At 33.4% G+C, this 57,671-nt stretch carries 48 protein-coding genes and 2 tRNA genes; 28 read left to right on the top strand and 22 right to left on the bottom strand.

Annotated features, from left to right (window positions below; translation table 11 throughout):
* Window positions 1–14 precede the first annotated feature (14 nt).
* Window positions 15–1,568 (top strand): M28 family peptidase, encoded by a 1,554-nt coding sequence (locus tag BUC31_RS10525; RefSeq protein WP_073243969.1) that lies wholly within the window; start codon window positions 15–17, stop codon window positions 1,566–1,568.
* A gap of 139 nt (window positions 1,569–1,707) precedes the next feature.
* Here the strand turns inward: BUC31_RS10525 and BUC31_RS10520 are convergent.
* A tRNA-His gene (locus tag BUC31_RS10520) sits at window positions 1,708–1,783 on the bottom strand.
* A gap of 157 nt (window positions 1,784–1,940) precedes the next feature.
* Between BUC31_RS10520 and BUC31_RS10515 the strand changes: the two genes are divergently transcribed.
* Together BUC31_RS10515 and BUC31_RS10510 are read left to right on the top strand one after the other, a co-directional pair.
* The gene (locus BUC31_RS10515; RefSeq protein ID WP_073243967.1) at window positions 1,941–3,989 is read left to right on the top strand and encodes a tetratricopeptide repeat-containing sensor histidine kinase; all 2,049 of its coding nucleotides are present in this window, start codon (window positions 1,941–1,943) and stop codon (window positions 3,987–3,989) included.
* A 275-nt stretch (window positions 3,990–4,264) separates the two neighbouring features.
* Window positions 4,265–6,301 carry a tetratricopeptide repeat-containing sensor histidine kinase gene (locus BUC31_RS10510; RefSeq protein ID WP_073243965.1) on the top strand — a complete coding sequence of 679 codons (2,037 nt, stop codon included), beginning with the start codon at window positions 4,265–4,267 and terminating at the stop codon, window positions 6,299–6,301.
* Here the strand turns inward: BUC31_RS10510 and bshB1 are convergent.
* Window positions 6,298–7,014, bottom strand: coding sequence for a bacillithiol biosynthesis deacetylase BshB1 (gene bshB1 / locus BUC31_RS10505; RefSeq protein WP_073243963.1), 717 nt, complete (start codon window positions 7,012–7,014; stop codon window positions 6,298–6,300). The genes BUC31_RS10510 and bshB1 overlap by 4 nt on opposite strands.
* A 25-nt stretch (window positions 7,015–7,039) precedes the next feature.
* Window positions 7,040–8,191: a trans-sulfuration enzyme family protein gene (locus BUC31_RS10500; protein WP_073243961.1), complete on the bottom strand. Its 1,152-nt coding sequence runs from the start codon at window positions 8,189–8,191 to the stop codon at window positions 7,040–7,042.
* A gap of 312 nt (window positions 8,192–8,503) precedes the next feature.
* Between BUC31_RS10500 and BUC31_RS10495 the strand changes: the two genes are divergently transcribed.
* Window positions 8,504–9,778, top strand: a complete 1,275-nt coding sequence (locus BUC31_RS10495) for a M14 family metallopeptidase (RefSeq protein WP_073243959.1) — start codon at window positions 8,504–8,506, stop codon at window positions 9,776–9,778.
* Between the two features lie 83 nt (window positions 9,779–9,861).
* Here the strand turns inward: BUC31_RS10495 and ccsA are convergent, their stop codons facing one another.
* Window positions 9,862–13,041: a cytochrome c biogenesis protein gene (ccsA, locus tag BUC31_RS10490; RefSeq protein ID WP_073243957.1), complete on the bottom strand. Its 3,180-nt coding sequence runs from the start codon at window positions 13,039–13,041 to the stop codon at window positions 9,862–9,864.
* A 138-nt stretch (window positions 13,042–13,179) separates the two neighbouring features.
* Between ccsA and BUC31_RS10485 the strand changes: the two genes are divergently transcribed.
* The 8 genes from BUC31_RS10485 to galK all read left to right on the top strand — a co-directional run bounded on the left by BUC31_RS10485 (window position 13,180) and on the right by galK (window position 22,242).
* Complete coding sequence (locus tag BUC31_RS10485; RefSeq protein WP_073243955.1) at window positions 13,180–13,944, top strand: Rossmann-like and DUF2520 domain-containing protein; 765 nt, start codon at window positions 13,180–13,182, stop codon at window positions 13,942–13,944.
* A complete protein-coding gene (locus BUC31_RS10480; RefSeq protein ID WP_073243953.1) occupies window positions 13,928–14,455 on the top strand; it encodes a KdsC family phosphatase in 528 nt (175 codons plus the stop codon). Before BUC31_RS10485 ends, BUC31_RS10480 begins: the two co-directional genes overlap by 17 nt.
* 3 nt (window positions 14,456–14,458) lie before the next feature.
* Window positions 14,459–15,046, top strand: a complete 588-nt coding sequence (locus BUC31_RS10475) for a Maf family nucleotide pyrophosphatase (protein ID WP_073243951.1) — start codon at window positions 14,459–14,461, stop codon at window positions 15,044–15,046.
* Between the two features lie 23 nt (window positions 15,047–15,069).
* Complete coding sequence (locus BUC31_RS10470; RefSeq protein WP_073245885.1) at window positions 15,070–16,017, top strand: septum formation inhibitor Maf; 948 nt, start codon at window positions 15,070–15,072, stop codon at window positions 16,015–16,017.
* A gap of 3 nt (window positions 16,018–16,020) precedes the next feature.
* Window positions 16,021–16,599 (top strand): mechanosensitive ion channel domain-containing protein, encoded by a 579-nt coding sequence (locus BUC31_RS10465; protein WP_073243949.1) that lies wholly within the window; start codon window positions 16,021–16,023, stop codon window positions 16,597–16,599.
* Between the two features lie 80 nt (window positions 16,600–16,679).
* Window positions 16,680–19,211 (top strand): PIG-L family deacetylase, encoded by a 2,532-nt coding sequence (locus BUC31_RS10460; RefSeq protein WP_073243947.1) that lies wholly within the window; start codon window positions 16,680–16,682, stop codon window positions 19,209–19,211.
* Between the two features lie 111 nt (window positions 19,212–19,322).
* A complete protein-coding gene (locus BUC31_RS10455) occupies window positions 19,323–21,059 on the top strand; it encodes a sodium:solute symporter family protein (RefSeq protein ID WP_073243945.1) in 1,737 nt (578 codons plus the stop codon).
* 25 nt (window positions 21,060–21,084) lie between these two features.
* A complete protein-coding gene (galK, locus tag BUC31_RS10450) occupies window positions 21,085–22,242 on the top strand; it encodes a galactokinase (RefSeq protein WP_073243944.1) in 1,158 nt (385 codons plus the stop codon).
* A 74-nt stretch (window positions 22,243–22,316) separates the two neighbouring features.
* On the opposite strand, the gene BUC31_RS10445 is transcribed toward galK, so the two are convergent.
* Window positions 22,317–23,162, bottom strand: coding sequence for a DUF2911 domain-containing protein (locus tag BUC31_RS10445; protein ID WP_073243942.1), 846 nt, complete (start codon window positions 23,160–23,162; stop codon window positions 22,317–22,319).
* Window positions 23,163–23,251: 89 nt separating this feature from the next.
* Window positions 23,252–24,523 (bottom strand): hypothetical protein, encoded by a 1,272-nt coding sequence (locus BUC31_RS20540; RefSeq protein WP_084135013.1) that lies wholly within the window; start codon window positions 24,521–24,523, stop codon window positions 23,252–23,254.
* Between the two features lie 170 nt (window positions 24,524–24,693).
* Between BUC31_RS20540 and BUC31_RS10435 the strand changes: the two genes are divergently transcribed.
* The 3 genes from BUC31_RS10435 to BUC31_RS10425 are packed head-to-tail and all read left to right on the top strand — an operon-like array spanning window position 24,694 to window position 27,192.
* Window positions 24,694–25,191: an SRPBCC family protein gene (locus BUC31_RS10435; RefSeq protein WP_073243940.1), complete on the top strand. Its 498-nt coding sequence runs from the start codon at window positions 24,694–24,696 to the stop codon at window positions 25,189–25,191.
* Window positions 25,192–25,881, top strand: coding sequence for an SDR family NAD(P)-dependent oxidoreductase (locus BUC31_RS10430; RefSeq protein ID WP_073243938.1), 690 nt, complete (start codon window positions 25,192–25,194; stop codon window positions 25,879–25,881). It abuts the gene before it with no gap.
* Entirely contained in the window at window positions 25,882–27,192 is a 1,311-nt protein-coding gene (locus tag BUC31_RS10425) for a cryptochrome/photolyase family protein (RefSeq protein WP_073243936.1), read from the top strand. It begins immediately after the preceding gene.
* Window position 27,193: 1 nt separating this feature from the next.
* Here BUC31_RS10425 and BUC31_RS10420 read toward each other — a convergent pair whose 3' ends face one another.
* The gene (locus BUC31_RS10420) at window positions 27,194–28,243 is read right to left on the bottom strand and encodes a DUF6340 family protein (RefSeq protein ID WP_073243934.1); all 1,050 of its coding nucleotides are present in this window, start codon (window positions 28,241–28,243) and stop codon (window positions 27,194–27,196) included.
* Between the two features lie 258 nt (window positions 28,244–28,501).
* Between BUC31_RS10420 and BUC31_RS10415 the strand changes: the two genes are divergently transcribed.
* From BUC31_RS10415 to BUC31_RS10405, 3 genes are all read left to right on the top strand, one after another.
* Complete coding sequence (locus BUC31_RS10415) at window positions 28,502–29,929, top strand: amidohydrolase (RefSeq protein WP_073245883.1); 1,428 nt, start codon at window positions 28,502–28,504, stop codon at window positions 29,927–29,929.
* Between the two features lie 83 nt (window positions 29,930–30,012).
* The gene (locus tag BUC31_RS10410) at window positions 30,013–30,456 is read left to right on the top strand and encodes a VOC family protein (protein WP_073243932.1); all 444 of its coding nucleotides are present in this window, start codon (window positions 30,013–30,015) and stop codon (window positions 30,454–30,456) included.
* Between the two features lie 20 nt (window positions 30,457–30,476).
* Complete coding sequence (locus tag BUC31_RS10405) at window positions 30,477–31,475, top strand: pirin family protein (RefSeq protein ID WP_073243930.1); 999 nt, start codon at window positions 30,477–30,479, stop codon at window positions 31,473–31,475.
* 80 nt (window positions 31,476–31,555) lie between these two features.
* On the opposite strand, the gene murA is transcribed toward BUC31_RS10405, so the two are convergent.
* The 3 genes from murA to BUC31_RS10390 all read right to left on the bottom strand — a co-directional run bounded on the left by murA (window position 31,556) and on the right by BUC31_RS10390 (window position 33,911).
* A complete protein-coding gene (gene murA, locus BUC31_RS10400) occupies window positions 31,556–32,863 on the bottom strand; it encodes a UDP-N-acetylglucosamine 1-carboxyvinyltransferase (RefSeq protein ID WP_073243928.1) in 1,308 nt (435 codons plus the stop codon).
* Between the two features lie 16 nt (window positions 32,864–32,879).
* Window positions 32,880–33,542 carry a DUF4290 domain-containing protein gene (locus BUC31_RS10395; RefSeq protein ID WP_073243926.1) on the bottom strand — a complete coding sequence of 221 codons (663 nt, stop codon included), beginning with the start codon at window positions 33,540–33,542 and terminating at the stop codon, window positions 32,880–32,882.
* Between the two features lie 81 nt (window positions 33,543–33,623).
* On the bottom strand, window positions 33,624–33,911 hold the full coding sequence (locus BUC31_RS10390) for a DUF493 family protein (protein ID WP_073243924.1): 288 nt from the start codon (window positions 33,909–33,911) through the stop codon (window positions 33,624–33,626).
* Between the two features lie 81 nt (window positions 33,912–33,992).
* Between BUC31_RS10390 and BUC31_RS10385 the strand changes: the two genes are divergently transcribed.
* The 5 genes from BUC31_RS10385 (at window position 33,993) to BUC31_RS10360 (ending at window position 38,523) form a co-directional block, all read left to right on the top strand.
* Window positions 33,993–34,568, top strand: coding sequence for an AAA family ATPase (locus BUC31_RS10385; protein ID WP_073243922.1), 576 nt, complete (start codon window positions 33,993–33,995; stop codon window positions 34,566–34,568).
* Entirely contained in the window at window positions 34,561–36,456 is a 1,896-nt protein-coding gene (locus tag BUC31_RS10380) for a RecQ family ATP-dependent DNA helicase (RefSeq protein ID WP_073243921.1), read from the top strand. Before BUC31_RS10385 ends, BUC31_RS10380 begins: the two co-directional genes overlap by 8 nt.
* Window position 36,457: 1 nt before the next feature.
* On the top strand, window positions 36,458–37,405 hold the full coding sequence (gene fmt / locus BUC31_RS10375) for a methionyl-tRNA formyltransferase (protein ID WP_073243919.1): 948 nt from the start codon (window positions 36,458–36,460) through the stop codon (window positions 37,403–37,405).
* 173 nt (window positions 37,406–37,578) lie between these two features.
* Window positions 37,579–37,851 carry an HU family DNA-binding protein gene (locus BUC31_RS10365; protein ID WP_027066835.1) on the top strand — a complete coding sequence of 91 codons (273 nt, stop codon included), beginning with the start codon at window positions 37,579–37,581 and terminating at the stop codon, window positions 37,849–37,851.
* Window positions 37,852–37,962: 111 nt separating this feature from the next.
* Window positions 37,963–38,523, top strand: coding sequence for a YqgE/AlgH family protein (locus tag BUC31_RS10360; protein ID WP_073243915.1), 561 nt, complete (start codon window positions 37,963–37,965; stop codon window positions 38,521–38,523).
* On the opposite strand, the gene BUC31_RS10355 is transcribed toward BUC31_RS10360, so the two are convergent.
* Together BUC31_RS10355 and BUC31_RS10350 are read right to left on the bottom strand one after the other, a co-directional pair.
* The gene (locus tag BUC31_RS10355; protein WP_073243913.1) at window positions 38,520–39,377 is read right to left on the bottom strand and encodes an aminotransferase class IV; all 858 of its coding nucleotides are present in this window, start codon (window positions 39,375–39,377) and stop codon (window positions 38,520–38,522) included. The genes BUC31_RS10360 and BUC31_RS10355 overlap by 4 nt on opposite strands.
* A 52-nt stretch (window positions 39,378–39,429) precedes the next feature.
* Window positions 39,430–39,813, bottom strand: coding sequence for an START-like domain-containing protein (locus BUC31_RS10350; protein ID WP_073243911.1), 384 nt, complete (start codon window positions 39,811–39,813; stop codon window positions 39,430–39,432).
* A gap of 138 nt (window positions 39,814–39,951) precedes the next feature.
* Between BUC31_RS10350 and BUC31_RS10345 the strand changes: the two genes are divergently transcribed.
* The 5 genes from BUC31_RS10345 to BUC31_RS10330 all read left to right on the top strand — a co-directional run bounded on the left by BUC31_RS10345 (window position 39,952) and on the right by BUC31_RS10330 (window position 42,646).
* Window positions 39,952–40,025, top strand: a tRNA-Met gene (locus BUC31_RS10345).
* A gap of 53 nt (window positions 40,026–40,078) precedes the next feature.
* Window positions 40,079–40,642: a hypothetical protein gene (locus BUC31_RS19890; RefSeq protein WP_084135012.1), complete on the top strand. Its 564-nt coding sequence runs from the start codon at window positions 40,079–40,081 to the stop codon at window positions 40,640–40,642.
* Between the two features lie 45 nt (window positions 40,643–40,687).
* Window positions 40,688–41,428 (top strand): tyrosine-type recombinase/integrase, encoded by a 741-nt coding sequence (locus BUC31_RS19885; protein WP_084135011.1) that lies wholly within the window; start codon window positions 40,688–40,690, stop codon window positions 41,426–41,428.
* A gap of 1 nt (window position 41,429) precedes the next feature.
* Window positions 41,430–42,110: a hypothetical protein gene (locus BUC31_RS10335; RefSeq protein ID WP_073243909.1), complete on the top strand. Its 681-nt coding sequence runs from the start codon at window positions 41,430–41,432 to the stop codon at window positions 42,108–42,110.
* A gap of 281 nt (window positions 42,111–42,391) precedes the next feature.
* Complete coding sequence (locus BUC31_RS10330) at window positions 42,392–42,646, top strand: hypothetical protein (protein WP_073243908.1); 255 nt, start codon at window positions 42,392–42,394, stop codon at window positions 42,644–42,646.
* A 23-nt stretch (window positions 42,647–42,669) separates the two neighbouring features.
* Here the strand turns inward: BUC31_RS10330 and BUC31_RS10325 are convergent, their stop codons facing one another.
* The 10 genes from BUC31_RS10325 to BUC31_RS10280 all read right to left on the bottom strand — a co-directional run bounded on the left by BUC31_RS10325 (window position 42,670) and on the right by BUC31_RS10280 (window position 57,657).
* A complete protein-coding gene (locus BUC31_RS10325; RefSeq protein WP_073243906.1) occupies window positions 42,670–43,803 on the bottom strand; it encodes a type II secretion system F family protein in 1,134 nt (377 codons plus the stop codon).
* A gap of 5 nt (window positions 43,804–43,808) precedes the next feature.
* Window positions 43,809–44,273 (bottom strand): prepilin-type N-terminal cleavage/methylation domain-containing protein, encoded by a 465-nt coding sequence (locus tag BUC31_RS10320; RefSeq protein ID WP_139251949.1) that lies wholly within the window; start codon window positions 44,271–44,273, stop codon window positions 43,809–43,811.
* The gene (locus BUC31_RS10315; protein WP_073243902.1) at window positions 44,263–44,598 is read right to left on the bottom strand and encodes a hypothetical protein; all 336 of its coding nucleotides are present in this window, start codon (window positions 44,596–44,598) and stop codon (window positions 44,263–44,265) included. The genes BUC31_RS10320 and BUC31_RS10315 overlap by 11 nt, the downstream gene beginning before the upstream one ends.
* The gene (locus BUC31_RS10310) at window positions 44,586–45,878 is read right to left on the bottom strand and encodes a hypothetical protein (RefSeq protein WP_073243900.1); all 1,293 of its coding nucleotides are present in this window, start codon (window positions 45,876–45,878) and stop codon (window positions 44,586–44,588) included. The genes BUC31_RS10315 and BUC31_RS10310 overlap by 13 nt, the downstream gene beginning before the upstream one ends.
* Window positions 45,875–46,342, bottom strand: a complete 468-nt coding sequence (locus tag BUC31_RS10305) for a hypothetical protein (RefSeq protein ID WP_073243898.1) — start codon at window positions 46,340–46,342, stop codon at window positions 45,875–45,877. The genes BUC31_RS10310 and BUC31_RS10305 overlap by 4 nt, the downstream gene beginning before the upstream one ends.
* A gap of 18 nt (window positions 46,343–46,360) precedes the next feature.
* A complete protein-coding gene (locus BUC31_RS10300) occupies window positions 46,361–46,741 on the bottom strand; it encodes a hypothetical protein (protein WP_073243896.1) in 381 nt (126 codons plus the stop codon).
* Between the two features lie 2 nt (window positions 46,742–46,743).
* Window positions 46,744–47,460: a hypothetical protein gene (locus BUC31_RS10295; RefSeq protein WP_073243894.1), complete on the bottom strand. Its 717-nt coding sequence runs from the start codon at window positions 47,458–47,460 to the stop codon at window positions 46,744–46,746.
* A 388-nt stretch (window positions 47,461–47,848) separates the two neighbouring features.
* Complete coding sequence (locus tag BUC31_RS10290; protein ID WP_139251948.1) at window positions 47,849–51,754, bottom strand: hypothetical protein; 3,906 nt, start codon at window positions 51,752–51,754, stop codon at window positions 47,849–47,851.
* A 160-nt stretch (window positions 51,755–51,914) separates the two neighbouring features.
* Window positions 51,915–52,541, bottom strand: coding sequence for a hypothetical protein (locus BUC31_RS10285; protein ID WP_139251947.1), 627 nt, complete (start codon window positions 52,539–52,541; stop codon window positions 51,915–51,917).
* Window position 52,542: 1 nt separating this feature from the next.
* Window positions 52,543–57,657 carry a DUF6443 domain-containing protein gene (locus BUC31_RS10280; RefSeq protein WP_211573860.1) on the bottom strand — a complete coding sequence of 1,705 codons (5,115 nt, stop codon included), beginning with the start codon at window positions 57,655–57,657 and terminating at the stop codon, window positions 52,543–52,545.
* Window positions 57,658–57,671 lie beyond the last annotated feature (14 nt).

The following is a 57,671-nucleotide window of genomic DNA, read 5'->3' as shown; positions in this document are numbered from 1 at the left end:
TGATTACTATAAAAATGAAAAAAACACTATTTCTATTGGTCGCTACGGCCATGGCATGCAATTCTTCTCAAAAAACCGTTACAGATGGCGCAACAGAAGAAGCATCATCAGTTGCATCTGAAATTTCATTTGCAGAAACAATTACTGAAGCAGAATTAAAAGAGCACTTATACATTTATGCTTCAGATGAATTCGAAGGCAGAGAAACAGGTCAACCGGGTCAAAAAAAGGCAATAGCATATTTAAAAGCAGCATATGAAAAACTAGGTATACCTGCGGCTAAAAAAGATGGTAATTATTTTCAAGAGGTTCCATTAGAAATCAGTAAACTTCCTATTGGTAAGTTAAGTGTTGATGGTACTGATTTTGCTGTTGGCGAGCATGTATTAACTTTTTCAGCTGCCAACATATCAACTGATGACATTGTTTATGCAGCTTATGGAATAGATGATGAAACATATTCTAATTACAATGACCTTAATGTAGAGGGTAAGATTGTTTTAATGAAGTCAGGTGAGCCAAAAAATGCTGATGGAACCTACGTAATCACTGGTACTACGGAAACATCTAACTGGAGCAATATGTCAGAATCTTTGACAAAAAGAGTACAGATTGCTATGGATAAAGGCGCTATTGGTGTATTGTATTATGATGCCGGTAATTTCAGTCGATTTAAGCGCAGGTTTGAATCAATGAAAACAAATAATAGCGGCAGAATGGAAGTAGTAGATAATAGCGCTCCAGAATTCTACAACTTGTTCATTGACCAAACGCTTGCAAAAAGCTTTTTTCCCACTATTGATACGGATGATGAGCCGCAAATTTTAAGTAAAAAATTACAATTGGCTTTTGAAAGTTCTAATGATAAAATTTCATCAGAAAACGTTGCAGCTATATTAAAAGGTACTGAGAAGCCTAATGAGTATTTAGTAATTTCTTCGCACTTAGACCACATTGGCATTACTGGTGATGGTGAAATAAACAATGGTGCTGATGATGATGGTTCTGGTACTGTTGCGCTTTTAGAAATTGCTGAAGCTTTTAAGAAAGCAGCAGATGCAGGTAACGGACCTAAAAGATCTATTGTTTTCTTGCACGTTACGGGTGAAGAAAAAGGATTGTTAGGATCACAATATTACACCGATGTAGACCCAATTGTTCCGCTTGCGAATACTGTTGCCAATTTAAATATTGATATGATCGGTAGAATAGACCCTGAACGTGAAGGAGACCGCAACTATATCTACTTAATAGGTTCAGATAAATTAAGTTTAGAACTTCATAATCTATCTGAAGAAGTAAATAAGAAATTCATGAATATTGAATTGGATTATACTTATAATGATGAGAACGATCCAAATCGTTTTTACTACAGAAGTGATCATTATAATTTCGCTAAAAACAATATTCCTATTATATTTTATTTTAACGGTACTCACGCAGATTATCACAAACCAAGTGATACACCAGATAAAATAAACTACGACCTTTTAGAAAACAGATCTCGATTAGTTTTTTATACGGCTTGGGAAATTGCTAATAGAGAAAATAAGTTAAAAGTAGACTAGCAATCAACAACTTAAAATTTAGAAAAGCCTTGTAATCTCAATGATTTACAAGGCTTTTTTATGCTTTAACTTAGGTAAGCAAATAGTACAAAACAAAAAAGTCTTAGAAATGAATCTAAGACTTTTTATCTGCCTTTTAGGGTGGAAGACCGGGTTCGAACCGGCGACCCTCGGTACCACAAACCGATGCTCTAACCAGCTGAGCTACAACCACCATTTGTAAGCGAGTGCAAAGATAATTTTTTTAAACAGTTCTAACAAATAATAATTTAAAAATTCAATAAATATTTAATTTTAAGAATCATTAATTATAATTTTTTTAACTTGAAGTTTTATTTGAAACAACCTACTAAGTTTATACCACTATTCATAATGCTTTCTAAATCAAATTATAAACATAATTTTTTACTATTCGCATTTGCATGTTTCAGCTTTTATACCGCTATAGCCCAAAAAGATAGTATTGAGTTTTATAATCAAAAAATTTCTCAATTAAAGAATTGTCCAGATTTTTCAGAAAACACACCCGAATATATAGACAACCTAAACCAGCTCTCTTATTACCAAAGACTAATTGAGCAAGACTCCATGTTAATAAACTCAGAACGAGCACTTGAACTGAGTAAGCAAAACGATTACATACATGGTGAGCTCGAAGCATTAGCGAACCTAGCGTCATTATATCTATATTCTGGGCAAACTGATAAGTCTATCGATTTCAGTTTAGAGACTATCAAAAATCCTGATTTAAAGAATTATCCCAAAACAGAAATGAAGATTTATAATATTCTTGGACAAGGATATTATTTAAAAAATGACTACCCTTCCACATATACTCAATTCTTACATACGCTTGCTATAGCAGAAAAAACAAGCGATCAATTTCATTTATTTCGAATGAACATGAATTTAGGCACAATTTTCAGTCGCCTAGATGATTATAATGAGGCTTTAAAATATTACGCTATAGCCTATAAATACGTTAAAAAATTAAATGACCCTACCAAAGAAGCTATGCTGCTAAGTAATATGGCATTCTTAAATATTGAGTTAGAGAATTTAGAACAAGCAAAGATTGAACTAGACGAAACATTTGCGCTGTTTGAAAAAAATAAGCAAATAACATGGTTAGCATGGACCTACTCTACATTAGGATTATATTACTTAACATTAAATGATTTTGATAATGCTTTAGTGAATTATCAGATATCTTTAGATATGCATGATGGTTTCAATGATGTCAAAGCAAAAGCGGATATAAAATATGGTCTTGGAAGATCATATTTAGGACTAAATAATTTAGTAAAAGCTAAGGCGAGTATAAATGAAAGTGTAACGTTATATGCATCTTCTGATTATGATGCTGGTCTAGAAAAAGCATATAGGACCTTATATGAAATTAACAAAAGTCAAGATAACGTAACCGAATCTTTAAAATATCTTGAATTAACCGAAAAACTTTCTAACGATATTTTCAAGAAAAATAATAGACGAAATTTAACTATGCTTAATGCAAAATTAAATTTCGAAAAAGAAACTGAAAATTTAAAAGCTCAGAATGAATTTGCGTTAAACCAACAGCGTAAGTATGTGAAATGGTCACTTGCAGGACTATTTACTTTAATGGTTATAGTATTTATAATCTTAAAAGCCAATCAACGAGAAAAGATTCTCAATAAAAAATTAGCTAATCAAGCAGAGATTTTAAATAATAACCAAGAGAGCCTTACTCAAATAAACGCTAATCAAGATCGCTTATTTTCAATAGTAGGTCATGATTTAAGAGGACCTATTAATTCATTGAACGATATTCTAAGGTTATATTTAGAAGACCCAGAAGGCAAGGTTTATTTTGAACAATTTGCTCCACAACTTAAAGAAGACCTTGAACAAGTGCAATTTACCATGGATAACCTTCTACATTGGGGAAAAACACAAATGCAAGGTAGCAGCATTAATGTTCGAAGTATTTCTGTTAAGTATGAGTTAGATACTATATTACAGCTGTATAGAAATGAAATAAAGAAAAAATCTATCGTCATTAACAACCAAGTAGCAGCTAACCACAATGTATTTGCTGATCAACAACAATTCAATATTATTTTCAGAAATTTAATAAACAACGCCATTAAATTTACTCCTAATGAAGGTCTGATTACAATATCTACTGAAATAAAAGATAAAAATCTGGTAATTCAAGTTACAGATACTGGTGTAGGTATGACAGAGGCAGATATACAAAAGCTATTTAGTAACACCGAAAATTTCTCTAAATATGGTACAAATTTAGAAAAAGGGACTGGTTTAGGTTTGCGCTTAGTAAAGGCTATGGTTATAAAAAATGATGGAGAAATAATAGTTAAAAGTCAACCAAACCAGGGTAGTCAATTTATAATTGAATTACCTGTAGATATAGCATAAATTCTGCTTAAATTTTTATTCATTATTTACTTCTAATAAATAATATACTTATACTACTTAGTGCTTTTCTATTAGCAAGTTTTACATCTACAAAAGCTCAATTCATCGACGAAATACTCTTTTAGAACGTTAAAACACACAATAAAGCGCGTTTCACAACATTTATTACATTTCCATATTCTTCTAGGTTAATTTTAGAATCGCATAATTGAGCGTTAACTATGAACCGAAGAATACTAAAACCATTTTCATTACACTACCTATTACGGGTGTGCATGGTTGGATTCTTATTTATAGTAATAGGTAATCTATCAATTTTAGCGCAGAATTCTAAAAGAGATACATTGATACAAGAACTAGAGGATTTAAAAAACTCTACTTCTTTCAGTGCTAAGGATACCTTATATATTCAAAATCTAGTTAATCTTGCTACTGAATATCGTTTTCACAATTTAGATACTTTATTTACAATCAGTAAAAAAAGTCTTGACCTCAGTCAAAAAACCGGGTACATAAATGGTGAAATTAGTTCTTACCATACTTTGGGCGGCTATTATTCAGATAAAGGAAAAATAGACCAAGCAATTGAGTATTTCACAAAGGCATATAACCTTGCAGCAGAACATGATCAACATTTTTTAAAGGCTAGAACCTTAAACGATTTAGCTAAAGAATATGGGTATAAAGGCGAATACTCAAAATCATTAAAATGGTATTTGTCTACGATAGAAATTGCAGAAAAATATGACTATAAAAATATTAAATCAATTGTAAACGACAATATTGCACATTTATATCTTGAACAAAAAGATTATGAACAGGCAATGGTGTTTTTACAAAGATCTAAAGCTATTCATGAAGACATAGGCAACCCCCTATTTTTGGCTGAAACTTTAAGCAATATCGCTTCTACATATGCAGATATGAACGAGTTAGAATATGCTATGTATAATGTCAATATAAGTATTGCCACTTTTGAAAAAGAAAGAATACTAGAATGGCTAGCGTATTGTTATGAAATAAAAGGAAAGATATATCTTAAAAAAAACAAGAATACTTGGGCTCTGTTTTGGTATAAACAAAGCGAATTGCTGCATCAAGAAATAGAAGATGATCGTGGCAAAATAGACTTATTAAATGGCATGACAGAAGCCTTTTTAAATCTTAAGAAAGATAGCGTAGCTGAAGTATATGCATTAAATGCATTTGAACTTTCAAAAAAAATAGGTCTCAGGTCTGGTATAAAAACCAGCGCACATAAACTTTCAAAAATCTTCAAGGAAAAGAAAGACTTTGAAAAATCGCTTTATTATCACGAGCTCTATCAAGTAACATATGAATCTCTTTCTGCTATTAGTAACGAAAAAGCATTGAATATGCTTAAAACAAGAGTAGAATATGACCAGCAAAAACAGCAATTAATTCTTGATAATGAAAAAGCGCTGGCCAAACAGAAAATATACATTTATGTATTTATTGTAATACTATTCATTTTTGCGATTATAACATTGTTGATTCACAGAAATGAACAAGCACAGAAAAAATTAAATCTAGAACTTAGAAATAAGAAAAATGATTTAGAAGAGAAACAAGCGTATTTAAATGAATTAAATCAGACTAAAAATAAATTGTTCTCTATCATCGGTCATGATTTAAGAGGACCAATAGGCGCATTTCAAGGGCTTTTAAAATTATTTAAAGAAGGAGAAATGACCAAAGACGAATTCTTGAACTTTGTTCCGAAATTAAAAGTAGACATTGACACTATATCGTTTACCCTCAACAACTTACTTTCATGGGGTCAAACACAAATGAATGGATCAATTACTAGGCACTCTGTAACTAATTTAGATTGTATTGTAGAGGAAAATATAGCACTCTTATCTGAAATTGCAGAAGCTAAGTCTATTACAATAGTAAATAGAATTGAACCTAATTGTCAAATTTGGTCAGATCCAAATCAAATAGATATTATCATTCGAAATCTATTAAGCAATGCTTTAAAGTTTACACCTAAAAACGGACAGATAATTATTGGTGCCATACAAAAAATTAAAACTTGCGAGATATACATAAAGGATAATGGAATGGGTATGAGTGAAGATATTATTGCTAAATTATTTGAGAAAGATTCTAACCACACTACTTATGGTACCAATGATGAAAAAGGTACCGGACTTGGGCTTTCATTATGTAAAGAAATGGTCGAGAAAAATAATGGCAAAATATGGGTACATAGCGCATTAGGTAAAGGCTCTAGCTTTTATTTTACCATACCAAGAATACAAAAACGATATAAAGAGTCTGCTTAAATTAAATGGTCAAGTGAATCTACTGCCACCATTCTTTCAACGGTAAAGCCTTCTGCAAAATCAACGCCAACTAATCTACCTAAATCTTTGGCTCTGTAATGTACACTTTCAATAAAGGTTTTACTACTAATTGGCGTTTCTGGTTCATTGCTCTTAGGATCATGAAACTGAGATGTATATGCTAAAATTGCATCAGTTTTAGCTCCAATATAGTCACTAATATCTACTACAAAATCTGGAGTAATATTTTTCCACTGAATATAATGGTATACCAATTTAGGTCTCCATTCGTGTTGGTTCTCCTCTCCTATTTTAGTTTCAATTCGTCTTAATCCGCTTAAAAAACAAGAATCACTAACAAGTTTACTTCCTTTACCATGATCTATATGCCTATCATCAATAGCATTACACAAAACCGTATGCGGCTTGTATTTACGAATCATTTTTATAATTTCTAATTGATGCGCTTCATCGTTTATAAAAAATCCGTCTCTAAATCTTAAATTTTCACGTACCGCTACACCTAAAATTTTTCCTGCGTTAGCAGATTCTTGATCACGAATTTCTGCTGAACCTCTCGTTCCTAATTCACCACGAGTTAAGTCTACAATACCTACTTTTTTACCCAAAGCTATTTCTTTGGCAATGGTACCACCTGCTCCAAGTTCTGCATCATCAGGATGCGCTCCAAATACTAAAATATCCAACTTCATTCTATACTATTTCTATTGATGCTTATTATTTTATACTTTCTAAAGCTTGTAAAATATCTTCTTTTAAATCTTCTATTTCTTCAATACCTACAGAAAAACGAATTAATCCGTCAGCAATGCCTTGTTCTGCTCTAACCTCTGCACTCATTAACGCGTGAGATGTTTTAGTAGGTGATATAACCGTACTCTCTACACCTGCTAGACTCATTGATGGCTTTATCAAGGATAGCGCTTTCTGAAATAGCGATGCGTCTAAATCTCCATTCAATTCAAACGACAACATTCCCCCAAATCCTTTCATTTGCTTTTTTGCAAGTTCATGTTCGGGATGTGATGGTAAGCCTGGATAATATACTTTTTCAATCTGGGGTAATCCGTCAAGAAAATGAGCCATTGCTAAAGCACTCTCATTCTGTGCTCTTACACGAATACCCATTGTTTTAATACTTCTCTCTAACAACCATACCGTGTAATCACTAAGGCTACCGCCAAAGTTTTTTGCTAATTGAAATATTCTGTCCATATACTCGGTCGTTGAAGCAACTGCTCCGGCACAGATATCTGAATGACCGCCCATATACTTCGTAGCACTATGTATTACCACATCTATTCCAAAATCAATGGGGTTTTGGTTTACCGGACTTGCAAAAGTATTATCAATCATGGTTACTAACCCATGCTTTTTGGCAATTTTGGCAATAGCCTCTAAATCGGTAATCGTTAATAAAGGGTTTGAAGGAGTTTCAATGTAAATAACCTTTGTATTTTCTTTTATTTGAGCTTCAAAAGCATCTGCTTGCCATCCTTCTGTAAAAGAATATTCAATACCAAATTTAGCAAACTCCTCGTTTATTAAATTATATGTTCCGCCATAAAGGGTTTGCTGCAGCAATACGTGATCTCCTGCTTTTAAAAATGCTAATAAGGCTGTACTGACCGCAGCCATACCGCTACCAAAAATTAATGCAGACTCCGCATGTTCTAAAGCTGCAACTTTTTTACAAAGTCCTTCTTGATTTGGTGTATTAAAATATCTTGGATAACGCTTTACATCAACATCTTCATAAGCATAAGATGTACTCATATATAATGGAGAAATTGCCCCCTTATGTTGTGTATCTTCTAATTCACCTACGTGTGTACAAATGGTATTCAAGCCTTTTTTATTCGAATTCATGCGCTAATAATTATAGAAAATAAAGGTAAGAAAATAGAATGTAAACAAACTCACTATCCAACATCTGTATGTTATCATTAAAACAATATAATATAGGTCTAAAAAGAGCGCTAAAACTTTCAAGGAAAATTACTTAAAACATCTGTGTACACTTTTATTAATTAATAACCATCTGTCATTACTTTATTAAATGGAGTTAAGAATTAAGAATTACGGAATACTTCAATCTAATTCCTTTTAAACACATCTACTTTACCATTTTGTTTCTAGATTTAAACTTCAACATTTCAAAACCTATATAAATTCAAACCCATGAAGAAGAAATTCGCTTATGTAATTTTACTTGTTTTCGCTTTTTTAGCATGTAAAAACCAAAAACCTGCAACTCAAGGATATCAAGGTCAGGGAAAAAGTGCTGTTGTTTCTACCTTATCTAAACCTGTTCAAAAACAATGGAAAGGTATTTGGACGTTTGATGAAGATGCAACCTTCTTCAGTAATGATTTTGAAAGTGGAAGGTTAAACGGTATAACTTCTGACGGAAACAATCATTACACCGCACTAATTACAGCTGAAAACACTCCTGTAAACGTGAGTCCATGGTATGCGTTTAAAGTTTGGTCAAAAACACCTAAAACCATCACTATTAAAATGACTTACCAAGATTCTAGAAGTAGATACTACCCTAAAATCAGTATTGATGGTGAAAATTTTACTCCGTTAGATAGCGCCAATTTTATAGGAATTAATAAAGGAACCGGTGATTTTGGAATTAAGGCAGTACCTGAGATGGTAGAAATAAAAGTAAATATTAGTGAAGAACCAACTTATATTACTGCACAAGAACTATATGGATCCACAAGAGTAAAAAGTTGGATAGATTCTTTAACTACCAAAGACTTTATATCTACGTACGAAATAGGAAAAAGTAGAGAGAATAGGGCAATGAATTTAATGGAAGTTAGTAACGGTAAACATAAAAAGGCTGTTATGGTTATTTCTAGACAACACCCACCAGAAGTTACCGGGTTTCTTGCGATGAAGTCGTTTATTGAAACTTTAAGCGGAGACTCACCTAAGGCTCAAAAGTTTAGAGAAAACTATGATTTATTTGTTGTGCCATTAATGAACCCTGATGGTGTTGATAACGGCAACTGGCGTCATAATATGGGCGGAATAGATTTAAATAGAGATTGGCAAGATTTTAATCAGCCAGAAACAAAAAGTGTTAGAGATTTTCTGATAGGCAAAGAATCTGAGGGTTATGAGTTTGTCTTCGGTGCAGATTTTCATTCCACTTGGGACGATATTTACTACCCTATCGACACTACTATTACTGGTGACAAAGGTGAAATTGTTTTTGACTGGATAAATAATATCACCAAAAGATTACCTCAAAAGCATACAAATGTAAAACCTTCTACAACAATAAAACCAACTATGGTTTCACGTAATTATTTCTACGTTAACCACGGTATGCCGGCCATTGTTTTTGAATTGGGCGATAATACACCTAGAGATTTTTTAAAGCAAAAAGGTCAAGTAGCCGCTGAAGAACTTATGGATTTACTTGATAGTCAAAATTAACAACCCAGAAATATCTTAAATAGCATCAATAAAAAAAGCCTCATGGAATTTCCATGAGGCTTTTTAATACAGTTTATTATATCTTATTTACTATAATTAACTTTATATCTCCAATAACTGATACCGCCTAACACTAGCACACCAGCAACTAAGTAGTATATAAAAGTTGGTGTAATAACTTGTGCCCCACTAGCGTAACTATGTAGACCCACTAAGTAAAAATTAACACCAAAGTAAGTCATCATAATACTACCAAAGGCTACAACACTCATAAAGTTAAATGTCCATTTACCTCTTAAACCAGGTACTAACCTTGTGTGTATTACAAATGCATAAATCATGATAGAAACCAATGCCCAAGTTTCTTTTGGATCCCAACCCCAATAACGACCCCAACTTTCATTTGCCCATTGTCCGCCTAAAAAGTTACCGATGGTAAGCATCACAAGCCCTGTTGTTAAAGCCAATTCGTTGATTATGGTCAATTCCTTTATGTTGATTGCCATACGTTTCTTGTTCTTCTTGGTGGTCAAAATCATCAAAATCAATGAAACCAGACCTAAGATCATACCAACGGTTAAAGGTCCGTAACTACCAACGATAACTGCAACGTGAATCATTAACCAATAACTATCTAAAACAGGCTGTAAGTTGGCAATAGAAGGATCTATCCAACTCTGGTGTGCTATCCATAAAAGCATTGAAGTTACAAAAGCAGATGCTGCAAATGTCATATCACTTTTACGACCCAACGCCCAACCAATACCCATGGTAGCCCATGCTACATACAAAATACTTTCATAAGCATTACTCCAAGGTGCGTGACCAGAAATATACCAACGCATGACTAAACCGGCTGTATGCCACAAAAATAGTAGCATAATAGTTCCTTTGAAGAAATATATTGCCACCCTCCAAACAGAACGATCTTTAAATATTTGGAATATTAAAGTGAAGAACATTAGTAAACCAACAAGCGCATAAAAACGATATAACCTATTGAAAATGTTTAATTTATTATAGATCACTTCAAGATCTACTTTCTGTTGCGATGGTAAAACTTCACTACCATGGTTAAGTTGATTTTGGTGAAAAGCACCTAATAATTTATCTGCTCCTGTATAGTCTCCACTTTGTTGCGCCTTACCTAAAGTCATCAAGTAATATGGCATGGCATTTTTTACAAAGTTAGAATAAAGCGAATCTCTAATTTCATATTGCCCACCTCTGTACTCTACTGCTGAAATCCATTTGTTATTCTCATCATCTAATAGCGGAAATATCTTAACAATATCTTGCCCTAAAGCTTGATTTAAAAGACTCAATCTAATATTGGCATCTTTAAAATCTTGTTGAAATTTATTCGGATTAGCTGTCGCTGTTGCCTCTCTTAAAAAGGGTTCCAATTTATACTGCCCTTTAGAATCAAAGAAATCTGTAGCCTTTACATACTCTTGACCTGATGGTATTCCAATTACATTTCTAATACTGTCATTTTGCGATTTCTTATCTAAAGCTATGAACTCCGTATTATACCAAACCGCAGGGTTCATCATCATAGAAAGTAAAATCTGGTCAGAAGTATACCCTAAATAGGTGTCTTTCAAACTTAACTTACGAAGTAGTTCTGATGAAAAGGTATTGATCGGCTTCATTCGCCCACCTTCATCTTGTATGACTAGCTTACCAAATTTATCGGCATGTTCTTTACTGACCATACTAGCTTCAAGCAAAGAATCTATTTGTGTCTTACTTGGCGCCTGTTGATGACCTTCTTCCGGCGTATGTTGGTCTTGCGCAAAAGATGAGAATGAAAACGCCATTAAAACAGCGATAACACCAAACATCTTTTTCTTTTTTATTTTCAATTCATCTAAAGAATTAGCCAAATCCTTGAAACGCGTTTTACCAAAAAACATAATCCCCATTAAACCAATATATAAAAGAAAGTAACCAATGTAGGTGATCCAAGTTCCCCAAAAATCATGGTTTACAGATAAGGTCGTTCCTTTTTCATCAGGATCAAAGCCCGATTGAAAAAAGCGATATCCTTGATGATCCAAAACATGGTTCATAAAAATATCATAGTCAAAAGGACGCTCATCTTCAATAGTTACTCTACTCATATATGATGAATACCCTTTCTCTGTACCAGGGTATTTTTCGGCAATAAAATCATTCAGTTTAATACCAAACGGCAATTCATATACTTTTGATCCGTATCGAATAGAGAAATTGAGTCCGCCAACATTCACTTTCTCACTAAAATTTGAAGGACCTTTACTACCTAATAATTTAATTTGTTTGGTTTCTCCGTTCGCAGTAACATCAAAAACAATCGCATCTTGATCTATTTTAGTTTTCTCAGCATCAGGTATTTCAACAATTCCGTATGAACCTTGTGTTACAGAATCTGGAATAACAAACTGCATACCAGCAGTATTATATAACGAACGCAATACTAAAGGTTGTAAACTATCTTTTACTAAAACACCTTGAAGCTGGTCAGCCATACGCATATAGTTACCATCAAAAGGAGAATGAATCTGATATACAGAATCTGTGGTCATAATATTGATGGCGCCATCTGTATTATTATTTAATGCAAAAAGTACATTATGTATACTGGCGACCTTACCATCTTCTAAATAGTGATCATGACGTTCACCATCACCTGCCTCTACAATCTTTAAAAACTTTGTACCATTAGAATCTGGCAATAATCCTTGCTTGGCTCCTTTAATAAATTCAACATAAGAAACCTCAAAATCTTCACCATTAAAATCAGCTTTCCATGGCAAGTTAGATTTTATAGCTTCTGGCGTAACAATTAAATCATCTTCTAAAACTTTTCTTCGTGCCTCACCTTCAATTTCACCATCAACATAAACCGTTAGATATGTTTTATCAGAATAGAATACCTTTTCCGTTTTTCCTTCACGTATTGGCATCATACCTTCAAAACTGATATAACGCGTTACAAAAGCTCCAATTATAATCAATACCCAAGATAAATGCAGAACCAACACAGGCCATTTCTCTAATCTCAGAAGACGGTATCTAGAGATATTACCAAAAAAGTTGATTACAAAGAACACCATGATAACTTCAAACCACCAGGCATTATAAATCCAGATTCGTGCGGTTTCTGTGCTATACCAACTTTCAATAAAAGTACCGAATGCCATTGCTGTGGCAAAAACGATAAATAAGATGGACATTAAGCGTGTAGAGAAAAATATTTTTTTGAACATTTCCGTCATGGAAGATAGGAGTTGATTTTCAAGATGCAAAAATAAGGCCTTTTCACCATTTACGGATGTCTTTTATTGCTTTTAAACTTCAATGAAACTGTTAATTTTAATACAACAAGACTTCTATAAACTTTGTACTTTTGCTACATGATATCAGTCGTTATAGTTGGTACAGGAAATGTAGCTCAAAATCTTTATCAAGCATTTGAAAAATCAAATGATGTAACCATTAAGCAAGTAATTGGTAGAAACCGAGAACATTTGGCTTTTGTAAAGAACAACATTGCGGTTTCTACTACCTTTAATGATATTGCAACTGCAGATATTTATATACTTGCAATATCAGATGACGCCATTAAATTAGTTGCTGATAATTTTAAAAATACTGATGGAATATTAGCGCATACTTCTGGAGCAACTTCTCTTGAAGCATTAAAATCTGCCCAACGACCAGGTATTTTTTATCCTTTACAAACATTTACAAAAGGTAAAATTATTTCATTTTATGAAATTCCTATTTGTGTAGAGGCAACAAATGAGGACGACCTTAATTTATTGAAACAGCTTGGTGAAACATTAAGTAACACAGTAGTTGAAATAGATTCTGAACAACGCAAAACCCTTCATGTAGCAGCGGTATTTGTAAATAATTTCACGAATTACATGTATACAATAGGTTCTGAAATTTGCGAAGAACATAAAATTAACTTTAAACTATTACAGCCTTTAATTAAAGAAACTGCCGCAAAATTAGATACGTTAACACCTTTACAAGCCCAAACCGGGCCTGCAAAACGTGGAGACCAACAAACATTACACAATCATTTACAAATTATAAAAGATAAACACCAACGGGAACTTTACACCCTATTAAGCAACTCAATTAAAGAAAAGCATGGAAAAAAGTTATAAGGAATATTTAAATGACATTACCACATTTATTTTTGATGTTGATGGTGTATTTACAGATGGCAGTCTATTAGTTACTAGTGAAGGAGAATTGCTACGTAAAATGAATGTTAAAGACGGTTATGCCTTAAAAGTAGCTTTAAAAAAAGGTTATAATGTTTGTATTATTACCGGAGGAACAAATGAAGGTGTTCGTACCAGATTATGTGCTCTTGGAGTAACAGATATTTATATGGGAGCTCATTATAAGATGGATGCTTTAGAAGAGTATATGGATATCTATCATATTGATGCAGAGAATGTCTTATTCATGGGTGATGACATTCCAGATATTCCCCCAATGCAAGCGGTTGCTATAGCAGCTTGCCCACAAAATGCTGTTGCAGAAGTTAAAAGTATAAGCCAATACATTTCGCACATAAACGGTGGTCATGGTTGTGTACGTGATGTGATTGAGCAAGTTTTAAAAGTACGTGGAGATTGGACCAGCCATTTCAGTGCTGCAAATGATTAGTTTATGTTGAAGAATAAATTAGAAGCATATCATTTAATTCTGGCATCTGGCTCACCAAGAAGACATCAGTTTTTTAAGGATATGGAGCTTGATTTTGAAGTTCGTATTAAATCTGTAGATGAAGTTTACCCTTCTGAATTAAAAGGAGCTGCAATATCAGATTATCTAGCTAAATTAAAAGCAGAAGTATTTATACCAGATTTACAGTCAAAAGACATTTTAATAACCTCAGACACTGTTGTTTGGCATAATAATGAGTCTTTAGCAAAAGCTGAAGGTAGTACAGAAGCTGAATCAATGCTTAAAAAACTATCTGGGGATTGGCATCAGGTGATTTCTTCTGTATGTTTTACAACAACTAAACGACAGATAATTCAGCATTCAATAACCGAAGTGAAGTTCAAAGATTTATCGAAAGATGAAATTCAACATTATATAAAAGAATATCAGCCTTACGACAAAGCAGGTGCATATGGCATTCAAGAATGGATAGGACTCATAGGTATTGAAGAAATAAAAGGTTCTTACACTAATGTAGTTGGCTTACCAACACAACTTGTTTATAAAACCTTATTACAATTGGTAACATAGAATAATTCAAAATTATGACAGGCATGAAACTATTAAAACTAAACAAGGCAATTTACAGCATATTCGGATTACTAATACTCCTTTCTAGCTGCAAAGAAAAACCTAAAAGTAATAGTAACACTTTAGCTATGTCTACCACTGAAATAAAAACAGAAGCCCCAAAAAATGAGCTTTCTCAAGAATTTAAAGAGTATTGGTATAACGGTACTGCAGAAATCACTTCTTACAATTTAGAACAAGCTAGATATGGCGAGATGAGAGAAGGTAGTGCTGTATTGATATATGTAACTGAACCATTTTTACCAGGGGCTCAAGTGAAGGCAGATAATAGCAACAAAAGCAACATCCCTGTTTTAAAATTGAATACTACCAAAAACTACATTACGGGTATATACCCCTACTCTATTATGACGAGTAGTTTCTACCCTGTTCATGATAATAAACATGCGCTTAAAATATCGTTTTCTGCACAAGAATGGTGCGGTCATGTATACGCACAATTAAACAACAAAGATGATTTTGAAATTATGAGTCATTCTTATTTTGAATCTGAAGGAGACCAAGATTACCATATAGAGAAAGCTATTCTTGAAAATGAAATCTGGAATAAAATCAGAGTAAATCCAGAAAATCTAACAATCGGTGAAATAAAAATGATTCCATCATTGGAGTTTATCAGAACAACTCATAAAGAATTCAAGGCTTATGAGGCAATCACTACTTTAACTGAAAAAGACGGAATGAATACCTATGAGATTCACTATCCGCAGTTAGAACGTACTTTAAAAATCATGTTTGAAAACAAGTTTCCATATGCTATAGAAAGCTGGGCAGATACCTTTCATGATGGGTTTGGCGACAACAAAAAAGTTTTAACATCTAAAGCAACAAGAATTAACAGGATTACAACACCCTATTGGCAGCAGAAATCGAATAAGGATTTATATTTGCGCGATAGTTTAGGGTTATAGCATATGAAAGAATTTATTAATGAGCATTACAATGAGCTAATATATAGTCTCATTGTTTTAATAGTTATTCTTGTTTTAAAAGTTTTATTTGCCACAGCAATTAGAAAGGTTAGTAAAATCAGTGATTATAATCCTGTGCGCACTAACTTAATTCTTAAGTTTACAAACATTGCACTCACTATAATTGCTGTAGTTATATTAACACTAATATGGAGTGTCAACTACAGAGATTTAGGCGTTATGTTATCATCGGTATTTGCTGTGATTGGCGTAGCATTATTTGCCCAATGGTCTATTTTAAGTAACATTACCGCAGGTGTTATTATCTTCTTTTCATTTCCTTTTAAAATAGGGAACACAATTCGTATTTTAGATAAAGAATTACTTGACCCGAACAATACCGATTTAGATAAATTTGTAATAGAAGACATTAGAGCTTTCCATTTGCATTTGAGAAGAAATAACGGCGAGATTTTAACGTACCCCAATAACCTTGTACTACAAAAAGGTGTTATACTAATCTCTACCTACCAACAAGGCGAATTTTTAAATACAGAAGAAGAGGAAGAACAAATTGTTTGATTCTGTTAAAGAAGTCGTAAAAAAGCGAGCTTAGGTACTAATCTTATTATATTTGAAATTACTACCAAAACCAACTTGAAATGCGATATTTATTAGGGTTAATAACCTGCAGTATCTTTGTACTCGGTACCCTGAAAGCCCAAACCCCCAAAAATAGATCTGCAACAGACATTTACCACGCTATTGAAAAGCTTAATTTTTTAGGTACCGCACTTTATATAGCGGCACACCCAGATGATGAAAACACGCGTTTAATATCATACCTATCTAACGATGTTAAGGCAAGAACAGGTTATTTGTCACTTACCAGAGGTGATGGAGGTCAGAATTTAATTGGTCCAGAATTACGAGAACTTTTGGGCGTGCTACGAACCCAAGAATTACTTGCAGCTAGAAGAGTTGATGGTGGCGAACAATTTTTTAGTCGCGCTAATGATTTTGGATATTCAAAACAACCAAGTGAAACTCTAGAAATTTGGAATAAAGAATCTATTCTTGGCGATGTAGTAAGAACCATACGTAAATTTAAGCCAGATGTAATTATCAATAGATTTGACCACAGAACTCCTGGTACTACACATGGTCATCATACCTCTTCGGCAATGTTAAGTTTCGAGGCATTTGACCTAGCAAATGATAAAAATGCTTACCCAGAGCAATTATCATCAACAAATACTTGGCAACCAAAACGATTATTTTTTAATACTTCGTGGTGGTTTTATGGTAGCGAAGAAAAATTTAAAAAAGCAGATAAGTCTAACATGTTAAATATGGATGTAGGCACCTACTACCCTATGTTAGGCATGTCTAACAACGAAATAGCTTCATTAGCTAGCAGTCAGCACTTATGCCAAGGTTTTGGAAGATTAAGTTCTAGAGGCACAGAAGATGAATACGTTGAATTATTAAAAGGTGATTTGCCAAAAGACAAGTCAAACCTTTTTGATGGTATTGATACTAGTTGGTCCAGAATTGATGGAGGAAATGCAATAGGTGAAATTCTTTACGATGTACAGGATAATTTCAATTTCAAAGATCCTACGTTACATTTGCCAAAATTGCTTGAAGCGTATCAGCTATTACAAAACGTATCTGATGAACATTGGAAAAATTTAAAAACATCAGAATTAACCACTATAATTTCAGCTGTTACTGGACTGCATTTAGAAGCTTTTACAAAAACGGGGTATACAAATCCTAGTCAAACGGTCGATGTTCAAATTCAAGCACTAAATAGAAGTGATATTAACATTGAATTGAAATCGATATTTCTAAATAATCAGAATAGTAACATTGATAATATTGTTTTAAGCAATAATGAATTGTTTGAAAATAAAGTTGAATTAAATATTCCGTCTTCCACAGATTTTACTAGTCCGTATTGGCTAATGGAAAAAGGAACTTTAGGCACATACACTGTTAAGAATACTAACTTAATAGGAAAACCAGAATCACCACGTGCATTTAATGCTATTTTTAATTTGAACATAAACGGTGTTTTAATTTCTATTACCAAACCTGTCGTTTATAAATATGCAAAACCCGATAAAGGAGAAATTTATCAGCCTTTTGAAGTGGTACCAGAAGCAACTGCAAGCTTTTCAGATAAGGTATTGATATTTGCCGATGCATCAGAAAAAAGAATTCCGGTTACTATTAAAGCACATAAAGACAGTATCTCAGGTACTGTAGAATTAAAATATGGCACAGGGTGGCAAGTAGATAAAAAATCGCAACCGTTCTCAATCATCAAAAAAGGTGATGAGCAAACAGTATATTTTACATTGACTCCGCCGGCTACGGAAAACGAAAGTAGCATCTCCCCTATTATAAAACTGAACGGTAAAGAAATTACCAAAGAGATGGTAACTATTGCTTATGATCATGTACCCACGCAAACTATTTTACTTCCTTCAGAAACCAAAGTAGTCCGATTAAACATTCAAAAAGCAGGAGAAAACATTGGTTATATTATGGGTGCCGGTGATGAAGTACCTACGAGTTTAGAACAAATAGGATACAATGTTCAACTAATTGACCCTAATACTATTACAAAAGAATCATTAAAAAAATATGATGCTGTAGTTTTAGGTATTAGAGCATATAACGTAGTAGATGAGTTAAAATTTAAACAACGATTTATTCTAGATTACGCCAAAAATGGTGGTACAGTAATTGTGCAATATAACACTGCAAGTAGATGGGGTTCTCAATTCGAAAATATAGCACCTTACGACATAGAAATTTCAAGAGACCGAGTAACGAATGAGAATTCTGATGTAGAAATAATAGCAAAAGATAATTCACTCGTACATTTTCCCAATGATATTAGCAAGAGTGATTTTGACGGTTGGGTTCAAGAACGAGGATTATACTTCCCGAATAAATGGAGCGCAGAATTTATACCTGTTTTAGAAATGCATGACGAAGGTGAAGAATCAACAAAAGGTAGCCTTTTAATTGCCCCGTATGGAAAGGGAAACTATATTTATACCGGACTGAGCTTTTTTAGAGAATTACCGGCTGGTGTTCCTGGAGCTTACAAATTATTTTCTAATATGCTTTCTGTAGGAAAAGATAAAGTTGAAACAAAAGCCAAAATCAAAGGATGAGCAACGAACGGGATGAAAATAAAACTTGGAAAAAAGAGTACACCATTGTATTAGTGCTCAATCTTATATATGTTCTTATTTTCTATTACGTAATGACTTCATTCAATTAATATGGGAGGATTAGATTGGATTATTCTTATTGGCACACTTCTCTTTATAGTAATATACGGAGTTTGGAAAACCAAAGGAAGTAAGAACGTAGATGACTACGTTCGTGGTGGTAATGATTCTAAATGGTGGACAATAGGTTTATCAGTAATGGCTACTCAAGCCAGTGCAATAACCTTCTTATCTACTCCGGGTCAAGCCTTTCATGACGGTATGGGCTTTGTTCAGTTCTATTTTGGTCTACCTTTAGCCATGATTATCATTTGTATGGTATTTATACCACTATACCATAAAATGAAGGTTTACACTGCCTATGAATTTTTAGAAGGTAGGTTCGATCTTAAAACCCGTTCTTTAGCCGCAGTACTGTTTTTGATTCAAAGAGGTCTAGCTGCAGGTATTACTATATTTGCTCCATCAATCATTTTATCTGCCGTACTAGGTTGGGATCTACGCACATTAAATGTTATTCTTGGTACGCTAGTAATTATATACACCGTGTCCGGTGGAACAAAAGCCGTTAGCGTTACTCAAAAACAGCAGATGTTCATTATCATGACAGGTATGTTTATCACCTTCTTTTTTATATTAGGATACTTACCTTCTGATATTACCTTTAGCAAAGCCATGAAAATTGCTGGTGCCAGTAATAAATTAGAAATACTGAATTTTGATTTAGATACTTCCAGTAGATATACTTTCTGGAGCGGTATTACAGGCGGACTTTTTCTTTTCTTAGCGTACTTTGGTACAGACCAAAGTCAGGTACAGCGTTATTTATCTGGTAAATCTGTAAGAGAAAGTCAACTAGGTCTTATTTTCAATGCTGTTCTTAAAATACCAATGCAGTTCTTTATTCTTTTAGTGGGTGTTATGGTATTTGTATTCTACCAATACAATCCGTCACCATTAAATTTTAATCCGTCTGCAACACAAGCAGTAATGGAGTCAAGTTATGCCGAAGATTATAGGCTACTTCAAGAAGGACAAGTAGCGCTAGAAGCAGAAAAAAGAATTGCTCAAAACAAGTTTTCGGCAGCTTTAGAAATAAAAGAATATACCGCAGTTGAAGAAGCTAAAAAACAAATTATACGTATTAATCAAAAAGATAGCACCAATCGTATAGCTGCAAAGTCTTTAATAAGTCAGGCAAATGATGCGGTTGAAACCAATGATAAAGATTATGTCTTTATACATTTCATACTTAATAACTTACCCACAGGCTTAGTGGGGCTACTATTAGCCGTAATTTTATCTGCAGCGATGTCATCAACAGCCTCAGAATTAAATGCACTAGGTACAATTACCGCTTTAGATTTATATAAACGTAATAGAGCAACTGAAAATCTTTCAGAAGAGCATTATGTAAAAGCTTCTAAATTCTTTACTTTAATTTGGGGAATTGTAGCCATTTTAATTGCCTGCGTAGCAAACCTATTTGATAATTTAATTCAATTAGTAAATATCATTGGTAGTATTTTCTATGGCAATGTTTTAGGTATATTTTTAATCGCTTTTTTCTTTAAGTTTATAAAAGGTAATGCCGTTTTCTTTGCTGCCGTAGTTACACAAGTTATCATTTGTATTATTTATTACTACCTGATTCATATTTACCCTTCAGGTCAAGAAAAATTAGGATATCTATGGCTTAACTTTTTTGGTGCGGCATTGGTAATAGTAATATCGTTTATATTTGAAGCCTTTGACCGAATGCTAAAAAAGCCTTTACCTACAACGTAAGACAATAGATTTTTATAAAACACTAATGGTAGATAAGCAAATTACGTCCTATTTTATTGAACATTACAAGACTATACCTACTCTTATTAAAGCTCCTGGGCGAATTAATATAATTGGTGAGCATACTGATTATAATGAAGGTTTGGTATTACCTGCTTCAATAGAAAAAGGGATTTATTTTGCTGTTTCGGGCAATGACCTAAATAGTATTCAAATCGAAACTTTTTTAACCCAGCCAGAACGTATTGTATTTCAATTAAATGGCGCACATAAAAAATTTGAATCTTTCTGGGGTAACTATTTTAAGGCTATTATTGAAATTTTAGTCGCTAAAAACTATCCTTTAAAAGGAATGGATTGTGTTTTTGGTGGAGATATTCCCATTGGATCAGGCCTCTCTTCTTCTGCCGCATTGTGTTGCGGTTTTATTTACGCCCTGACTAAAGTATCACGAAAAGAGATTTCAAGAGAAGAAATTGCTTTAATAGCACAAGAGGCGGAACATAAAATTGGACTCAATTGCGGATTAATGGATCAATATGCCGTACTCTTTGGAAAAAAGGGAAATGCATTTTTCTTAGACTGTAAAGATTTAAGTCATAACTACATTCCCATTAATCTAGATGGCTATAGTTGGGTATTGGTGAATTCTAATATAAAGCACAATTTAGCCGTTGATTCTGAATACAATAAGCGTAGGGTATCATGCGAGAATATTGTAAAAGAGGTACAGAAATATAGACCTGAAATTACTTCATTACGCGATGTTACGCTAGAAGATTTACAACAAGTTGCCAACCTTGCTGATGCTATCGATGTTAAGCGCGCAAATTATATTATCGAAGAAAATAATCGTGTTCGTAAAATGATCAAGGTTTTATCTGCTGGTGATGCTATTACCGTTGGTGCTGTACTTAAAGAAGGTCATTGGGCTATGTCTACACAATACGAAATAACCACAAGCGAATTAGACACTTTGGTTAAAATTGGTGAAAGGTTAGATGGTGTGCTTGGCTCTAGAATGATGGGTGGCGGCTTTGGTGGTTGCACAATTAATTTAATGAAGACAGAAAAACTAGATACAAGTATAAAATCTTTACTAGAACAATATAAAGAACAAACTGGTATCGATGCCGAATACTACCATTTGGCTATTGATGACGGCGTAAAAGTATTTGAATAAAATTGAAAATTATATTCCATAAAAAAAGTCCGTGTTTTACAACACGGACTTTTTAAGTTTTATAGAAATTCTAATTATTTAGAACTCCATTCTTTAATAGACTCGTTGTTCATTTTAATGTAATCATTATTACCAGCTGCAGTAGCACCTGTTAATGATTTTTTAGCAGCTTCGATAGCTCCTTTTTTATCACCTGCTTTTGCTAAAATTAAAGACTGTTGTCTTAATTGCCAAAATGCAGGCTTATCAGTCATTGACATCGCCTTGTCCATCCATTCTTTAGCTTTCTTAATGTCCTTACCTTCACTAGAATAGTATACTGCAGCAGCATAGTAATCTTCAGCAGTTGGTCCGTTTAGAGCTTTATCAATACTGCTCATTACAGTAGCATCTGTACCAACAGTAAAAGGAATTGCTACATAAGTGTTTTCCCAAATGATACCAATATTTGCTCCTTTAGAAGTTACATCATCAAAAGTGATCGTAAAAGTTTCTACAGGCATTTCAATTTTGTAAACCGGTACAGATAACTTCGCAACTACTTTACTTTCTTCCCAATTACTTGGTGTACCACCACCTACAGTATCAGTATAGATAAAAACTTCCCAATTAGAAGCTCCTGGTTTAGTAAAAATAGAATATGTTCCTGCTTTAACTTCTTTACCTGCAATAGTTACGTCAGAGTCAAAAGTTACTAAAGTGTATCCGTTTGCTCCTGTTCTCCATAATTTATCAAAAGGTACAAGGTTGCCAAATACTTTTCTACCTCTCATAGAAGGTCTAGAATAGTTAATACTTACTTCTGTTAAACCTACGGTCTGCATTAATTTAGCTGCCGGACTTGGTGCTGGTGTATTTATTTGTGCCTCAACAGTTAAGGAAGCTACAATTGCCAATAAAAATAGTACTACTTTGTTCATGATTATTTTGCTGATTAGTTATTTATCGCAAAACTACTTATAAAGGAGAGGTTGAAATGTTAACAAATTCTTAAATACTAAGCTCTTTATTAATAAACAGCAAAAGATGTTGCAATTACACCATTTTCTAAAAACAACGCCAAATAATATATTGAAGATTCTAAATGGTGAGAGATGATGCCCTTTTTACTGATTTCACCTGATTTCTGCCATACTTCCTTTCCTGATAAATCATAAATAACCTGTCCGAAAACTGTTTTATCTGTAGCAATAGAATAATGGTAAAGGTTTGAAGAGCTATCTCTGTAGATAATCAATTTATCCTCTTCATTAGAATTCTCCGGAATTACAGTTAATGATGGACTTTCAGGATTTTCAGTTTCCTCAGGATTTTCTGGCTCGTTTGGAGTTTCAGGTTCCTCAGGGTTCTCTGGTTCTTCGGGATTTTGTGGTTCTTCTGGGTTTTCAGGTTGCTCTGGCTCCTCTGGCGCAATATCTGATATCTGAAAAGAAAATAATCGTGATGGTGATTCAATAGTTGGAGTTTGTCTAGAATAATATTCTGATGAAAAGAAATAACTACTTGAACTAGTTTGCGTTAGTCCTTCCGCTTGAATAAAATTAAGTCCTAAAGATTGTTGTGCGTATCCTTCAAAAACAGCATTGAAATTTAAATGTTCTACTACACCTACAAACGGACTCAAAATCGAAGAATACCCAATTACAACCAACCTGTTAGATTCAGCATCATAAGTTGCGTCGGTAATTAAACCGACATCCTCAATTGTCCCTACGTTATTTGCCGCGTACGTTCCTGGAAACTTAGAAAATTCATAAGCCACTGACCCTAGAGATTGCCATTGCTTAGTCAACACCACTATTCTATCATCGATAACAAAAAATGCTTCTGCATCCCAATCACTATTTCCATTATTTTCGAATTCTTGCTGATCTTCGTAAGAAAAGTTTATAGTAGTTGCTGAGACGGTATTAGAGCTTAGATAATCTTCTTTTAAAATTCTATGAACAGCTAAGTCTGTTCTTGTACCCACATTATTTCCAAAATCACCAATGTAGATATACTCATCATCTTGAGAAATCGCCTCCCAATCAATATTTGATATATTAGTAACATTTACTCTTCTTTGTATAGAAAGCGTCAATGTATCCAACTCATAAAGTACGGCTTCGTTACCAGAATCATTATGGGTTATAAAATTGCCATTAAAGTATATCAATCCAGATGTTTCAAATACATCATTAGGCAGTTCGCCAACAGTTTGCACATTCTCTTGCGCAGCTAAAGCTGCTGTACAAATGAATATAATAATAAGCCCCAACTGTTGAACAAAAAGTTTCATTGTTGCAAAATAAGCTAGAATAATGTTAATCACCTGTATTTAAGTGACCTAAATTCAATTTAATCGATAAAGTTAATTTTTAAGGATATAACAAAGCATTTTAAATATTGTTTAACTATTTTTGAATATTGTTAGACATTTAAGTGTCTATCTTTACTAAATGTGCTTACATGAAATTATATCAATTACATTCAAAACAAGCCTTGCCTATTGGCAAAAAACAAGCGTGGGAGTTTTTATCTGACCCAGCAAATTTGAAGGTCATTACTCCTGAGCATATGGGTTTCAATATTCTTTCAGGAGCAGATAGAGAAATGTTTCCCGGGCAGATTATACAATATAAAGTATCCCCCTTTCCTGGGTATACTACAAAATGGGTAACTGAAATAACCCACGTAGATCAAGGCAATTATTTTGTAGATGAACAAAGATTTGGACCATATGCACTTTGGCACCATAAGCACTTTATCAATGAAATAGATGAAGGTGTTATTATGGAAGATATTATAGATTATAAAATTCCTTTCGGAATTTTAGGTCAGTTAGCACACCCTATTATCGTAAAAAAACAGTTGATGGAAATATTTAAGTTCAGAGAAGACAAATTGAAAGAGCTTTTCGGTACTGTAGATTCCATCCCTAATGAACTTCAACTTAAATCATTTTAAATGAAAAATATATTATTAATTGGTGGGTCTCATGGTATTGGGCTTTCTATGGTTAAAGAATTACAAGAAACGCATAACGTATTTGTTGCATCGAGAACAGATGAAGAATTGCAACATAAAAATATAACTCATATCAAATTCGATGTTACCACTGATGAACTTGATGTTTCTCAACTACCTGAAAAACTTGATGGATTTGCTTATTGCCCAGGTAGTATAAATCTAAAACCATTTAAAATGATGTCATTAGACACCATTAAAGATGACATGGAGCTTAATTTCTTTGCTATGGTTAAAATAGTTAAAGAGATAATTTCATTGATGAACGAAGGGTCAAGTATGGTCTTTTTTAGTACTATTGCAGTAGGTACAGGTATGCCGTTTCATACTAGTGTAGCTGCTGCTAAAGGAGCTATTGAAGGTTTTGCAAAATCTATGGCGGCAGAGTATGCACCTAAAGTACGGGTTAATGTAATAGCACCATCTTTGGTTGATACACCATTAGCAAAACGACTGTTGAACAATGATAAAAAACGTGAAATGATGAGTGAACGTCACCCGTTAAAAAGAGTAGGAAATCCTGAAGATATTGCAAATGCAGCAGTCTTTCTTTTAAGTGATAAAAGTACATGGATGACCGGACAGATTATTGGTGTAGATGGTGGACTCTCAACTTTAAACATCAACTAAATGTCTAAAAAAGTATCTATATTTTGGTTTAGAAGAGATTTAAGATTAGACGACAACGTCGGTTTTCTTGAAGCTTTAAAAAGCGACCACCCAGTATTGCCCATTTTTATATTTGATAAAGAAATTCTTTCAAAATTACCGAAAGATGATGCAAGGCTAACATTTATACATGAGACCCTGCAGAACATGCGAAATCAATTACAAGAAGAGCATGATAGTTCTTTAGCTATGTATTTTGGGAAACCTATAGATATTTTAAAAAGTCTTACCCAAGAATACGAGGTAATGACCGTATTCACCAATAGAGATTATGAGCCATATGCAAAAGAAAGAGATGAAAAGGTAGCAAGTTTTTTAAAGGAAAAATCCATTGAATTTAAAACATTCAAAGACCAAGTTATTTTTGAAAAATCAGAAATCGTTAAGGGTGACGGAGACCCATATGTAGTCTACACACCTTATAAGAATAAATGGCAAGAGCATTTTAGTGCTGATAAAGATTTGGTTATTCACTATACTAATCAGTATTTGGCTAATTTGATTAAAAACTCTCGATTACCAAATTTATCATTGAGCGATATCGGTTTTGAGAAATCAAAAATAGCTGTTCCCAATTATGATGTTACCCCTACTCTAATAGATAATTATGAAGACACACGTAATTTTCCAGCAATAGAGAATGGAACATCTCACTTAGGTCCGCATTTACGCTTTGGTACCGTATCGGTTCGTAAGATGATGAAAAAAGCCATTGCCGAAAATAATAAGATTTTTTGGAGCGAATTGATATGGAGAGAATTTTTCATGACTATTCTTTACCACTTTCCACATACTGTAAATAACGCTTTTAGATCTAAATACGATCGTATAGAATGGCGAAATAATGAAGATGAATTCGAAAAATGGAAAACTGGTACCACAGGATATCTTTTGGTTGATGCCGGTATGCGCGAACTAAATGAGACAGGTCACATGCATAATCGTGTACGTATGCTGGTAGCTAGCTTTCTGTGCAAACATCTTTTAATAGATTGGCGTTGGGGAGAAACTTATTTTGCCGAAAAGCTACTAGATTATGAAATGAGTTCAAACGTTGGCAATTGGCAGTGGGCAGCAGGCAGCGGTGTAGATGCTGCACCTTATTTTAGAATATTTAACCCAATGACACAAGTAGATAAGTTCGACAAAAACAAAAAATACATAAAAACCTGGATTAAAGAATTTGGCACTGACAAATACCCAGAAAAAATGGTTGACCACAAAATGGCTAGAGAACGCTGTTTATCAACATATAAGGAAGCGGTTAGCTAAACTATTTCGCCAATTGACGATTTAGTTCTTGCTGATTAACAACTCTTCTTTTTAGCATATTTACATAACGTAAAGCATCTTTATTTTCGTAATCTGTATAGGCTTTAGAAGCATATTCTATAGCCTTATTTAGGTTGCCGTTAATTTCATTACTAATTGCCATATTGTAATATGCTCTACCTGCAACTTTACTTTTAGCATTATTTAGATCGGCATTCCATAAGTCTGCAGCACCATCCCAGTCACCCGCTTTTGCCCGTCTATCAGCAATTTCTAAATTAGTACTTCCTTTTATAAAATAATCTCTAGCAATACGAATTTTTTCAGGTCTTGTAAAAAGCGCATAGTTTGCACCTAATTTAGAACTCACACTTAGAACAGCCTCTTTTCTACCAATCACAGCCTCTAATGCCTTTACAGGATTAATTCCCTCTCCCGAAGAAAATAGTCTGTCGTTAGAAACGTACTCATCTATAATTGTTCTATTAGACGGGTCATAGATTCTCCATCCGTTTTTAATAGCCGTATTCAGTTTAATTCTATGACCCGGTACATTTGCATCGATACCCAAATTATTAGGTATTTTGACTGTAGTTAATTCATAATCAACAGCCGTATCAGTGTCATAAAACTCTAATGAAAATAGTACGTCCACATCATTATCCTTACAAATTCTATCAACAATCTCCCAAGAGATTTCTGATGGAAAAATGCTTAATCCTTTTTCTATATCTTTTTGATTATCAATTATCTTAACAGCATCAAATCGATTACTACGTTCTAATTCATATTTGAGTCCCGTTACAGCATTTTGAGCGCCTTCTTTATCCAAATTAAGTCCCTCTAAGGATAAAATCTTATCTATATTATCTACAACCTTGTTGTTTTCAGATGCACTGCTTCTATTTACTATACCTATATTAATTACATCATTTGGTATTGGCACTTCGGCTGGTTGGGTAATACCCATGGTCATTCTATTGGTAGAACTACACGCCATAACTGAAAAAAATGCAGAGGTCAAGAGTACTTTATAGGCTAGATTTTTCATAATTCGAAATTTTGAAAACTTTGAGATTTATGTAATAACGAAAAATGAGGCATTAAATTATATTATTTTCAAGTGATTGCACTCTTAATTTTTGAATCCAAAATAATTCATTAAAAATGAGTCAATCTTCGATATACGCAATTAGAACCCACATTTACCAAGTTATATGTAGCGTTTTATTTTGGTATATTTACTAGGACTTTAATCTAAGGTTTAACACTACTAATGATTAGAAGACTAACAACCAAAACAACTAATATGAAAAAAACATTATTATTGGCGCTCTGCTTGTGCATGAGTGCTTCAGTTTTTTCTCAGAAAATGAGCAAAGACAAAAACCTAATCATCGCTTCTGTCGAAAAACATAAAGAAGAGCTTATTAAAATTAGTGATTCTATCTGGGCACTGGCCGAAACTGCTTTTGATGAAACAGAATCTTCAAGAATTTTGGCTGATTATGCCGAAAAGAACGGATTAACTGTTACTAGGGGCGTTGCCGATATACCAACAGCCTTCACTGCAACTTATGGTTCTGGTAGCCCTGTAATAAGTATTTTGGGTGAGTTTGATGCTCTACCTGGAATTTCTCAAAAAACGTCACCCGTAAAAGAACCTTTTAAAGAAGGTGCTGCAGGTCATGGTTGCGGACACAACATGTTTGGTACTGCAAGTCTTGGCTCTGCAATTGCGATTAAAGAACTAATGGATACTGGTAAAATAAAAGGAACCGTAAAATTCTTAGGCACACCAGCGGAAGAAAAATACTTTGCAAAAGTTTGGATGGTAAAAGCTGGATTATGGGATGATGTAGACGTCAACGTTAGCTGGCACCCAGGTGCAGGTATTGAAGCAGATGTACAAAGCGGTTTATCACTTATTGATTTTGTAGTAGAGTTTTATGGTCAGGCAGCACATGCCTCTATGGATCCTTGGAACGGTCGTAGCGCATCTGATGCTTTAGAATTATATACTACAGGTATCAACTATTACAGAGAGCATATTTTACCATCTTCTAGAATTCATTATCATATACAAGATGGTGGGCAAGTTGTAAACGTGGTACCAGATTACGCTAAGTTATGGGTACGTGTTAGAGATCCTAAAAGATCAAATATGTTACCAACGTACGAACGTGTAAAAGCTATGGCAGAAGGCGCTGCTATTATGGCGAATGTTGAGTATAAAATTTCGTTGGTATCTGGTATTTACGAAACATTGGTTAACCGCTCTGGCGGAGAAATCATGCAAAATAATTTAGAGTTATTAGGTCCTATTACCTATACTGAAGAAGAAACTGTTTTTGGTAAAGCCATTCAAAAAGCAACCGGTAAACCAGAAGTTGGTTTTGATGGTACCGTGCACCCATTAAGAGAAACATTAGAAAACCCAGGCGGTGGTTCTACAGATGTTGGTGATGTAAGTTGGAATGTACCAAACATTAATTTAGGAGTTTCTGTAGCACCTACAGGTACACCTTGGCATTCATGGGCAGTAGTTGCTTGTGGTGGAATGTCTATTGGACATAAAGGAATGATTCATGCATCTAAAGCAATGGGTATGACAATGTTAGACTTGTTTCAAAATCCAAAATTAGTTACAAAGGTGAAAGAAGAGTTTAAAACCCGAAAAGGTGATGAAGTTTATGAGCCAATGATCGATGGTCCACCACCATTAGATGGAGAATAAAACACAATTAATAAAGAAGCTATCTTAACAGATAGCTTCTTTCATTTTTAAGTAACTTGAACCATCAAACTTAAACAACAACAATGAAAAAGATTATCGCATTATTCATTTTAATCACGGGCACTTTTGCCTCTGCACAATCATTCGATTTTCAGTATGACCATTACTCGGTAATTGTAAAGGATTTGGATAAAGTAGGTGCATTTTACAAAGATGTCCTGAACTTAAAAGAGATTCCCCACCCTTCTGCCCCAACGGGTTTTAAGTGGTTTGTAATACAAGCCAACTCACAATTACATTTAATAGGTAAAGATAGCGTTGCTATGAAACATAGTAAAAGTGTACACCTTTGCTTGGCTACCCAAAAATTAGATGAATTAATAGCTTCTCTTGAAGAAAAAAACATCACGTATTACGACTGGCCAGGGAAAGAAAATACAGTAACCTTAAGAGCTGACGGGGTAAGACAGATTTATTTAAAAGATCCAGAAAACAATTGGGTGGAGATTAATAATGCTAAACATTAATTTTATATAATCTTAAAATTATGAATAGCACAATTAAAAATATATTTCAATTAGGTTTTCCATGGCAAACACAAGATCCTTTTTTATTCTGTGTATATCATTTAGACCATTACCCTAATGGCAATGGCGAATTAGGTCCTGATGACTCTTTAGCTGGAAGAAATTTAGGAAATGATTTTCTAATTAAAGACGGCTATAGAATGTATCACGGTACTACGATACCTGGATTTCCCGCACATCCGCATCGCGGATTTGAAACAATAACAGTTGTGAACAAAGGTTTTTGTGATCACTCTGATTCATTAGGTGCCGCAGGACGATTTGGAGAAGGAGATGTACAATGGATGACTGCCGGTAGCGGAGTACAACATTCAGAAATGTTTCCGCTAATTCATACAGAAAAAGAAAATACGCTAGAGCTTTTTCAAATATGGTTGAATCTACCCGCTAAAAGCAAATTTGTTGACCCACATTTTAAAATGCTTTGGCATGAAGATATTCCGGTATTAAAATTAGAATATTCCACCGTAAAGATTATTGCTGGCAGTTTTGGTTCTAAACAAGCATTAGAACCTGCACCTAATTCTTGGGCTTCAGAGACAGAAAACGATGTAGCGATCTGGAATATAAAAATTGAAGCTAATGGCACTATAACATTACCTAAAGCTAACAAAGGTTCAACGCGAACCATATATTTTTATGATGGGCATACTTTAGAAATTTTTGGTGAATCAATTACTCCCAACCATGGTATTAATGTAGAGGCATCAGAAGAAATCATATTGAAAGCTACTGAAAAAGAAGCCAGTATTCTTGTATTACAAGGTAAACCAATTGGCGAGCCTGTAGCAAAATATGGTCCGTTTGTAATGAATACTGAAGAAGAATTAGAAAATGCGATGAATGAGTTTAGAACTACGAAGTTTGGTGGTTGGCCATGGAGGCATCCGGATCATGTGCATGAAATAAACCGAGGGCGTTTTGCTAAATATCTTGATGGTACAGTAATAGAAAAGTAATTTCAAATGATATAAAAGTAAAAACTCCATAATAAGGCTTAACCTAATTATGGAGTTTTTTATATCTAATTAATAAATGCTTAAACCCTAACAATTTTAGCACCTATTGCACGTAGTCTTTCGTCTATATTCTCGTAACCACGATCTATCTGTTCAATATTATGAATAGTAGAAGTCCCTTTTGCCGATAATGCAGCAATCAGCAATGAAACGCCTGCTCTAATATCTGGTGATGTCATCGTTGTCGCTTTTAAAGTAGATTTAAAATCATGACCAATTACTGTAGCTCTATGCGGATCACAAAGAATAACTTTTGCTCCCATGTCTAACAACTTATCTACGAAGAACAAACGGCTTTCGAACATTTTTTGATGTATAAGCACTTCTCCTCTAGATTGTGTAGCTACAACTAAAATAATGCTCAATAAATCAGGAGTCAATCCTGGCCAAGGTGCATCTGCAATGGTTAAAATAGAACCATCGATATAGTTTTGTATTTCGTATCCGTCTAAATGAGCAGGAATGTAAATATCATCCCCTTTTCTTTCTAAGGTAATACCTAGTTTACCAAATACTGTTGGTATTTGACCTAAATCATCCCAACTAACATCTTTAATAGTTAATTCACTTTTAGTCATAGCAGCTAAACCGATCCAGCTACCAATTTCAATCATATCAGGTAACATACGGTGATCCGTACCACCTAATTTATCTACACCATCAATAACCAAAAGATTAGAACCAACACCAGATATTTTAGCGCCCATTCTATTCAACATTTTACAAAGTTGCTGTAAATATGGTTCACAAGCTGCATTGTAAATGGTAGTTTGCCCTTCAGCCAAAACCGCTGCCATAACAATATTTGCAGTTCCGGTAACGGAAGCTTCATCAAGCAACATGTACGTACCTTTCAACTTATCTGCTTCAACACCGTAGAAATATTCTTCGCGGTTGTAGCGAAATTTAGCACCCAACTTTATAAAACCTTCAAAGTGTGTATCTAAACGTCTACGACCAATTTTGTCACCACCTGGTTTAGGAATATAACCTTTACCAAAACGCGCCAATAATGGTCCAACCAACATAATAGAACCTCTTAAGCCTCTACCATCTTGTTTAAACTGATCAGATTGTAAATATTCTAAGTTGATATCGTCTGCCTTAAAACTATAAGAGCCTTTACCTTTCTTTTGAATTTTTACACCTAAGTCTTCTAAAAGCGCTATAAGTTTATTAACATCAACAATATCTGGAATGTTATTGATTGTTACTTTTTCGTCTGTAAGTAGTACTGCGCAAAGTATTTGAAGTGCTTCGTTCTTTGCTCCTTGAGGTGTTATTTCACCAGATAACTGATGCCCTCCTTCAATTTTGAATGTCCCCATCTAGAGAAGTGGAAATTTAATACCGCTTTTTACTGCGGTTATTATTATTATTTCTTTGATTTTTCTTTCCTGAATTATTCGAGCGCGGTGTTTTTGCTACTCGATTTTTAAGAAACTGTCCGCTATCTGTTAAACTTTCGCCTTCAGCTGCTAAATCTATGCGACCATCGCTTAATTCGTACAAATGCTTAAAAATAGCGCTATCATCAACTACATCTTTATTCCAATTCAAATAGCATTTTTTCATGTGATTGGCAATCGCATATTCCAAACCAGAACGCTTATCACCTTTCTCCCACTCTACGGCAACATCAACCATACGTTTAATATTATTACCGTAAAATCGATATTTAGGAAAGTTTTGAGGATACTCTAAAGCCTCTGGTCTCTGTCTTAATATCTCTTTTGAGGTAATTGGAAAAGGAGAATCAACGTCCAATTTAAAATCGGACATAATGAACAGCTGATCCCAAAGTTTATGTTGAAAATCAGGTACATCGCGTAAATGGGGCTGTATATTTCCCATTACGCTAATGATTGCTTGCGCTACTTTATTTCTTTCTTCGCGGTCTTCAATTGATATTGCATGGTTCACCATTTTTTGAAAATGACGACCATACTCTGGTATAATCAAATGTTCACGCTCGGTATTATATTCTAGGTTTTCTACTAATTGCAAATTGAAAATTTTAGCTTAATGTGTTTGAGAAGTATTCTTATAACGATGCCAAATTAATAAAATTATAGATGAAATGCTATTTTACAAGGATATTACGCCCTCTATCTCACCTACTTTTTTATATTTTTCTATAACAGCGTCTGGGCTCTTCAAGTTTACTGTTATAGAAACACTGGTATATTTGCCATTTTTAGATTCTTTTAAATCAATAACTGCTCCTGTATTATCAAAAATGGTGTTTATTTTATCAATTTTATCTGTTTTCGTCTCAACAATAAATTTATACAGATAATCAGAAGGCCATTTTGAGGTTTCTGTTAATTGCTCCTTTAATTTCTTATAGAATTCAACTGGGTTATTTTCGTCCATCACTAGTATTTTATGCAAAGATAAGTGTAATGAACCAGTTTTTTAATACTGTTGGTTTATGTACTTTTGCCGAACTAAATTATGAGTTTGAAAAGCAAGAGAATTGTTGTCACAGGAGGTCCGGGAACCGGAAAAACAGTATTAATATCATCACTAGAAGAAAATGGATACCATTGCTTTCATGAGGTAATTAGAACAATGACTTTAGATGCATTGGGCGATGTCTCTTTAGAGGATAAATTAGTAAACCCAATTGATTTTGTAAAAGATTCAAAAAGTTTTAATGACGAATTAATTAGTGCCCGTTTGCAACATTTCATTAATGGACAAAACATACATAAAGATCATTTATTCTATGATCGTGGGTTACCAGATGTTATAGCTTATATGGATTATTTTGGGCAACCTTCAGAAGAACGTTATGCTAACTTATGTTTAGAACACAGGTATGACGAGGTATTGATCTTACCTCCTTGGAAAGAAATTTATAAACAGGACAATGAACGAATGGAAAATTTTGAACAAGCTTGTGGCATTCATGATAAGCTAGAAAAAACGTATATTGACCTAGGGTATACGCCAATAGAAGTTCCATTTGGTACTATAGAAAATCGTATGCAATTTGTAGTAGATTTTATAAATAAAACGGGTGAATAATACACCAAAAGAAATTTTATCAAAATATTGGGGTTTTGACAGCTTTAGAGGCTCTCAAGAAGAAATCATCAATGCCATTTCTAATGGTCAAGATGTTTTAGGATTACTACCCACAGGAGGTGGTAAATCGTTATGCTTTCAGGTACCCGCATTAATGAAAGAGGGTATTTGTATTGTTATATCTCCGCTAGTAGCCCTTATTGAAAATCAAGTAGACAACCTTCAAAAACTAGGCATTAAAGCCATAGGTCTAAAAGGCGGACTCAAATTTACCGAAGTAGATAAGCTATTAGATAATTGTATTTACGGCAGTTATAAGTTTTTGTATTTATCACCAGAGCGCTTACAACAAGAACTGGTACAAGAACGTATTAAGGCAATGAACGTTTCTATGTTCGTTATAGATGAGGCACATTGTATTTCTCAATGGGGACATGATTTTAGACCTGCCTATTTAAGTTGTTCCATATTACGTGAACTACACCCTACCCCACCAATGGTTGCTTTAACGGCAACTGCAACAAAAAGAGTTAGCGATGACATTATTTCGTCATTAGACCTCAATTATCCTTTTGTAGTAAAAGATTCATTTTTTAGAAAAAACATAGGATTCGGAGTCATATTGACCGAAGATAAAAATGGTCGTTTAAAACAATACTGCCAGCAAATAAAACACAGTGCCATTGTATATGTCAGAAGTAGAAGAAAGGCAGAAGAACTATCAAAATTTTTAGTAAAAAATAATGTCAAGGCAACATTCTATCATGGCGGTGTTGATCAAAAAATGAAAACAGAACGGCTTAATCTTTGGTTAGAAGATAAAGTTCAGGTTATGGTTGCTACTAATGCTTTTGGTATGGGTATAGACAAACCAGATGTTGAATTAGTAGTTCATTATCAAATACCAGATAGTTTAGAAAATTACTTTCAAGAAGCAGGTAGAGCTGGTAGAAACGGAGACTTTGCAAAGGCAATTCTACTTACAAATACTACCGACAAGGTATTGGTAAAGAAACAATTTATCGACATTTTACCAGACGTTGCTTATGTGAAAATGATTTATAAAAAATTAAATACATTTTTTCAAATTGGCTACGGAGAATTTACCGAAGCAAAGTTTCATCTAAATTTCAACGAATTCTGTAACATATATAAGCTGAATACATTTTTAACCTATAATGCATTGCAGCTACTAGACAGAAACTCGGTTCTATCACTATCTGAAAATTTCTCGAAAAAAATTACTATCAAATTCATAACAGATAAGGATACATTATATAGGTACATTGACAAAAACTCAAAACTTGCCGATTTCATAAAAGTAGTATTACGCACCTACGGCGGTCTTTTTGAATTCGACACTCAAATTAACATGTACTTATTATCCAAAAAAACAGCTATATCAGAATCACTATTACATCAAAACTTTGAGCAACTAGCAAAAGATGAAATTATTGAATACACTAGTGTTTCAAGTGATTTAGAGATACTGTTCTTGGTACCACGAGATGATGATCGTACTATTAATATTTTTGCAAGGAATATTGAAGAACAAAATCAGCTCAAAATTGAGAAGGTAACCAAGATGCTAAACTACATTGAAAATGACACTGTTTGTAGAAGCATTCAGTTATTAGAATATTTTGGGGAGGTTCAAGAAAAAGAATGCGGCATATGCGATGTATGCATCAGTCAGAAATTAGGCAATACAGATGTTGTACACGCCAAAATAAAAATCATTCAACTCTTAAAGCAGAAAACTGCAGGTTCGCAAGAATTAGAAAAACGTCTAAATATCAATCAAGACATTGTTATCGCAGCCTTACAAGAACTACTAGAAGACAATTACGTTACCTTAAACACTATAAACGAATACCAACTATTATAATATGGAAGCATTGAGAATTGTATTTATGGGCACCCCAGATTTTGCTGTGGGCATTTTAGACATGCTCGTAAAAAAGAAATATAATATAGTAGGTGTTATTACGGCACCAGACAGACCCGCAGGCAGAGGTAGAAAACTAAACGAATCTGCAGTTAAAAAATACGCTGTTGAAAATAACCTTACTGTATTACAACCAACAAACTTAAAAGACACTGAATTTTTAAGCACCCTAAAATCACTAAATGCTAATTTACAAATAGTAGTAGCCTTTAGAATGTTGCCAAAACTTGTTTGGGATATGCCCGAATACGGAACCTTTAATCTGCATGCATCGCTTCTACCTCAATACCGTGGTGCAGCACCTATTAATTGGGCTATAATAAATGGTGAAACAAAAACCGGAGTTACCACATTCTTTATCGACGAGAAAATAGATACTGGTGCTATTATAATGCAAGACGAAATTAGCATAGAAAAAACCGATAATGCCGAAGACTTACATGATAAACTAATGCACTTAGGGGCTGAAACTGTGGTGAAAACCGTAGCACGAATTCAAGAAGGAAATTTTGAAACTACAAAACAAACAAATTCAGACGATTTAAAGGATGCACACAAACTGTTTAAAGAAACATGTGAGATAGATTGGAGCAAGTCTAAAGAAGATATCTATAACTTTATAAGAGGATTGAGTCCGTACCCAGCAGCATGGACAACTTTGACAAACGGAGAACAAACTATAATTACCAAGATTTATAAGGCGCATATAGAAGCTGAAGAACATGAACTAACAACCGGAACTCTGATTTTTACTAAAAAAGAGATGAAAGTTGCAATACAAGGTGGCTACCTAAATCTCGATGAAATACAACTTCAAGGCAAGAAAAGAATGCATGTAAGAGATCTATTGAACGGCCTTAATTTAGAAAAAAATGCAAAAATGGGGTGAAGCCCCGCCGTTATTGGGCTGCGAGAAACGTAAAAAAAAACCTACTTTATCAACAAACACGCTGAGTTATCAACAAAATGGGGGATTTCCCCTTGTTTTACTTGTGTTGCTCAGAAATCCATATAAATTTGTTAATAGGTATAAATTATTTAATCACAATTAATTATCACATTATGAACAAAACAGAATTGATCGATGCAATGGCAGCAGACGCTGGCATCACAAAAGCTGCGGCTAAAAAGTCATTGGAATCTTTCTTGGGAAATGTTGAAAATTCTCTTAAAAAAGGAGATAGAATTTCTTTAGTAGGTTTCGGTTCTTGGTCCGTATCTAAAAGAAATGCAAGAGAAGGTAGAAATCCATCAACTGGAAAAACTATCCAAATCGCTGCTAAAAATGTAGTTAAGTTTAAAGCAGGTGCTGATTTAGGCAAAGCTGTAAACTAGTTTTACACAGATAAGTTTATGAAAAGCGCCTTAGTTGGCGCTTTTTTTATTTCCATGTTTTTGCATTTAGAAGGATTTGTCTTACTTTAGGTATATAATCATCGTAAATTAATGATCGCATTAAAGCCAACCAAAGGGAAATTACTAATTGCAGAACCTTCTTTAACAGGAGACGTTTCTTTCAATAGGTCTGTTGTTCTGTTAGCAGAACATAGTAATGAAGGCTCTGTTGGTTTTATTTTAAATAAGCCCTTAGAGTATCAAATAAACGATTTGGTCACCGAAATTGAAATACCTTTTAAAGTATATAACGGCGGTCCTGTAGAACAAGACAATCTTTACTTTATTCATAAAGTACCACACTTAATAGATAACAGTGTAGAGATTTCTGATGGCATTTACTGGGGCGGTGATTTTGAAACTACCGTAGAACTCATCAATAAAGAAATCATTTCTGAAGATGATATTCGATTTTTTCTTGGTTATTCTGGCTGGTCTTCTTTGCAACTAGATGAAGAACTGACTTCAAAATCATGGATCGTTGTTGAAAATGAACATGAAAGTAGAATAATTCAAAAAGCAGCAAAAGCAATTTGGAAAGAAAATATGATCCAATTAGGTGGTGACTATCTACTTTGGTCAAATGCTCCAGAAAACCCCAGTCTTAACTAAACTCCCGCAGTTAAAGACATTCTAGCCGCAGCATTCAATTTACCGATTAGGTTTTTTGCAGTTGTATTGACAAAATCTTTCTTTCTATATTTTGATATGGAGATAATACCGTCAATATTATTAGTAATGAATAACTCATCTGCTTTTTGAAGCTCAAAAGGCGATATACTATCCTCAATAAATTCAAAATCATTTATTTTTAAAACAATATCAATAAGTTTTTTTCTTAAAATACTATTAATGCAACCATCAGTTAAAGGCGCTGTTTTAATTTGATTACCTTTTACTACAAACAAATTACCATTTAGAGCCTCTATAACCTGTTTTCTTTCGTTGAGCAACAAACAATCTTGATAATCATTTTCTTGTGCGTAAATAGCTCCTACGACATTCAAGACTTTATTATTAGTATCTAAATTAGATAACATACTAGAATTTTTATAGAAATCTTTAAAAAGCTCTACTTCGTATGCACCCTCATTAAGAATAAAAAATGGGTTTGTTAGCGTATTACTTGTAATGAAATATGAAATACTATTATCTGATTTAGAAAAATCGTTCTGACTATTTCTGAAAACGGTAAATTTTATTTGTTTTGCTTCTTTTAAATCGTTTTCAGATAGACCTTTTAGAATTTCTTCTTCCATAAACTCCATCGTAAAGTTCATAGGTATCTCCATTCTTAGAATTCTCATAGAAGACATTAAGCGTAAATAATGATCTTCTAAAAATACAATGTCACCATTTAAAACACGTAATTCTTCAAAAACGGCATCACCAAGCTGTACTCCCCTATTCTTTTCGTTTAAAAAAGATGTATTATCCTCAAGAAGTTCACCATTAAAATTGAACATAAAAAAAGCCTTAAAAAATTAAGGCTCAAAGATACTGTAAATAAGGGTATTTTTAGGATGATCCCAATACCTGTTTTAAATCTGATACTTGGTTCGTCCATAACATTTTAGACTCCTCAATTTCATCATCTTCTGCAAAATCAGTTATAAACAATGAAACATCTTTAGTTATTTCATCTACAATTATTTTCATTTCAAAAAAGCTGTCATCTTCTGCTTCATCCCAAGCAAAACGTACAAACTCATCTGATTTTCTTTTTAACAACTTAGCTTCTTCTTCAGCTCCGTCCCAAATAAATGTAAATTTCTCTCCTCTAGAATTCACATTATCTGCAAACCATTCTGACAGTCCAGAAGGTGTTGCCAGGTATTGATATAACATCTGTGGTGAAGACTGTATTACAAACTCTATTTCAAATTTTATTTTATCGCTCATGTTCATGCTACTTTATTACGAGCAATATATATATTTCTAAATGATAAAAAAATAAATGTGAGGTATTATTTTTTATATAAATTTTTGTTGAAGAACAAATAAATTACCACTATATTTGCAGCCGTTAAAAAATAATATGGCGAGGTAGCTCAGTTGGTTAGAGCGTCGGATTCATAACCCGGAGGTCGGGGGATCGTGCCCCCCTCTCGCTACATTAGTAAAATCAAGTAAAACAACGGTTTAGTTCACTCTAAACCGTTTTTTTATGTCTATATTTCTGCATGCAATTACAATTGAACACGAAAGTGAACACGATTTAGAACACGATTTGTCTACAAAACCAAATTTTTCAGCACCAAAAATCTATACCGCCAAAGGTGATCTTTCTAAAAGATGGTATGTCTATTTTTCATTTAGAGACCCGATTTCGCAAAAATTGATGCGCATGAAAAATATTTATGGTAAGGCCAATAACTACAAAACCAAGGCAGATAGATTAACAATTCTCACCTCTTACCGTAAAAATCTATTAAAATTATTGAGAGCAGGCTATAGTCCGTTAGAAAATCAATCTGTAAATAATGTTCATGAAACAGATTTAAAGCAAGTAAGAGTAGACAATAAAGTAGAAAAAATCAAAACTGAATATACAGAGTCTACTAACAAAATAGCGATTATAGAACTGCCGACTCAATCGGAAATAAAGGATTTAGGAATGCCGCTAAAAGATGCCTTCGATTACGTTTTAAAGTTGAAGAAAAATCAAGTTAAAGCTAGAACAGTTCAAGATTATCGACTTAAAGGTCAAGCCTTTTTAAAATGGCTATAAGAAAATTATCCAAATATAAAATACACCCATCAGCTAACTAAAAAAATGTTGCTTAATTTTTTAAACGAAATTGTCATCAATACAAGTCCAAGAAATAGAAATAATTTCAGATTGACCCTTGGTACTTTTTTACAGACTTTAGAAGAAAATGAAATTATAAAACTCAACTTTATAAAAACGATTAAGGTTTTAAAATCTGTTCCAAATCGGAATAAAACATTTTCTCTCGAGGTAGAAAAAAGTATATTCAAACATTTGACGAAAGAAGACCCGATATTATTACTATATATCAAATTCGTTGCATATAACTTTCTAAGACCTATAGAAGTATCTAGGCTTCGCATTAAAGACGTAGATTTAGTAAACAGAACACTTACCTTCCAAGCCAAAAACAGTAAGTTAAAAAAGAAAATAATACCCCAAATGCTATTTGATGAAATACCAGACTTATCAAATTTGAATCCAAATCATTTACTTTTTACCCCTACCGAAATTGGCGGAGCTTGGGATACTAAAGAAACCAACAGAAGAAATTATTTCTCTAAACGATTTAAACAAAAAGTGAAAGAACATTTTAATCTAAACGAAGATTTCGGATTATACAGCTTTAGACATACGTATATCACAAAACTATATCGGGTAATTTTAAAAAATGCTACACCATTTGAAGCCAAAAGTAAATTAATGTTGATTACGGGTCATAATTCAATGTCCGCCTTAGAAAAATATTTACGTGATATAGATGCTGAACTGGCCGAAGATTACTCCAATCTTTTAAAAGAATAGAATGGATACAAGCAAAACACTAAAACGTTTATTAAAACAGCTCTATATTCCTCTACTATTTTTTATTCCCAAAAGTATTATTCCTTTAAGTGAACTCAGTGAGTTTAGAAATATTAAAACAGAAGATTTTTTTAATACCATTGTTTTTCTGTCTGAAAATAATTCAACAGAAAAAGTATTAGCTATAAAAGATTGTATACCATTATTAGAGAAGGCGTCTATTCTTAATTATAATACAATAATGCTAATAGACAAAAAGAATAATACGAGTCCCTTACAATTTTCAACGCTTTTAGAAAGTTATTCATTGCATCTGCGGTTTTATACGTTCATTTCTAAATGGATGAATGAGAATGTGACATTTCATTGCGATGCCAATAAAAAAATCAAAGGATACTTTCAACTTCAGGCAGATTGTTTTCAATATCATAAAGTCCAAATTGAAAACAAATTCAGTATTCAAATAATTCCAAATCTTAATTCAGCTGAAGTTCTAACCTATATTAAGAATGACAATGTTCAGCTATTAAAAAATGTCTTTAAACACCAAGAAAAGTTAGATGCAATTGAAGCAAGTCCTATACCCAAAAGTCTAAAAAAAGTAAGGTCACAAAAGCCGGTTTTAATTAGCGATGAAGAATCAATGAAATTTCTTTTGGAAACTGTTTTTAATTCAAATTAGAAACAACTCCCCTATTTTAGCTAAGGTTAGTTAATTAGCTACCCTACCAAATATCTCGGAAAATTCATTAATTATGCGTCAAACATACGTACATTTAACGCTAAATGGACACGAAACACTACATCTGTAATTATTGTCATGAAGAATTCATACCCAAGAGACGGCATGTGCAAAAATTTTGCAGTGCCACTTGCAGGTCTAAAGCTCATCATCAGAAAACAAAAACATCAAATTTATTACCCGTTAAACAAGCTCCGAAATTTACCAGTAAAATTGAAAAGATGAGTGCTGCAGGAATTGGAAATGCTACTGCTGGAGCACTTGCTGCAGATGTCTTAAAAAATGCTTTTACCAATAACAATAATAAACCAGCTACTAAAGGTGACATACTAGCATTAAGTCAGAAAATTGAACGGTACCAAAGAGTATTGAATATTGCATTAGGTGCAAATGGTGAACTCCCCTATTTTGATATGGTAACCAAGAAAATAGTTTATTTCAAAAATACGCTTCCCCTTAAAAATCCTAAATTTTAGAGATTTAAAATTGAAACTTCACACTACCCCACTACACTGCTCAACTTAAACATTGGTAAATACATAGACACTAAAATTACGCCTACAAAAATGCCAATCACAATAATAATTATAGGTTCCATTAAGGTTGAAAGTAGTTTCGATTTTTGCTGGACTTCTATCGCATATTGCTGACTTAATCGCTCGAAAATGTACTCTGTCTGATTCGTTTCTTCAGCCACCTTTACCAATGAAATCATTTTATTATCAAAGATCTTATTATTTGCCATACTAGCGTTTAAACTTTGCCCGGCCATTACATCATTTTCTACATTCTTCAATGCCTCGTTCAATGGATGAAAATTAATCATTTTCTTTACTAACTGAATACTATTCAGCATGGGCACTTTAGAAGCCGTTAGTAAGGCTACAGCTTGGGTAAATTGTGCTAAATACACTGAGGTAACAAAGCTACCGATATAGGGTATTCGTTGAATAAATTGATCATTTGCTGATTTGAACCATTGCTTGGTAGAAAACACCTTTCTTAGCACAACTAGCAATCCAATAAACAAGAGCACCAACCAACCATAATCTTTAATAAAATTAGAGGCACTAATAATCATTTTGGTTATCCCTGGTAATTCTACACCATTTTGCTTAAATATATCCTCAAACATGGGCACTACCATTCTAAGCATAAAAACAACCACTAAAATTGCCGTACAAAGTATAATAATTGGATAAGTCAAAGCATTTAGTAAGCTTCTTCGTTGTTCATTTTTTCTTTCGTAAAACTTACCTAATTCTTCAACAATTCTGGGTAATGTTCCTGTTTCTTCACCAATTTTTATTGAATAGTATTCATATTCAGAGAATTCTGGCTTATCTCTTAGCACTTCAAAAAAGCTTTGACCTGCAATCAATTCTGAACCTATTTCACTAAAAATAGCAATTTGTTTCTCCTTCTTTTGGTTCCCTTGTATTAAGGCAATTGCATCTTTTAGTTGAATACCTGCTTTAAGTAACACTGCCAATTCTGAATAGAAATTTTCCTTCTTTTTATTCCCGAAAGATTTACCAAACGTAATTTCTTTTTGCAAGAGATTGTTCAACCAATCCTTTTCAGAATTCGCTTGTTCATTTTTAACCGTTTGCTCTAGCTTAAAACCACTCATTATTGCTACTTTATATATGTAACCGGTGTATTCTGCTTAAATACAAATACCTCTTGATGTCCGGTATCCTTACTGGTTATAATAGAAATAGCATCTATTTCACCTTGAACCACTTTCTGATTATCAAAATAATATTCAATAGATTCAAATTCCATTTCCAAATTTTCTGTTCGAATACTATTTCCGTTTATTATCTCATACTGCCGTCCCTCTAATTCATTAGAAAATAATATTTGATTACTCTTCTGATCAACAGCTATGTAATCATATCTATTAAAATCTATCCATAAAGACTGTCTTAGCCGATTTATATCTGTTTTAATGGCATAAATGGTTTCGATACTCCCCATTTGTCGTTGCACTAAATTTAATACCGCAAAAGCCATACCTACAACAACAGTGGTAATTACTAGTACCACCATCATCTCTTGTAGTGAGAACGCCTTTATTTTGTTTGGTTTAATCTTCAACTATTAGAGATTTTGTTATACTCATTTCGGTTTTGGTTTGGTCCGCCGTCATAACTGCATATTTTCCCGTTTGTTTTTCATCTGCAACAATAGAAATCTCCCAAGACTCATAATCTTCATAGTACGGTAATTCTAAAACTTTATGAAGATATTGATATTCCAAAACGTTCATTCGTTCTTCAATTTTGTCTGTATTTTGCCTAATATTTGTTGCGATTATATTATTTAAAACCATGCTTGAAATCATAAAAATGACTACAATAAGTACCGTAGCTACTAATGTTTCCATTAATGAAGACGCCTTTATTTTTTTTAGTAAAGCCATTTCATTACTTTTTTATTATCTACTCTTGATGCCAATAACAGGCCTACATATTTATCGGATATCTGTGTACTATTGATTATGCCATTATAGATGTGATTTTGATACACACTACCGTTTTCTAAAGCAATAAAGCCATCTGTAAATACAGTTCCGTCTACACTCCCTTTCAGCTCCACATTTTTGGTACAATACACTTCTCCAATGACTTTAGCTCCAGTTTCTATTTTTATACTTGGTGTATATTGCTTTGTGGTATTATCATCTATTACCATGACATAACCCCTAACTTTGGCTCTTTCATTTAAATGAATAGTTGGGGGTCGATTTACAGTAGCTTTATTATTTACTAATCCTGAACCTTGAAAACTCTTCTCTTTTTTAACCACTAATGCCGAAGGGTAAAATAAATTACACTTTTTACCTACATAAATAGATTCGGTAGCAATTGCTTGAAAAGTACCTGACACCCCATTTTCTATTTCAATCTCTGGTGCCATTAAGACTACATCAGTAAGTTGGGCACTTGCTTCTACTATGATTTTAGAAGAGGCAACAATAATTACATTCCCAGTCAATTGAATATTCTGTAGTCGTACTGTTCTATCCTTGTAGACTATAGTTTCATTATTAAAAGAGTTTTTAATTCCTTCAGATGAAAGACGATGTATAATATCGCCTTGGGGTATATAATTCGATGTAGCTAACAACTTTATTTGAGTGTCTAAATCTGCGGACAACTTTGGCAAAACTGAATCACTTCTAAATCTTCTTCCATAGAGTAGTTCGTTTCTATTATAAGAATTGCCATTTATATTACCCATTTTCAACCCTTGCTCCGGTAAATAGGCGTTTCCTGTTATTCTTGTATTTCCAGCAACTATCACAGGTCTTTGGTGATTATTTAAATATAATGCTGGTAATTCTTCTTGTTCTTGCCCACCAATAAGTACTGTTTTGGTGTATGAAGTATTACCATGTATTGCAAGTGCTTTTCTTTTTTCAAACACGCCCCAAAATTCTCGTTTAACAGTAGTTGTTATGGGTATATCTTCTTCTTTTACAACGGCATAAGAATCTCCTATTTGAAAATCGGCTTTTAGAGATGATTCTATACCATAATTGGTACTTCTTAACACTTCAACCAGTACGTCTGTTTTCTTCTCAAAATGTTGATGGGTATAAGTCAATAATAAAAACGACATCAGCAAAACCGCTACAATTGCACCTACAAAAAGTACAAACTGTAATGCTCCTGCTTTCACTTTTCTAGCTATAATCATTGTGCTAGAATAATTTTTTCTGATATTCCGTTATAAGAAACTTTGATGTAGCTATTAGTGCCTTGAACCAATTTTACTTCATTAAAAGTATCTTTTAAGCCCATCATTTGTTGTTGACCGTCTATGGTTACAAAAAATATTTTCTGTTTACTAGCTTTATCGGTTATAAAGCCTGTATAGCTAATGTTTTTTTTTGGCAACTCTTTTTTTACCGTTTTAGAAACTTTCTTTTTACGGCCAGAAGCGGGAGTTTTCATTGTTCCTAAAAAGGGGTCTCTATAATCGGCAACTATGGCAAATTGTTCTCTTTCTTTAATTTCTTTTGGAACAAATTTTTCAGCTGTAACAGCTGAATTATCACTTTCTACGGAAGGGTTAATAGCACTAACAAACTTATACCCTATCATTCCCCAAACTAAGAGAACAACTGCCAAAAGCAAGTATGTTTTATACTGTTTTTTCATCTATAATTCTATACCCATTTAATTTACTGTGAATGAGTTGGTTGTATACGGCGTTTCAAAATCACTATTCTGGGCTTTTACCCTCCACTCATATGCCTCATTCGATAAAGACCTCGTTATTTTTGAACCTATATAGGTACTATCTACCACTACTAAGGTATCTGCTACAATTTGGGTCGCATTGATAAAACTAGGCTGAGCAATCTGCACGTGATAACTCGTAGCCTCAAATACCTCTTGCCAGGTAAAATTAATTTCTGTTTGTGTGACTACCGAACTATCCGATGGTGCCAAAAGAATAACTTCTTCTTCAGAAATATCAGGTACTTCCAATATTTCTTCACAACTGGCTAAAAAAACTATAGATACTACTACTAAAAATGAGTTTATTATACGCATAATTATAGTTTTAATGATGATTGTAATTCATTTAACTTATTAGCATTTTTTTCAGTCCCTTTCGGACATTTACCATATTCTGAAAAGGTTTCTATCATTGGTTTTCCATATCTATTTTCACTCCAACAAACACCCATAACCGTATAATCAAAAAGTTCTTCTTGTGGTATATTAATCTTGCGCTTTTGATTGTCATTCAAAATTTCTAATTGAAGTAACCCATTACTATCTGTCGATAAAAAAAATCCATCTGCACCTGAAATTTCCATAGCTAAATCAGATGTAAGTAAAACAGAAATCGTCGACACTATTTTATAATCTGAATCTGCTACCAAATAATTTTTAAGCTCTTGGTTCTGTTCTTGATTAATCACCTCCTTTAATCCAACTTTATTGTGCAAACTAAACACTGTATATTTAGGCTTATTCGGTAATGAATCTATATATGTTATAGCTGACTTACTACCAGTCAATTCTTTTGAGGTCTCATATACCTTGTTAGAACTTTTATCAAAAGGAATAGTCTTTACCGTAACTTGTATTGGCTTTGTAAGTGTAGGACTTCCTACTGGAACAAAATTAGATTTTAATAAGTTGGTTTCTTGTTTGCCAACTGTTCCTAAAAAAGGTAAAGCACCATCATTAATGGCAATAGATTTAATACTGTTACAAGAATTTAGCAGACATAATATGCAAATGAATACATAGATTTGTTTCATTAGATTTAGTTTTATGAACACTTCAATTTTCTGCTGTAGAAAATTATAAAATGCTTTAGGTTTTTTGGTGATTGATTTAGCTTCCTATTAGAACGAAATTATACTAGAAGTGTTGTATGTGTTATTGAAAAATATACGTTATACATAGTAGTTTAATAACATGAAACAATCAAATATTAAATCAATATTTTTTTAGAAATATATTGATTTTGACTAAATAGAAAACCTAAAATCATAAAGTCATAATGTTTATCAAATCATATTTGCCCTTTTTATAATCTAGACAAAAAGGACAAACATGGTTTAATTTCAATACCAACTAAAACTGAAAACTAGTCAACTTCAACATTACTTTTTAGTATAATGCAAAGTTTATATGTTACATATTCTAATTTTGAAACTTATATTCATAATCAGTAACAATATTGCCTTCCTCATCTTTAACAGACTTTAGCCTATTGTTTATGTCATATTCATAATTAATCTTATACCCTCTAGGATCAGTAATATTTTGTACACCTACCAAGGGCTTAAAATTATATGTGCTAACCATAGAATTAGGTAGTCCGCTACGCAAACTTTCGATTTGGCTTTCAGACAAACCATTGGCACCTAAATTGAAGTCAGAACCAAAAAGACTTAAATTTTCTATCATATCATATGTTGCATTTTCAATTTTAGCAACCATATGTTGATCATTATAACCCCAAATAAATGCTGTAGAAGTACCATCTATTTTTCTTATCTGTAAAACCCTTCCCGAAGCGTTATATTTTTCATAAATATATTCTTCTCGTACAGGGTTAGTTGAATTTTCAATACCCTTTACTGTTTCTACAGACCAAGGTCTAGTTTTATTTGCAGTTTCAGCACTATTATTGTAATTAATAAGACTAGAATAAAGCAGTTGCTCGTCTAAATATGAATTTGTCTTCACAGGACTTGAAAATCTATTTTCCGCTATTAAGTCAGTCATTCCATAATTAGAAGAAACCTCTTGATCGTATGGATAAAAGTATTCCATTTTATTCTCATTACCCTTGCTATCAGTTTGTGTTTGTGACATCAAAAAATGAGTATCAAGATTATAAGTAGATGAAGATTTTGAAAACATATTACTGTTATCATATCTTGTCCAGCTTTCTGAACTTGCAATTTTTGATATTAAACCATGATGTAATGGAAACTCATAAGGCACATAAGTACTATGAGTTGTACCCCATGGACCTTCTGAAGTCATTAAAACTTGAGAAACAACCTCTAACGTAGAACCCGTATTGTTAGTTGAATAAATTAATGGATAAGGTATGAAACTTGAAAAGTATAGCGGAGGAATATTTCCGTTCATAGTAATATATTCATTACTTTGACTTTGCATTAAGTTTCCAAAATTGTCATAAACTTTTTCATTCAATACACTTCCATTTAAGTATCCATAACCATTTTTTAGAGGAAGACCTAGAGTTATTGTATTTTGAATTTGTGCCTTACCATAAGAACTAGAATAAGTTTTAACGTTTCCACCACAATCATTACCTAGCGTTAAACCAGAACAAAACCATTCAGCCTTTATGCCCAAAAATGTTATGAAGTTATCACCATTACCAGAGTAAACATCATAAACATAAGGTAAATCAAAAGAATTGGTGAAATATTCATTTTTTTGATTTTGAAAAGTTCGTTCTATATAACCTAGCTCATTATTAAATTGATCAATTTGTGATTCACGTACATAAGAATAACCAATATGACTACCTTGTGCGCTATTATTTCCACCAACGCTATTATAAGGATTGAACATTACATCGCCATAAGTAGGATCATAAGAATAAAATCCAGATGTTTTGCTATGAAAGATTAAATCATCCATTAAAATACCAGATGAAGATAAACCTTCAAAGCCATTTGGCTTCTCGTATGAATACGATTTTCCGCTTATAAAAGAACCATCTCCATTTCTATTTACTATTCTTCGAACCCTCGCGCCTCCAATTTTAAAACTTTCTAAAAACTGACTTAAATCTGGCTCAGCTTGATCAAAACTATTTACGGTAACCACACTTTGTGTAGTGCTTACCCCGGGCCAAGCTGGCTTATCTGTACCCAAATAAGGTAATGACTTTCTAACTACTTTGTACGTTCCTGGTGGTACACTTACGCTTTTAATTACTTGCTTTTCAGCCTCATCTGGTGTGGAAGTAGAAGCACTGTACTTTAATAACGAATATTCTTGACCTGACTCTACATTTTCAACAACAATTAAATCATATGAACCCCAATAACTCATGCCACTCCAACCGGTTTGAGTTTTAACCGTTGTATTTACTTCAATAACTGCAGGAAACAAGACTTCAAAAACTCCATTTAAACTATAGGTACTTTGAGAAGCGTTTCCTTGAATTACAGGATATTCCTTCTCAAAATAATTATAATCCGCATCTTTTGAACATTTTAAATACTCATAGGTTAAATTAAACTGAGACTCATCTACCATATTTGTCCAACGGTATCTTTCGTTATTTGGAAAATACTCAGTTACCTCATATTGCGGCGTTGGTACTAATACAGCTTCATGACCTTCATATTGAATGGTTGTACTACCGCCTGTAGGGTATTCCACTACATTTAAAAGACCAGTTTGACCAATACGAAAATCTGCTCCTCTATCAGCACCATTGACATAAACAAAATCATTGCCTATTGCAGTTAAATTATTAGGTAATATCATCCTTTGCGTTAAGAATCTACCTATTCTAGGTACCTTAGAGGTATTCGTATTTTCTTTACCATTTGCAAAGCCCCAAAAATCTACTCCGTAGGTATCTTTAGCAGATAGATTATTTGGATTAATATAGCCAAAACTATAATTTTTATCATTAATAGTGACCCCATCTAATTTCAATCGTAAATATCTTTCTCGATCAGTTGCTGAAGTCTGTGGTGCATTAAAATAAGACTGATTAAATGTTATATCTGCAACTGTTGTGCCAAGCATATTTTCAACCGTAATACCGTTTAATTTTTTAGGTAGCAATGGGGTTGAATCTCCACAATTTTGATTTGTACCATGACAAGAACGTATAGTACTATTTGCAGTGTTAAGAACATAACTATTAAAACCGTTATCTGATAAAATATTTATTGTATTACCCGTAGACAAATCTAAACGATCGCCTAAATTAAAAATTATTTTACCAAAATCACCATTAATTTCAGTTAGGTAAGCATTTTCAATTACTGTTGTGGAAACCGTATGCGGACTTGTTGCTCCACCTGCTATTCTTTGACCACTTGCCCAGTTTCCCCAACCCTTTGAGTCTCCACCGTTATAGGAAAAACTATATTGGGGAAAAGTAAAATGCAAGCCTCTATCGTAAACAAAATTTAACTCCTTATCATCTGGTGAGATAACTTTATCTAAATACCAGTTCATTATTACCCCTGAATCTCTTCTATTGGTTGATGCAAAAATTAAATCAAAAGCACCTTCATAACTAGATTGAGGTCCACTATCACCTTGTATTGTATTGAACGTTGTATTAATCTCTTTTGAAGCAAAAGTAAAGGTAAACCCAGCCTCGTCTATTAAAGTGAACTCCAAAGTGCTCAAATCTAAAGTAATAATCACATTATTATTATTAAAAACATAGCTGTCAACGATATTCGATGCCCCTTTCTTTTTAAGAATAAACTTATAATTTTGACCTAAAGCATTTAAGGTGAAAACATCTGGTTGGGTATCTATAGCTCTAGAACCTCTACCTTCTGGAACACCCAAGGCAAAACTATGATGAACATTAAAAATATCATCTAAGGTATGGTACGGTCTACCGGCACCTTCGTTTAGATATAAGTTTAAATTATTAAAAATATAACCATTTGTAGTTGCTAAATCATAATCTCCACCAACCCTGTTACTTAAATCATCTATACCATAAACTTGTCTAGAAATACCATGGGTTGTAGACAAAGACCAGTTTAAACCCACCCAACTGGCATCTTGCATTACCTGTACGCCAGCAGTATTGTAGTCTAAAGCAAGAGGAATAGACATGCCTTCAAAATTGACCGAATATAGGGGTACACTAACATTACCTTTACCATTATAAGGCGATGCACTAGCATTACCATAATTACCTAATGAGCCCACCTCTGGGCTTTTAGGTGTATTCTCAAATACTTGGAAAGGATCCTCTGTTGGGTATGTAATTTGGCTATTGTCTTGTGCTATACTATTAATTGATAACAATAGTACACAAATCTTCACAAACCTTATTAGTTGATTATTTTTCATTACTTTTTTTTTATATAATTACTTTGATGTGTATCAGAATATTATAAAATCCTTAGGTAATTCTGAATTTCATTTTTACTCCATAATCGCTACACCACTAATTGCATTCTTCACACAATAGGCTATGGTAAGATTACAAACTGGCACTTGTAGGGAAAATTTATTTCGATTCACATTTTGGAAGTATATTTACACCCTTTCTAATGAGTTTTGTCAATTCATAAGATTTATTATTTTTGAAAGTATATTTGATATAACCATACTTTTTACTCCATAAATAAGAATCAAGATCAAATTCGTAATTTAAACCTCCTGTATAATTCGGATATAATTGCAATATATCTTCAAAGCAATTATTATTTATTATTTTATCCCTAACATTAAATTTATTTAATTGGTTCTTCAAATAATGCCCCGAAGCATAAATCAAAGTATCAGATGATTTTTCTAGCTCAAAATTAATCTGGGTATCACCTTTATCTGCATAAATTTTAAGTAAAGAAACATGTCTTAAATGTCTCATTTCAATTGGAGGGTTTAATAACTCTCCACTTACAAAAATCGATTCATGAATTGGAGATAAAAAAGACAATTGATCCTCTGGATTCATATGAAATTGTATCAAATTGACTCTAATTGAATCAATTGAATTATTATTTGATTTAAATACCAAAATATCATTAATAAGATATGGTTGCCATTTTAAATCATCATTATTAAGATTATAATTTGTACAACTTGTTATCAAAGTAAGAACTAACACTCCTATAATTTTAATATCCTTCATTTTAATCCTTTTTAATAAGTTTTGTTTCTGAACACTTTGACGGGTTTTTTCTACAAAAATCATTTACAACTTTTGCAATATTTTTTACATTGTCGTTTACATTATGCCCACCTCTCTTGTCTAACCATGTTCCGTTTCCGTCTGTAAAAATACCATTTGAATGATAATTGTCAGCCCCTTCGACAGGTTCTACTGAAGACCCTCCATTTAGACCAAGAAATGACATTAAACCATCTCCCGCTATTTGATCAGTTTTGACACTATAAGCTATTCCTTGAATTCCATCTGGATGATGTATATCCCCTGATTGATGTGGATTTAAATATACAATCAATTCAACATTATAAAGATTGCCACCCGTTTCATCTTTATATGTTAATAATTGACTCACAAATCCAGCAGCATGTGCACCTCCCTGACTATGTGAAACAACACGAATTAACTCTCCTTTTGCAAGTTTATTAAATCCCCCTCCATAGCCCATGTACTTATGAAAATAATCCGCTCTTTTCGCTCCTTCACTCTCTCTTCTTTTAGCACTACTTGTATACGAGGAGGAACCACTCGTGTAAAAATAATTTTTATCATTTGCAAAGGTTCTTTTAAAAATTTCATCCGTAGATACCTCATTACCAAAAGAATTACTTTTTGTTGACCAATAATCAAAAACATCCTCTCTATAAATCCCTCCTTTATTACCTAAAAGGTCATGGGTAGCTCTACCTAATTGTTGATCTGTAGCACCCTGTTTAACTCTAAGTCCTCCAATAAATATAATTGCCTTACCATCTGGGTCTATAGCAATTATAGGAGTACTTGCTACATAAGAGTACGGAGTGATATTTGAATATCTTTCTGATAAAGGATCAACATTCATCCATCTCCCTAGACTTGCATCATAATTTCTAGCTCCAAAATCTAACCAACTTAAGCTAAGATCATTCTGTTCTTCTTTGCCACCAAAACCATATTTATGGTTTCTAGTGGCACTTTGCATACCATTATATCCTTTATGCTTAAGACCAAAAGGGTAATAGTTATTTTCCTCTTGTATTTCTATATTAAAGTTTGATGTATTCCCAACATTTTTATAAGATAACCTTATATTCCCTAAGTGGTCTTTATACTGGTAAATATAATCGTACCCTAGACTTAAATCATCAAGGTTTTTTGGCTCTATATAGCCATCTGTAGTACTAAAGAACTGTAGTTTAGTGTTATCAATAGCACCTTCATAAATATAATTACCTGCATATTCTGTACTAGTAGAACTACCACCAGTAGCAATCTTACTTAGTTTTACACCAGTAGCATCATAAATGTAAGAGACTGTGCCGTCGTTTCCATTATTAGAGCCATTTACGGTAAGACTTTTAGGCAGATTTAAGTGATTATAGCTTATCTCAGTAATATTTTTGTTGGCATCAGATATCAAATTACCATTAGCATCATAGGTGAAATCATCACCAATTTTATTGTTATCCCTAAAGCCGAATTCACCACCCTCGCCAATAGTTACACCATCAGTTACTGCCATTAATTTATTGCCTTGATCATAGGTATAACTAAGAGCGTCCATAGTATCAAAATCTGCAGGGTTATTGCCATTTGGCATAGAGACAATATGACCTTGGCGTTGCAAATTAAAAATATTGCCATTCTTGTCATACTCTACCTGCCCCAAACCATACCTATCATTCGTATCACTTACCGCAAAAGTAATACGGTTAAGGGCATCATAACTGTAAGAATATGTCTTAAGGCTAGTATCATCATTTAAAGTATTCCAATTTGTTTGGCTAATATTACCATTAAACAAAGCTGTAGCATTAGTTGGATCATTATACTTGAGACTAAAGTTAAACAAATCATTATCATCATAACTATCATCATTTATCGTTTTTAACCAATTTCTAATGTTATATGTATAATCAATAGTTTGCAAACCAGGGGTAGTATTATAATCTGAACCAAGAATACCACCCACTTTTTTAGCTTGTAACTTACCAAGTTCATCATATGAATTGTAAACAATAAGTTCCACATCACTACCAGAACCGTTTGCATTTGGGTCTATATAAAGTCTTACATTACCAGAAATAGTGGTGCTGCCGTTAGTACCGGGTACTACCGTAATGCTATTACTAGCTACTACATCTTCTGTTACCGTTGGTGTATCTAAAATAGCATCAACCAATATAGTACCATTAGTACTTGTTGGGCAAGTATTACCTAAATTTTGATCACCAATACATTGGGTCTGGCTCAACAAACGACCTAAAGCATCATACGTGAAATTATCTAAGGTCACTATAGTGGCACCATTACGTATATGTACACTTCTTACTTTTAAAGGTTTACCTGTAAAATCCAATAACGTTGTCACAAAATCGGTTGTTTCTAAAAAGTCATTTTTAGAATAACTGTAAATAGGTTGTCCTTTTTCATTATAGTAGGTAAGGTTTGTTATCCAATCATCGGTATCTAATACTTTTATTTTACTACCAGTAGATAAACCTTGCGTTCTTGTTGTAGACGTAACCCCAAACGAATTTGCTGTAAGACCTGGTACACCATTGTCGAAATCATAATCATCATAATAGTTAACAATAAGCACTTCGGTAAGTGTACCTATTGGGTAGGCGCCGTTATTATAGTTTAGTGCAGAACCTCCAAAATTTTGTATTGTACTTTTTTCTACCCAAAGGTTGGTAGTTAGTGAATTGACTTCGTTTTGTATAACGCCTCGCTCCCTAGAATCAACGGCTTTACCAGAATATGCTATTCTGCCAAAAGCATCGTACTTAGTAAACAACCATTCTCCTTTAATTTTTTGATTGGCATCTTGCGTCATAATAGGCTGGTCAAGCTTATTATAAATAATATATTCCCAACCTTTACCCGGTATTTTCTTTTCAATTAAACGATTTCGATTATCGTAAATATATTGATACCCAAGATCATTTAAGTTGCTTACTATTTGATTTAAACTGGCTACACCAGCCTCCATTTTAGGAGGAAGTACATAAGTTAAATTACTAAAATCATCATAAACATAATAGGTGTCATGAGGCGCTTCATTTTGTGCTTGCTCACCCAAATCTAACATATCACCGTCATTATTTAAATCTAATGCGGGTATATCTGCATACGTTCTTTTCAACAGAACCCTACCAGATCTATCTTTAAACTCAACAGTTGAGTTATTCTTTCCCGCTATATGATTTTCATCATAGATAATATTTTTTACTAACTCATCTACAGTATAAAATTCATTTTCAGCACCTTCTGCTAGAGTTAAACTAGGTGTTGGTGATAACAAAATTTCAAATTTTCTAACCTCATTTGAAGCATTACTCAAATAATCGAACTCAATACTATGATCGTCACCAAATTCTTGAACTTGCCAATCATTACCCGGTGCCCCTTGCTTTTCTATTCTATTGAATGGTGTGTTATCAAATAACTTTTCTGAATACGGATTAGCTGTAAACTCATATTTTTCTGTATTATAAAAATCTAGTATTGCCGTTTCATTATTGCTACGAAGGCTGCCAATTGCACCTTGATCTGTAACGTAAGGCAACCACTCTTTCTGCATTCTACCAAAATCGTCGTATTTCATATAGGTGACAACATCATTCTTTACACCCGAATTTACCAGGGACTGGTCTATACCTACTTGCTGCACAGCTCTACCTATGCCATCAAAATAAGTAATACTTTGTACTAGTCCATCATCCTCAGTAAAAAAGTCCGTATTTATTTTACGAAGTAACTGATAGTTTCTAGTATATACGTAATTTATACCTGCATTGGGAGTTAGATTTGCGCCACATAAATTGGTGTCATCTTGCACATCTGGACAAAAATCTGATTTATTGCTGACCCATGGTCCACCACTAACATTTGGCTGGCTACATTGTTCTATAACTCTACCATCAGGGTCACCCAATCCGTCTTGATCAACATCTTGGTACCAAAGTCCTGCTACAATTGTTTGATCATTATCATTACAATCAATTGGAGCATTCAAAGAAATTGGTGTGTTTCTATAACCAATACCAGGGCTTTCACATTGCACCAATCTCTCATTGTTTGCCGGGGCATTATCGTTGTCTGCATCTAGAAACCACGTAAATGTTCCTAGAACTAAATTGTTTTTATCATTACAATCATCTTCAGAAATAGATTCATAAGTATATGAATTTAGTACAGGTGGAATACACCCAATAAAACTACTCTCGGCCAAGGCATGCCCATCGCCATCTTCATCTAAGAACCAAACCGTATTGGGGTTAACATATTCATCTTCATCATCACAATCACCTGAACCAATTATAAACTCTTCGCTTCTATAAAGATTGGGGTCTGGGTTTGAGCAAGCAAGAATAGCATCTCCTGTAGAAAAACCATCTTTATCAAAATCTAAGAAATATGACTTTTCCTCAATATTATTTATTCTCACTCTAGTAGTTGAGGTATTGTTACACCCATTATTTGCTATTACAGTCACATAAGCCTCTCCATAAAAGCTTGGCTCCCATTCTACAATACCGTTATTGCTAATAGTACCTGCACCATTAGTTAAAGACCAACTATAACTTGCCGCGTTAACTGCATTTGCGGTAAAAGTGTTAGAACCTGCTCCTGCACATCTACTATAAATAGGAGAATCAATAGTTACGTTACCAACAGGTTCACTTGTTCTTAATACGACAGAAACAGTTTCAAAATCACCACACGCATTATTAAAATTAACAGAAACAGTTCTTGATGAACCCTCTGAAAGATTTACATAGGCAGGATTATCACCAGTTATAAAACCATCTACATTCTCCCAAGAAATAATATCCAATGTAGAAGGTACCGATAATGGAATCTGTTGATTAGCACAAATTATTGAATCGTCTGAAACACCAATATTTATCTCAACTGATTCAGCCAAAGAAGTACCAATGGTAACCTCATTAGACATATCTACACCAGCACAAAGCCCATTCGAAGCAACAATTTTATATGTGCCTGAAGTTATTCCTGACCATGAAATACCATTCCCTGTACCAGATTTAGAAGCTCCGCTTACAGCATTGTTCTTATATAATTGATAAGACACTCCAGATTGAGTAT

Origin of the sequence: Maribacter aquivivus (assembly GCF_900142175.1) — a bacterium.
GTDB lineage: Bacteria > Bacteroidota > Bacteroidia > Flavobacteriales > Flavobacteriaceae > Maribacter > Maribacter aquivivus.
This window is presented reverse-complemented; position numbering and strand designations above follow the sequence as displayed.

Coding starts and splice junctions, on each gene's coding strand:
- BUC31_RS10525 (WP_073243969.1), top strand. CDS start 15: ATGAAAAAAACACTATTTCTATTGGTCGCTACGGCCATGGCATGCAAT.
- BUC31_RS10510 (WP_073243965.1), top strand. CDS start 4,265: ATGGTTGGATTCTTATTTATAGTAATAGGTAATCTATCAATTTTAGCG.
- BUC31_RS10305 (WP_073243898.1), bottom strand. CDS start 46,342: ATGAAAAAACAGTATAAAACATACTTGCTTTTGGCAGTTGTTCTCTTA.
- BUC31_RS10385 (WP_073243922.1), top strand. CDS start 33,993: ATGAGTTTGAAAAGCAAGAGAATTGTTGTCACAGGAGGTCCGGGAACC.
- BUC31_RS10390 (WP_073243924.1), bottom strand. CDS start 33,911: ATGGACGAAAATAACCCAGTTGAATTCTATAAGAAATTAAAGGAGCAA.
- BUC31_RS10485 (WP_073243955.1), top strand. CDS start 13,180: ATGATATCAGTCGTTATAGTTGGTACAGGAAATGTAGCTCAAAATCTT.
- BUC31_RS10455 (WP_073243945.1), top strand. CDS start 19,323: ATGGGAGGATTAGATTGGATTATTCTTATTGGCACACTTCTCTTTATA.
- BUC31_RS10315 (WP_073243902.1), bottom strand. CDS start 44,598: ATGGCTTTACTAAAAAAAATAAAGGCGTCTTCATTAATGGAAACATTA.
- BUC31_RS10405 (WP_073243930.1), top strand. CDS start 30,477: ATGAATAGCACAATTAAAAATATATTTCAATTAGGTTTTCCATGGCAA.
- BUC31_RS10470 (WP_073245885.1), top strand. CDS start 15,070: ATGAAACTATTAAAACTAAACAAGGCAATTTACAGCATATTCGGATTA.
- BUC31_RS10310 (WP_073243900.1), bottom strand. CDS start 45,878: ATGATTATAGCTAGAAAAGTGAAAGCAGGAGCATTACAGTTTGTACTT.
- BUC31_RS10430 (WP_073243938.1), top strand. CDS start 25,192: ATGAAAAATATATTATTAATTGGTGGGTCTCATGGTATTGGGCTTTCT.
- BUC31_RS10285 (WP_139251947.1), bottom strand. CDS start 52,541: ATGAAGGATATTAAAATTATAGGAGTGTTAGTTCTTACTTTGATAACA.
- bshB1 (WP_073243963.1), bottom strand. CDS start 7,014: ATGAAGTTGGATATTTTAGTATTTGGAGCGCATCCTGATGATGCAGAA.
- BUC31_RS10465 (WP_073243949.1), top strand. CDS start 16,021: ATGAAAGAATTTATTAATGAGCATTACAATGAGCTAATATATAGTCTC.
- BUC31_RS10420 (WP_073243934.1), bottom strand. CDS start 28,243: ATGAAAAATCTAGCCTATAAAGTACTCTTGACCTCTGCATTTTTTTCA.
- BUC31_RS10495 (WP_073243959.1), top strand. CDS start 8,504: ATGAAGAAGAAATTCGCTTATGTAATTTTACTTGTTTTCGCTTTTTTA.
- BUC31_RS10435 (WP_073243940.1), top strand. CDS start 24,694: ATGAAATTATATCAATTACATTCAAAACAAGCCTTGCCTATTGGCAAA.
- BUC31_RS10290 (WP_139251948.1), bottom strand. CDS start 51,754: ATGAAAAATAATCAACTAATAAGGTTTGTGAAGATTTGTGTACTATTG.
- ccsA (WP_073243957.1), bottom strand. CDS start 13,041: ATGACGGAAATGTTCAAAAAAATATTTTTCTCTACACGCTTAATGTCC.
- BUC31_RS10410 (WP_073243932.1), top strand. CDS start 30,013: ATGAAAAAGATTATCGCATTATTCATTTTAATCACGGGCACTTTTGCC.
- BUC31_RS10425 (WP_073243936.1), top strand. CDS start 25,882: ATGTCTAAAAAAGTATCTATATTTTGGTTTAGAAGAGATTTAAGATTA.
- BUC31_RS10325 (WP_073243906.1), bottom strand. CDS start 43,803: ATGAGTGGTTTTAAGCTAGAGCAAACGGTTAAAAATGAACAAGCGAAT.
- BUC31_RS19890 (WP_084135012.1), top strand. CDS start 40,079: ATGTCTATATTTCTGCATGCAATTACAATTGAACACGAAAGTGAACAC.
- BUC31_RS10500 (WP_073243961.1), bottom strand. CDS start 8,191: ATGAATTCGAATAAAAAAGGCTTGAATACCATTTGTACACACGTAGGT.
- BUC31_RS10335 (WP_073243909.1), top strand. CDS start 41,430: ATGGATACAAGCAAAACACTAAAACGTTTATTAAAACAGCTCTATATT.
- BUC31_RS10365 (WP_027066835.1), top strand. CDS start 37,579: ATGAACAAAACAGAATTGATCGATGCAATGGCAGCAGACGCTGGCATC.
- BUC31_RS10460 (WP_073243947.1), top strand. CDS start 16,680: ATGCGATATTTATTAGGGTTAATAACCTGCAGTATCTTTGTACTCGGT.
- BUC31_RS20540 (WP_084135013.1), bottom strand. CDS start 24,523: ATGAAACTTTTTGTTCAACAGTTGGGGCTTATTATTATATTCATTTGT.
- BUC31_RS10475 (WP_073243951.1), top strand. CDS start 14,459: ATGTTGAAGAATAAATTAGAAGCATATCATTTAATTCTGGCATCTGGC.
- BUC31_RS19885 (WP_084135011.1), top strand. CDS start 40,688: ATGTTGCTTAATTTTTTAAACGAAATTGTCATCAATACAAGTCCAAGA.
- murA (WP_073243928.1), bottom strand. CDS start 32,863: ATGGGGACATTCAAAATTGAAGGAGGGCATCAGTTATCTGGTGAAATA.
- BUC31_RS10355 (WP_073243913.1), bottom strand. CDS start 39,377: ATGTTCAATTTTAATGGTGAACTTCTTGAGGATAATACATCTTTTTTA.
- fmt (WP_073243919.1), top strand. CDS start 36,458: ATGGAAGCATTGAGAATTGTATTTATGGGCACCCCAGATTTTGCTGTG.
- BUC31_RS10295 (WP_073243894.1), bottom strand. CDS start 47,460: ATGAAACAAATCTATGTATTCATTTGCATATTATGTCTGCTAAATTCT.
- galK (WP_073243944.1), top strand. CDS start 21,085: ATGGTAGATAAGCAAATTACGTCCTATTTTATTGAACATTACAAGACT.
- BUC31_RS10360 (WP_073243915.1), top strand. CDS start 37,963: ATGATCGCATTAAAGCCAACCAAAGGGAAATTACTAATTGCAGAACCT.
- BUC31_RS10300 (WP_073243896.1), bottom strand. CDS start 46,741: ATGCGTATAATAAACTCATTTTTAGTAGTAGTATCTATAGTTTTTTTA.
- BUC31_RS10350 (WP_073243911.1), bottom strand. CDS start 39,813: ATGAGCGATAAAATAAAATTTGAAATAGAGTTTGTAATACAGTCTTCA.
- BUC31_RS10415 (WP_073245883.1), top strand. CDS start 28,502: ATGAAAAAAACATTATTATTGGCGCTCTGCTTGTGCATGAGTGCTTCA.
- BUC31_RS10515 (WP_073243967.1), top strand. CDS start 1,941: ATGCTTTCTAAATCAAATTATAAACATAATTTTTTACTATTCGCATTT.
- BUC31_RS10480 (WP_073243953.1), top strand. CDS start 13,928: ATGGAAAAAAGTTATAAGGAATATTTAAATGACATTACCACATTTATT.
- BUC31_RS10330 (WP_073243908.1), top strand. CDS start 42,392: ATGAGTGCTGCAGGAATTGGAAATGCTACTGCTGGAGCACTTGCTGCA.
- BUC31_RS10445 (WP_073243942.1), bottom strand. CDS start 23,162: ATGAACAAAGTAGTACTATTTTTATTGGCAATTGTAGCTTCCTTAACT.